The sequence below is a fragment of the Aliivibrio sp. S10_S31 genome, from assembly GCF_014694495.1.
GTDB classification, from domain to species: domain Bacteria; phylum Pseudomonadota; class Gammaproteobacteria; order Enterobacterales; family Vibrionaceae; genus Aliivibrio; species Aliivibrio fischeri.
The window spans coordinates 115,344-169,874 of record NZ_JAAUWR010000010.1 but is presented as its reverse complement, the minus strand read 5'-3'; the positions used below and the strand labels follow the sequence as shown (position 1 = coordinate 169,874).

44 protein-coding genes (1 of these 44 cut by a window edge) are annotated in these 54,531 nt (G+C 37.8%); 30 read left to right on the top strand and 14 right to left on the bottom strand.

Annotation, left to right across the window (positions count from 1 at the left end):
* Nucleotides 1–142: 142 nt before the first annotated feature.
* From HC728_RS10900 to HC728_RS10880, 5 genes are all read right to left on the bottom strand, one after another.
* A complete protein-coding gene (locus tag HC728_RS10900) occupies nucleotides 143–1,321 on the bottom strand; it encodes a threonine/serine exporter family protein (RefSeq protein ID WP_005419182.1) in 1,179 nt (392 codons plus the stop codon).
* Nucleotides 1,322–1,406: 85 nt separating this feature from the next.
* The gene (gene rsmF / locus HC728_RS10895) at nucleotides 1,407–2,828 is read right to left on the bottom strand and encodes a 16S rRNA (cytosine(1407)-C(5))-methyltransferase RsmF (protein ID WP_190395476.1); all 1,422 of its coding nucleotides are present in this window, start codon (nucleotides 2,826–2,828) and stop codon (nucleotides 1,407–1,409) included.
* 161 nt (nucleotides 2,829–2,989) lie between these two features.
* Nucleotides 2,990–5,626 (bottom strand): MlaD family protein, encoded by a 2,637-nt coding sequence (locus tag HC728_RS10890; protein WP_065603186.1) that lies wholly within the window; start codon nucleotides 5,624–5,626, stop codon nucleotides 2,990–2,992.
* Nucleotides 5,604–6,830: a PqiA/YebS family transporter subunit gene (locus HC728_RS10885; RefSeq protein WP_190395475.1), complete on the bottom strand. Its 1,227-nt coding sequence runs from the start codon at nucleotides 6,828–6,830 to the stop codon at nucleotides 5,604–5,606. Before HC728_RS10885 ends, HC728_RS10890 begins: the two co-directional genes overlap by 23 nt.
* A gap of 17 nt (nucleotides 6,831–6,847) precedes the next feature.
* On the bottom strand, nucleotides 6,848–8,641 hold the full coding sequence (locus HC728_RS10880) for an ABC transporter ATP-binding protein (protein ID WP_190395474.1): 1,794 nt from the start codon (nucleotides 8,639–8,641) through the stop codon (nucleotides 6,848–6,850).
* A 96-nt stretch (nucleotides 8,642–8,737) separates the two neighbouring features.
* Here HC728_RS10880 and HC728_RS10875 point away from each other — a divergent pair, with 96 nt between their 5' ends.
* From HC728_RS10875 to rmf, 14 genes are all read left to right on the top strand, one after another.
* The gene (locus tag HC728_RS10875; protein ID WP_012533689.1) at nucleotides 8,738–9,190 is read left to right on the top strand and encodes a GAF domain-containing protein; all 453 of its coding nucleotides are present in this window, start codon (nucleotides 8,738–8,740) and stop codon (nucleotides 9,188–9,190) included.
* Nucleotides 9,191–9,295: 105 nt separating this feature from the next.
* Nucleotides 9,296–9,925: an RNA chaperone ProQ gene (gene proQ / locus HC728_RS10870; protein WP_130044460.1), complete on the top strand. Its 630-nt coding sequence runs from the start codon at nucleotides 9,296–9,298 to the stop codon at nucleotides 9,923–9,925.
* Nucleotides 9,926–9,942: 17 nt separating this feature from the next.
* Nucleotides 9,943–11,964, top strand: a complete 2,022-nt coding sequence (gene prc, locus HC728_RS10865; protein ID WP_190395473.1) for a carboxy terminal-processing peptidase — start codon at nucleotides 9,943–9,945, stop codon at nucleotides 11,962–11,964.
* 129 nt (nucleotides 11,965–12,093) lie between these two features.
* Nucleotides 12,094–12,759 carry a hypothetical protein gene (locus HC728_RS10860; protein WP_017019653.1) on the top strand — a complete coding sequence of 222 codons (666 nt, stop codon included), beginning with the start codon at nucleotides 12,094–12,096 and terminating at the stop codon, nucleotides 12,757–12,759.
* Nucleotides 12,760–12,896: 137 nt separating this feature from the next.
* On the top strand, nucleotides 12,897–15,500 hold the full coding sequence (gene pepN, locus HC728_RS10855) for an aminopeptidase N (protein ID WP_017019652.1): 2,604 nt from the start codon (nucleotides 12,897–12,899) through the stop codon (nucleotides 15,498–15,500).
* A gap of 111 nt (nucleotides 15,501–15,611) precedes the next feature.
* Nucleotides 15,612–15,836, top strand: a complete 225-nt coding sequence (locus tag HC728_RS10850; RefSeq protein WP_005419199.1) for a DUF2835 domain-containing protein — start codon at nucleotides 15,612–15,614, stop codon at nucleotides 15,834–15,836.
* 158 nt (nucleotides 15,837–15,994) lie between these two features.
* Nucleotides 15,995–20,833: an NAD-glutamate dehydrogenase gene (locus HC728_RS10845; RefSeq protein WP_065603192.1), complete on the top strand. Its 4,839-nt coding sequence runs from the start codon at nucleotides 15,995–15,997 to the stop codon at nucleotides 20,831–20,833.
* 269 nt (nucleotides 20,834–21,102) lie between these two features.
* Nucleotides 21,103–22,113, top strand: a complete 1,011-nt coding sequence (gene pyrD, locus HC728_RS10840; protein WP_005419204.1) for a quinone-dependent dihydroorotate dehydrogenase — start codon at nucleotides 21,103–21,105, stop codon at nucleotides 22,111–22,113.
* A 216-nt stretch (nucleotides 22,114–22,329) separates the two neighbouring features.
* The gene (locus tag HC728_RS10835) at nucleotides 22,330–22,872 is read left to right on the top strand and encodes a cell division protein ZapC (RefSeq protein ID WP_012533854.1); all 543 of its coding nucleotides are present in this window, start codon (nucleotides 22,330–22,332) and stop codon (nucleotides 22,870–22,872) included.
* A 572-nt stretch (nucleotides 22,873–23,444) separates the two neighbouring features.
* The gene (rlmKL, locus tag HC728_RS10830; protein ID WP_005419206.1) at nucleotides 23,445–25,562 is read left to right on the top strand and encodes a bifunctional 23S rRNA (guanine(2069)-N(7))-methyltransferase RlmK/23S rRNA (guanine(2445)-N(2))-methyltransferase RlmL; all 2,118 of its coding nucleotides are present in this window, start codon (nucleotides 23,445–23,447) and stop codon (nucleotides 25,560–25,562) included.
* A 6-nt stretch (nucleotides 25,563–25,568) separates the two neighbouring features.
* Nucleotides 25,569–25,811, top strand: a complete 243-nt coding sequence (locus HC728_RS10825; RefSeq protein WP_005419207.1) for a glutaredoxin family protein — start codon at nucleotides 25,569–25,571, stop codon at nucleotides 25,809–25,811.
* Nucleotides 25,792–27,702 (top strand): ABC transporter ATP-binding protein, encoded by a 1,911-nt coding sequence (locus HC728_RS10820; RefSeq protein ID WP_190395472.1) that lies wholly within the window; start codon nucleotides 25,792–25,794, stop codon nucleotides 27,700–27,702. Before HC728_RS10825 ends, HC728_RS10820 begins: the two co-directional genes overlap by 20 nt.
* A gap of 8 nt (nucleotides 27,703–27,710) precedes the next feature.
* On the top strand, nucleotides 27,711–29,369 hold the full coding sequence (locus tag HC728_RS10815; protein ID WP_190395471.1) for a DUF3466 family protein: 1,659 nt from the start codon (nucleotides 27,711–27,713) through the stop codon (nucleotides 29,367–29,369).
* Nucleotides 29,370–29,569: 200 nt separating this feature from the next.
* Nucleotides 29,570–29,743: a ribosome modulation factor gene (gene rmf, locus HC728_RS10810; RefSeq protein WP_005419214.1), complete on the top strand. Its 174-nt coding sequence runs from the start codon at nucleotides 29,570–29,572 to the stop codon at nucleotides 29,741–29,743.
* 210 nt (nucleotides 29,744–29,953) lie between these two features.
* Here the strand turns inward: rmf and fabA are convergent, their stop codons facing one another.
* Nucleotides 29,954–30,472, bottom strand: coding sequence for a bifunctional 3-hydroxydecanoyl-ACP dehydratase/trans-2-decenoyl-ACP isomerase (fabA, locus tag HC728_RS10805; protein WP_005419215.1), 519 nt, complete (start codon nucleotides 30,470–30,472; stop codon nucleotides 29,954–29,956).
* 65 nt (nucleotides 30,473–30,537) lie between these two features.
* Entirely contained in the window at nucleotides 30,538–32,208 is a 1,671-nt protein-coding gene (locus HC728_RS10800) for an AAA family ATPase (protein ID WP_065622121.1), read from the bottom strand.
* 180 nt (nucleotides 32,209–32,388) lie between these two features.
* Here HC728_RS10800 and matP point away from each other — a divergent pair, with 180 nt between their 5' ends.
* Nucleotides 32,389–32,835, top strand: a complete 447-nt coding sequence (gene matP / locus HC728_RS10795) for a macrodomain Ter protein MatP (protein WP_005419217.1) — start codon at nucleotides 32,389–32,391, stop codon at nucleotides 32,833–32,835.
* 51 nt (nucleotides 32,836–32,886) lie between these two features.
* Here the strand turns inward: matP and HC728_RS10790 are convergent, their stop codons facing one another.
* The 4 genes from HC728_RS10790 to HC728_RS10775 all read right to left on the bottom strand — a co-directional run bounded on the left by HC728_RS10790 (nucleotide 32,887) and on the right by HC728_RS10775 (nucleotide 37,798).
* Nucleotides 32,887–33,441, bottom strand: a complete 555-nt coding sequence (locus HC728_RS10790; protein WP_190395470.1) for a DUF1439 domain-containing protein — start codon at nucleotides 33,439–33,441, stop codon at nucleotides 32,887–32,889.
* Nucleotides 33,442–33,972: 531 nt separating this feature from the next.
* A complete protein-coding gene (locus HC728_RS10785; protein WP_005419221.1) occupies nucleotides 33,973–36,051 on the bottom strand; it encodes an ATP-binding protein in 2,079 nt (692 codons plus the stop codon).
* Nucleotides 36,052–36,060: 9 nt separating this feature from the next.
* Nucleotides 36,061–37,245 (bottom strand): FIST signal transduction protein, encoded by a 1,185-nt coding sequence (locus tag HC728_RS10780; protein ID WP_081300324.1) that lies wholly within the window; start codon nucleotides 37,243–37,245, stop codon nucleotides 36,061–36,063.
* Nucleotides 37,246–37,342: 97 nt separating this feature from the next.
* Nucleotides 37,343–37,798 (bottom strand): hypothetical protein, encoded by a 456-nt coding sequence (locus tag HC728_RS10775; RefSeq protein WP_012534171.1) that lies wholly within the window; start codon nucleotides 37,796–37,798, stop codon nucleotides 37,343–37,345.
* A gap of 270 nt (nucleotides 37,799–38,068) precedes the next feature.
* Between HC728_RS10775 and ccoN the strand changes: the two genes are divergently transcribed.
* The 11 genes from ccoN (at nucleotide 38,069) to ttcA (ending at nucleotide 48,087) form a co-directional block, all read left to right on the top strand.
* A complete protein-coding gene (ccoN, locus tag HC728_RS10770) occupies nucleotides 38,069–39,499 on the top strand; it encodes a cytochrome-c oxidase, cbb3-type subunit I (RefSeq protein ID WP_011261903.1) in 1,431 nt (476 codons plus the stop codon).
* A 12-nt stretch (nucleotides 39,500–39,511) separates the two neighbouring features.
* Nucleotides 39,512–40,123: a cytochrome-c oxidase, cbb3-type subunit II gene (gene ccoO, locus HC728_RS10765; RefSeq protein WP_011261904.1), complete on the top strand. Its 612-nt coding sequence runs from the start codon at nucleotides 39,512–39,514 to the stop codon at nucleotides 40,121–40,123.
* A 10-nt stretch (nucleotides 40,124–40,133) separates the two neighbouring features.
* Nucleotides 40,134–40,319 carry a CcoQ/FixQ family Cbb3-type cytochrome c oxidase assembly chaperone gene (locus HC728_RS10760; RefSeq protein WP_005419228.1) on the top strand — a complete coding sequence of 62 codons (186 nt, stop codon included), beginning with the start codon at nucleotides 40,134–40,136 and terminating at the stop codon, nucleotides 40,317–40,319.
* Entirely contained in the window at nucleotides 40,316–41,287 is a 972-nt protein-coding gene (ccoP, locus tag HC728_RS10755; protein WP_012533688.1) for a cytochrome-c oxidase, cbb3-type subunit III, read from the top strand. Before HC728_RS10760 ends, ccoP begins: the two co-directional genes overlap by 4 nt.
* Nucleotides 41,288–41,369: 82 nt before the next feature.
* Nucleotides 41,370–41,849, top strand: a complete 480-nt coding sequence (locus HC728_RS10750) for a FixH family protein (RefSeq protein ID WP_012534160.1) — start codon at nucleotides 41,370–41,372, stop codon at nucleotides 41,847–41,849.
* A gap of 18 nt (nucleotides 41,850–41,867) precedes the next feature.
* Nucleotides 41,868–44,246, top strand: coding sequence for a heavy metal translocating P-type ATPase (locus tag HC728_RS10745; protein ID WP_190395469.1), 2,379 nt, complete (start codon nucleotides 41,868–41,870; stop codon nucleotides 44,244–44,246).
* Nucleotides 44,239–44,415 (top strand): cbb3-type cytochrome oxidase assembly protein CcoS, encoded by a 177-nt coding sequence (gene ccoS / locus HC728_RS10740; protein WP_005419232.1) that lies wholly within the window; start codon nucleotides 44,239–44,241, stop codon nucleotides 44,413–44,415. The genes HC728_RS10745 and ccoS overlap by 8 nt, the downstream gene beginning before the upstream one ends.
* Nucleotides 44,405–45,079 carry a sulfite exporter TauE/SafE family protein gene (locus HC728_RS10735; protein WP_069594338.1) on the top strand — a complete coding sequence of 225 codons (675 nt, stop codon included), beginning with the start codon at nucleotides 44,405–44,407 and terminating at the stop codon, nucleotides 45,077–45,079. Before ccoS ends, HC728_RS10735 begins: the two co-directional genes overlap by 11 nt.
* 95 nt (nucleotides 45,080–45,174) lie before the next feature.
* Complete coding sequence (locus tag HC728_RS10730) at nucleotides 45,175–45,927, top strand: FNR family transcription factor (RefSeq protein ID WP_005419235.1); 753 nt, start codon at nucleotides 45,175–45,177, stop codon at nucleotides 45,925–45,927.
* Between the two features lie 151 nt (nucleotides 45,928–46,078).
* A complete protein-coding gene (uspE, locus tag HC728_RS10725) occupies nucleotides 46,079–47,029 on the top strand; it encodes a universal stress protein UspE (RefSeq protein WP_190395468.1) in 951 nt (316 codons plus the stop codon).
* 134 nt (nucleotides 47,030–47,163) lie between these two features.
* Nucleotides 47,164–48,087, top strand: coding sequence for a tRNA 2-thiocytidine(32) synthetase TtcA (gene ttcA / locus HC728_RS10720; protein ID WP_011261911.1), 924 nt, complete (start codon nucleotides 47,164–47,166; stop codon nucleotides 48,085–48,087).
* Between the two features lie 71 nt (nucleotides 48,088–48,158).
* Here ttcA and HC728_RS10715 read toward each other — a convergent pair whose 3' ends face one another.
* From HC728_RS10715 to HC728_RS10705, 3 genes are read right to left on the bottom strand one after another with little or no spacing between them, the layout of a single operon-like run.
* Complete coding sequence (locus HC728_RS10715) at nucleotides 48,159–48,806, bottom strand: DUF2987 domain-containing protein (RefSeq protein WP_190395467.1); 648 nt, start codon at nucleotides 48,804–48,806, stop codon at nucleotides 48,159–48,161.
* Nucleotide 48,807: 1 nt separating this feature from the next.
* A complete protein-coding gene (locus HC728_RS10710) occupies nucleotides 48,808–49,542 on the bottom strand; it encodes a glucosaminidase domain-containing protein (protein WP_190395466.1) in 735 nt (244 codons plus the stop codon).
* An 8-nt stretch (nucleotides 49,543–49,550) separates the two neighbouring features.
* Nucleotides 49,551–50,366 carry a hypothetical protein gene (locus tag HC728_RS10705; RefSeq protein WP_190395465.1) on the bottom strand — a complete coding sequence of 272 codons (816 nt, stop codon included), beginning with the start codon at nucleotides 50,364–50,366 and terminating at the stop codon, nucleotides 49,551–49,553.
* A gap of 313 nt (nucleotides 50,367–50,679) precedes the next feature.
* Here HC728_RS10705 and potA point away from each other — a divergent pair, with 313 nt between their 5' ends.
* The 4 genes from potA to HC728_RS10685 all read left to right on the top strand — a co-directional run.
* On the top strand, nucleotides 50,680–51,798 hold the full coding sequence (potA, locus tag HC728_RS10700) for a spermidine/putrescine ABC transporter ATP-binding protein PotA (protein WP_012533573.1): 1,119 nt from the start codon (nucleotides 50,680–50,682) through the stop codon (nucleotides 51,796–51,798).
* Nucleotides 51,782–52,639, top strand: coding sequence for a spermidine/putrescine ABC transporter permease PotB (potB, locus tag HC728_RS10695; protein WP_005419248.1), 858 nt, complete (start codon nucleotides 51,782–51,784; stop codon nucleotides 52,637–52,639). The genes potA and potB overlap by 17 nt, the downstream gene beginning before the upstream one ends.
* The gene (gene potC / locus HC728_RS10690; RefSeq protein ID WP_005419249.1) at nucleotides 52,639–53,409 is read left to right on the top strand and encodes a spermidine/putrescine ABC transporter permease PotC; all 771 of its coding nucleotides are present in this window, start codon (nucleotides 52,639–52,641) and stop codon (nucleotides 53,407–53,409) included. The genes potB and potC overlap by 1 nt, the downstream gene beginning before the upstream one ends.
* Nucleotides 53,410–53,533: 124 nt before the next feature.
* Nucleotides 53,534–54,531, top strand: partial view of an extracellular solute-binding protein gene (locus tag HC728_RS10685; RefSeq protein WP_005419251.1) — the 5' portion only. It continues 37 nt past the right edge of the window; 998 of the gene's 1,035 nt are visible here — the first part of the coding sequence; the start codon lies at nucleotides 53,534–53,536; its stop codon lies off the right edge, out of view.

The following is a 54,531-nucleotide window of genomic DNA, read 5'->3' as shown; positions in this document are numbered from 1 at the left end:
TTTATAATGAAATGCGACCACATTTAAGCTTGGGAATGAGTACACCAAATCAAGTACACAAAAAAAGCCAAGTGCGTACGCACTTAGCTTTCAATTAAAAATCGTCAACGTATTTTAGGACGAGACACTTCTATTTTGCGTATCACAAGTCTCGTTCGATTTTAGGAGAGTAAATCGAGTAAGCGGTAATTTGCCCTGCAACAATGGCAGAAAACATGAAGAGTGCCGATAATCCAATACTTGGTATCGGAAGTATGGATTGCTCAAATACGCTTTGACTTGCGCTAACCAAGATACGACTGCCCGGAACAAGAATGATGATCCCTTGTACGATAAAAATGATCCCCGTTAAATTTAAACGTCGAGCAATCCATGTTCCATAAAGGGTGATTAATACTGTTGTTACCCATGTACCCACAACCCAGCCACCATCAAAGCCAAGATAAAATGGCCCCCACATACCTAATACAGCAACCGGTAGGCTATATAGTGTATCGATTGGACGAGCTTTAAACATCACACCTAATGAGAATGAAATAATAGGTAAGCCTAATATTTGCAGCCACAGCGGAAATTCATTTTGATACTCAATGGATTCAGTCGTACCAAAAATGGCTTCACCAATGTGTAAACCAATAATGATCCCAATAAGAAGTTTTATTAAAGTGAGAAAGCACTGGCCAAGTAAACTGGTACCAGAGACGAGATCGTTAAAGGCTAAACATTCTAATGCGTTTGAAATAGAAAGTCCGGGAACAAAAAGAACAACAGCAGCAATACAAAGTCCAAGAATAGGGATCGGTACACCAAGGCTTGCAATAAATGCAACGGTAAAGGCAACAATTAAGGCTCCAAAAAACTCAACAGCAATAGTGCGGCGTTTGCTACAAAATACTTGAGATAACCAGACTAAAAAACCAAGTAAAAAGCTGACGAATAACGCTTCGAATGTTGAGCCAACCAGCATAAGAAAAGCAGGGGGAATACAGGTATTTGCTAAACAAACGGCCCATGACGGATAAGATATTCCTTCTGCAGGAGCTTGTGGAATGGGAGTTAATGGTTGTTGTAATTGAATAATTGTATTGGCAAGTAACCCAAGATCAATACTTGCGGGTTTGTGACGCTTCATAATGACGGCGTTATTGTCATCAGGAAATTGATAGTTAATGGAAGTTGGTGTTGCTTGGATCATACAATTAACGCCATATTTATTGGCGTAAAAGGTAGTGTAGCGTTCTACTTTATAGGGAGCACAGCCGCAACGGTGCAGTGTATCTCCAATCTCTACAATTCGATTGATACGATATTGTGAAGGCATATCCTTATTCCTACAGCTTGATGTATGGTACCAATCTAAGTATTTACGATTTACTTAGATTGGCACTAATTGAAAAACGTATTAGTTAAAATAAGTTTCCATCACGAACAAGTTCACGAGGTAATCCATTTTTGATTCGGTTACCCACCCATTTTCCTAAGCCAATAACTGCGCCTTTATAAGTAACAATCGTTTCGCCTTTTCCTGAAAAGTCTGGGCGTACGTCTCGACCCATATACCATTCGCGTGCTTGTTCAGTCGTTAATTCAGCACAGGTTGGGTTATCAGCTGTCGCGAGTGCCATGATAGCTTCATGTTGCCAGCGATATCCTTTTTTATGGGTTTCAGCAAGTTTAAATCCAATTCGATGATAGCGCATTTCGCCAATCAATGGCTTCATGCGTTTAGGGAAAGCCCAGACTTCTTTATCTCGGATCCAAAATTCATTATCTTCAGGGATTGCTAATTGTAATGTTGATTTTAATTCTGCTTCAATAGCTTGTGCTTCTTTATTTGAAGCCGGTGCGAAAGGGAATTTGCCTAAGCGTTTTTTCACCTCTGGAGGCGTGGTTGAGCTATTTTTTCGGATCTTAGCAACAAAGAAACCTTCACTATCAAAAATCTGAGGGTAGATATGTAAGAAGCCTTCTTTGGTTAACGCTTTTTCTGCATTCTCAAATAAGTCACCTAGCGGCTCAAACGTGACGGCGTCACTAAATTGTTCAACAAGATGATGGCAAATGTTTTGGTTTTCTTCGTGGTTTAATGTACAGGTTGAGTACACCATTACGCCGCCCGGTTTTAGGGCATGAAACGCACTTTCAATTAAATCACGTTGAGTGTCACCAATTTCGATAACTGATTCAGGGCTCCAGTTATGCATTGCATCTGGGTCTTTACGAATGGTACCTTCGCCAGAACAAGGTGCATCCAATAAGATTGAGTCAAAAGTTTCTGGCAACCAACCACCAAAAACACGACCATCAAAGTGGGTTAGAGCAACATTGCTTACACCACAGCGTTGTATATTTGAGCAAAGCACTTTTACACGGCTTGATGAAAATTCGTTAGCAACGAGAGCGCCTTGGTTTTTCATACCAGCAGCCAGTTGTGTGGTTTTAGAACCGGGAGCTGAAGCCATATCGAGAGCCATTTCGATATCATCATTATCTTTTAATAATGCGGTAACTGGCATCATAGAGCTTGCTTCTTGAATGTAGAATAGGCCAGCCATATGTTCTGCGGTGCTACCTAGTTTTACTGTGTCGCTCTCAGGACGCGTGATCCAAAAACCAGTATCGCACCAAGGCACAGGTTCTAAATCCCATTGTTTTTCAGCGGCACGTTGTTTAAATTCTTCAACACTGTTTTTTAAGGTATTCACACGAATACTACGACGTAAAGGTCGTTTACAAGCGGCAATAAACTCATCCATTGATAAGTGGGAAGGCATGGTCTCTTGTACTTGTGCCAAGAAAGCGTCAGGAAGAAAAATATTATCGTGCACAGATGAATCTCATTGGATGATGTAATGGCAGGAAGTGTAAACGCTATTGTGAGTATTGTCTAAATGGAATTAAGGATAATAGGTGAAATAGTGCGTTGATGAATAAGAAAAAGGCAGTTGAATGAATACCAACTGCCTTATTTAGTTAACTCTTTGAACGGTTATTTATTTGGGTTTGGAATGGCAGCATTCCACAATGCCCAATCTTCTTCTGCGGTTTTATGCAGTAGGTAAGATTTATGTGCTTTTGCTTGTGGTTTTAGTGTTTCGTCATCTGGTGTAGAGAAAGCAATACCACCACGCAGGATACTATCTACCGTACCGGCTTGAACTTTTGCACCGCTTAAACCAATAGACATATTTACACCTGATACATTCCAAAAAACACTGTTTTCTCGAACAAGGTATGCAAATTCAGAGTGAATACCAATCGTGATAATAATGCGATCTGATAAATCACCAAGTCTTACATCTGTCACTTCGCCGACTTCGATTTCTCTAAATAGGATAGGTGTCCCAACTTTGACTGAGCCACGAGAAAGCGCTTCTAACGTATATGAGATGAACTGATCACCTTGTGGTTGATCCGACAACGTAAATTGAGTTTTCGTTTTTCCTGAGCCTGGCGTTACTTGAATGTAGCTGCCAAGTAGGGTGTCTAGATTCTCTGCACCAGCTAAGCTAATGCTAGGTTCTACAACCCAGAAGTGACTTCCAGCGACTGCAATTTGGTCAACATATTCAGGGTAAATACGAGCTTGCACATAAACGTTATCGCTAGAGAAGTTTGGTGTGATTTTACTTACTTCACCAACAGAAACACCTTTGTATTTAATCTGTGTTCCTTTGTCTATCGCATTGCTGTCTTTGGCTGTAAACGCGATGATTTTACCAAATTCTTGGGCTTCAGATAGGTTAGAGTAAAGTTTCCACTTTTTACCTAGTTTATTTTCAACACCTTGAATATTATCAAAACCAATACCACCACGGATCATTGACATTAATGGTGCCGCTTGAATGTTAACACCACTTAAACTCGCTTCTACATTAACCCCTGAATAGTTCCAGAAAACCGTATCAGCTTGAATTAAATGCGCATACTGCTTTTCAATGTTTATTTTTATGTTAACGCCATCATTACCTAAGTTGAAATCCGTTACCTTACCTACAACAAGGTTACGATAAAGAATTGGGCTATTTTTGGTTATTGGCGGTAACTCTGTACTAAATAGCGTGAGTTCTGTGCTTTTTTCTGTTTTAAATTGTGCCAACTCAGCAAGAGAGCTGTTTTTAAATAAGGTATAGCTTTTTTGTTTATAGCCTTTACCTTCACTCGTAAAGCTAATCGAACCAGAAATCAAAGCTTGAGTCGGTGGCACATCAATGTTTAAACCTGAGTCAGTTAATTCAGCAGAGACACTACCTGAAACAAAGAATTTGTTGTTTGATTTGATAAGGTGTTTGTATTTCTCAAATACCATTGCATCAAATTTAACTCTGTCGTTAACTAGTGCAACATGAGTAATAGAGCCGACCTTAATACCTTTATATAGAATAGTAGTATCAGGAGTTAAGCCAAAAGAGCGATCGGCGTACAGAGAGAAAGTGAGCGCTTTTGCATCTTGCTTAATCAGTTCTGGTTTGCGAATCGCTGTAAACTCACGAGAGCGTTCACCATTGCCAGGTACAAGAGTTAGGAAGTTTCCTCGAACAAGGTTACCAATGTTCTCAACGCCAGATAAGCCTAACTTTGCTTCTTCTAATACAAAACGAGAACCATCGTTTAAATAATCCGTAAAAGCAGGTTCAACAGTGGCAGAGGCAATAATGTCTTTTTTATCATCAGATAATTTTAAACTGTTTATTTGACCAATCTCTAAACCACGATACATGATGGCAGAGCCATTTGGACTAATTTGGTTGTTATCTGGTAGTGTTATTTTAATCGGAATACCACGCCCTGCGGTTTTGATATTAGAGTAAAGTCGGAATTCTTTACCATTCTCAATGGCTTTACCATCATCAGGAGAATCAACAGCAATGGCGCCACCAATAAGAGCAGATAAGCTTTCAAACTGAACATCTACGCCATTAAAACCAATATTTGCACCAATGCCACTCGCATTCCAAAAACGGCTTTTAGATGTGATTAAATGTGCATATTGTTCTTCAATTAATGCTTTGATACGAACGTTGTCTGTTTCTTGGTCTAGTTTGAAGTTATAGACTTCACCAATAGGAATTTTTTTATAGTAAATTTTTGAACCAACAGAAATGGAACCTAAGTCCTTAGATCGTAGAGTCACACTCAAGCCTGTGGTGTTTGGTTGAATGGCCGGAGAGTTAGCTAAAGCGGTAAACTTTGTTTTTGCCGCACCAGAACCCGGTAAAATAGCAATGTAGTTACCAGAAACCAGAGCATCTAATCCTGAAATACCAGTAAGAGAAGCTTGCGGTTTTACTAACCAAAATTGAGTATTTTCTTTTAATAGATCACTGGCTTCAGGATAGATATCCGCATCAACATAAATATTAGAAAGATCTTTTGAAAGGGTGATGTTTTTAACCATACCAACTTCAAGACCTTGATAACGAATCGTAGTTCGGCCAGCCATTAAGCCTTGAGCGTCTTCAAAATAGATTTGAATACGTTGCCCAGCTTCCATCAGGGAAGAATAAACAAGCCAACCACCAAGACATAAAGCGAGTAAAGGTAGGATCCAAAGGGGTGAAATGCCACGCTCTTCTTTGATGTTGACTTGCTCAATCGAAGAATCAAGATTTTTTGGTTGGTTCATAATTATCCCAAATTAAACGAGAATCAAAACTTTCGGCTGCTAACATAGTGAATACGACCACTAAACCAAAAGCCACAGCACCGAGGCCGGGAGTAAAATCTAAAATTTGTCCGCGATCTATTAATGTCATCATAATAGAGATAACAAATAAATCCATTACAGACCATTTTCCAATCCATTTAACCGCAGTATAAATGAACATTCTTTGACGATGAAAAGCCGAGCGTTTAAATTGCACACAAAGCAATAAATAGCCAAGCCCAAGAATTTTAGCAACTGGTACAATAATACTAGCGATAAAAATAATAGCCGCAATACCATACATGTCAGTTCTGATTAAGCCTGCAACACCTGAAAAAATAGTATCTTCTAAACGTTTACCATTGGTGAGTAAAATTGAGATAGATAAAATGTTAGCAGGAATAATGAAGATAGCTGCAGCAATTAAGTAAGCCCAGGTTTTTTGAATTGACTTAGGCTTTCTAAAGTGAATTGGACGTTTACAACGAATACAGTGACTGCCTTTTTGTTGAGTAAAGTGGCAATGTTCGCAATGGACAGAATGTTTAGGGTCGACAATAGGGGCTTCAGTATCCTGCTGATGCTTTCTTTGCCAAACACGCCAGTAACGACGCACACTGACATGAGTTAACAATAAAGACGTTGTGAATTGAAGAAGAACAAGTCCATATAATCCTGAGCCGATAAATATATCAGCGTGATCTTGAATTTTAAAACAAGCAATGGCTAAGCTAATTAAAAAGACATCAAGCATCATCCAGTCTTTTAAGTGTTGAATGATAGATAAACTTAATCTGTAGGTTTTGAACCATTTCTTTCGAAGTGCTAGGTGAGCGGTAACCACTGAACTGCATACAAGGAAAGGAACAATAGAACTACAAAATAAAATAAGTAACCCAAGCATTGGGAAACCTTCAGCCATTAATGTAATTGTGCCTGAAGGTAAAGTCGCAGGGATCATGACTCCAAATAGTTTGATGGTAACCATTGGGAAGAAATGAGAAGGAATAAATAGCAACAGTGCAGCAATGGCGATAGCAAGATCACTATTTAATGAAATTCTATTTCCACGATAAAGCTGTGTGTTGCAGCGAGGGCAATGAGCGTTTTGCTTTTTCTTTACCTTCGCTACTTCAACAACGAGATCACAGCCGTGGCAGCGACGAAATTTAGCGTCTTCCACTTCGGTGATCCATTAAATTAGCTTTGAATAGTGCCATACAGTGTTTGATACAGTCCTTGCTGTGTAACTAATTCATGGTGTGTACCTGATTGAGATACTTTACCATCATCTAAAACATAAATCGTATCGGCTTGTTTCACCGCGCTTAAACGGTGAGCTACTATTAGTGTAGTACGTCCAACTAAAAAATCACTGAGTGCTTTGTGTAAAGCGGCTTCAGTTGCCGTATCTAATGCCGAGGTTGCTTCATCTAAAATTACAAATTTAGGGTCGGTTAAGACCATTCTTGCAATAGCTAACCGTTGACGTTGTCCGCCAGAAAGTTTAACACCTTGACGACCGATTTGGGTATCAAGCCCTTCTGTTAGTTGTGCTACTACATCTTGTAATTGCGCTACATTAAGAGCATCCCAAAGTAAATTATCAGAATAATCAGCGCCTAACGTAAGATTATGCCTTAAAGTATCATTAAATAGTATAGGTTGTTGTAGCACTACTGATATTTGGTTTCTAATATTATCGAATCCAATATCTTTCGTATTGTGTCCATTAAAGGTGATAGTACCGTCTGATGGTTGGTATAACCCCAGTAATAGCTGAATCAGTGTTGATTTACCACCTCCGCTAGCACCAACTAAGGCGACTTTTTCACCGGCTTGAATGTTTAAAGATAAATCATTTAGGACTTGGCATTCATTGTTATAACTGAAATTTATATTGTTAATAGATATTTCAGCGGTATCACTTTTGTAGAATGGGTCGATATCTGAGTGAATTTTAGGCTCTTCATCAATATGTAATAGCGTATTAATTCGCTTTAAGGCCGCGGATGCACCATACCAAGAGAATTGAATATTAAGTAATTCTTGAATGGGAGAAAGCATTACCCATAAATAGCTGAAAATAGCAAACATCTGACCGATACTTAAATCGCTAAATAGCACCATGATCATTGCAGCAGCACGAAACAATTCAAAACCGAGTAAAAATAATAAAAAAGATAGACGGCCAGCTGCTTCAGATTGCCAAGCAAACTGGTCGGCACTGTGCCTAATGTCATTGGCCTGATTTTTAAGTTGTTCTAGAAAAAGTCGTTCACGATTTGATGCTCGTAATTGATAAATACCATCTAAGGTTTCAATTAAACGTGATTGAAAACGTTCATACGATTGGTTTTCTTTTCTCTTTAAGTCTTTTACACGGTTTCCAAGTTTACGAGAAAAGTAGATAACGATTGGATTGACAAGAAGAATGAATAAGCCTAATTGCCAGTTAATCCATAATAGAACACCAGCCGTGCCTATAACGGTTAAAAAAGAGACGATAAAGCGACTTAATGTAGGACCAAGGAACTTATCAATGGTATCAATGTCAGTAATGATATGAGAGTTAATACCGCCACTGCCGCGTGATTCATACTCTTTCATACTGATACGACTTAACTTATCTAAGAGTTGTAGTCGAATTTGATAAGTGATCGTTTTTGAAACCAAACTGAATTGGCGACCTTGAACTATATTGAGCATTTGGCTTATTACTCGCATGAGAATAACCAAAACAAGCACAAGAAGGATATAACTCGTCGCATTTTGCCAAGCCGTTGGTAAAAGGTGATTTAAGGTCTCAACACCTGATGCGGGTTTATGTAGCAGAACTTCATCTACCATTAATGGCATAAGTAGAGGAATTGGAACGCTAATTAAGGTTGCAATAATAGCGATGACATTTGCTGCAACTAGGCGTGTTTTGTAGTTTTTTGCTTGCCTTAATAGCCAATTCCAGTTAATTGTAGAAGAGATGGTACTGCTCATAGTGATAATGATTCCTATTATTATCTTTTCAAGGGCATTGTACTCAGTATAAATAGAGTCGCAAGTGATTGGTACAAATACAGGATAAATAAAAAGATGGAATTAAAACATTACGCGCGATTAACACAGCAAGCACTGGGTTTGATTGAAGGTGAAACTGATTATATTGCAAATTTGGCAAATATCAGTGCGCTATTGAATATGGAACTGGATGACATTAACTGGGTTGGTTTTTATCTATTTAAAGAAAATGAATTAGTTTTAGGTCCATTCCAAGGTAAACCCGCTTGTATTCGAATTAGCGTAGGGAAGGGAGTGTGCGGCACTGCTTTCGCTACAGAAACAGTTCAACGTATTGACGATGTTCATCAATTTGCTGGTCACATTGCATGTGATGCAGAAAGTAACTCTGAAATTGTTATCCCATTTTATAGAAATGGAAAACTTGCAGGAGTGTTGGATATTGATAGTCCAAAATTTAATCGATTTAGCGAAATCGACGAAAAAGGACTGGTTGATTTCATGAAAGAAGCAGAAAAGAGACTTTAATTTTCTTTCAGTAGTGGTTTTTCACGCTTAAGTATCTATAATAGCGGAATATCTTTACTAGAAATAAACCTAAATACGGCTAGAACCGTACTATCAGGAAACTACATGGAAAACTCTGAAAAATTAGCGAACAGCAAAGAAGTAATTGCATACATTGCTGAGCGTTTCCCGAAATGCTTTATTTTAGAAGGCGAAGCTAAACCTCTTAAAATTGGTATCTTCCAAGATCTTGCTGAACGTTTAAGCGATGATCCTAAAGTAAGTAAAACTCAGCTACGTGCTGGTTTACGTCAATACACATCTTCTTGGCGTTACCTACACGGTGTTAAGCCGGGCGCATCTCGTGTTGATTTAGATGGTAACCCTTGTGGTGAACTAGAAGAAGAGCACATTGAACACGCTAAAGCTACTTTAGATGAGAGCAAATCAAAAGTTGCTGCTCGTCGTAAAGAACAAGCTAAAAAAGCAAGAGAAGAAGCAAAAGCTAAGAAAACAGCTCGTGCTGCTACTCCACCTAAGCGTCGTCCTCAACCAGCTGCTGCTAAGAAAGTAGAAAAGCCAGTTGAAACTCGTGCTCTAAACGCAGATGAAGTTACTGTTGGTAACAACGTAAGCGTTAACATGGGTAAAGGTAATATGCCTGCGACAATCGTTGAAATTAACAAGGATGATGTACGAATTCGCTTATCAAACGGCCTTCAAATGGTTGTTAAAGCGGAGAATCTTCGTTCATAAAGGAGCACTCCCGACGCATGAATTGTCGATTAAGAGTCTCGCTGATTGCTGCTGGCGTTATGCTAGCAGCTTCTGCGCACGCACTTGAAGCTAAGGTATTAGACGCCAAGTATTCTGAAACTGACTTACCAGTATTAACCGCAGAAACACAGCATGCTACTGCTAGTAAGCGTGTTACTTCTCGCTTTACGCGTTCTCATTATAAGCATTTCTCATTAGATGATGACTTTTCAGTTGCCATTTATGAGCGATACTTAGACATGCTTGATTATAATAGAAATATTTTCACTCAAGCTGATCTTTCTTCATTCGCCCCGTTATCAACTAAGTTAGACGATCAATTAAAGATTGGGGACTCCCAAGCGGCTTTTGATATCTATAATTTATCATTGAAGCGTCGTTTTGAGCGTTATGTCTACGCACTTTCTCTTTTAGATAAAGAGTTTGATTATACGATTGATGAATCTCTTGAGTTAGATCGCTCTGAAGCGGCTTGGCCAAAAGATGAAGCTGAGTTAAATGAACTGTGGCGTAAACGTGTTAAATATGATGCTCTAAACTTGTCAATGACAGGGAAAGATTGGCCTGAAATCCAAAAGATGCTAGGCAAGCGTTATAATAATGCACTTAAGCGTTTGACTCAGAGTCATAATGAAGATGCGTTCCAACTTTACATTAATGCGTTTGCACGTGAAGTTGATCCTCATACCAGTTATCTATCTCCACGTAATGCTGAGCAATTCCAATCAGAAATGAATCTTTCATTAGAAGGGATTGGTGCGGTATTACAAGCAACCGATGATTACACTGTAATTCGTTCATTAGTTGCTGGTGGACCAGCATTAACAAGCAAACAACTTTCTGAAGGCGACCGAATTATCGGTGTCGGTCAAGACGGTAAAAAAATTGTTGATGTGATTGGATGGCGTTTAGATGACGTTGTTCAACTTATTAAAGGACCAAAAGGGACAAAAGTGAACCTTGAGATCTTGCCTGAAGGTAACGATTCAAAAAGTCACACTGTCACAATCGTTCGAGATAAGATCCGCTTAGAAGATAGAGCAGTAAAATCTGAAGTGATTGAGCAAGATGGCAAGAAAGTTGGGGTATTAGAAGTACCTAGTTTCTATGTCGGTTTAGCTGAAGATACGAAAAAACAGATTGATGAGCTGAAAAAACAAGATATTAGCGGCATTATTGTTGATTTACGTAACAATGGTGGTGGTGCATTAACTGAAGCTACGGCATTATCTGGATTATTTATTACTGGTGGCCCAGTAGTTCAAGTTCGTGATAGTTACGGTCGAGTAAATGTAAATGCTGATACTGATGGTGAGATCTCTTATACTGGTCCAATGACAGTATTAGTGAATCGCTACAGTGCATCTGCCTCTGAAATTTTTGCTGCAGCAATGCAAGATTATGGTCGTGCGGTTATCTTGGGTGAAAACTCATTTGGTAAAGGTACGGTTCAACAACATAGATCATTAAATCATATCTATGACTTGTTTGATAAACCACTTGGTCATGTTCAATACACAATTCAAAAATTCTACCGTATCAATGGTGGTAGTACTCAGAATTTAGGTGTTGTGCCTGATATTGCTTTCCCAACAGCTATCGATCCAAAAGATACAGGTGAGAGTGTGGAAGATAACGCACTTCCATGGGATAGCATTAAAGCTGCTGATTATGCTAAAACAAATCAAATCGCAGAAACGATTGAACCATTAGCGAAAAAACATGTTGAACGAATTAAAACCGATGAAGAGTTTGGTTTTATTCAAGAAGACATTGCTCGTTATAAAGCTGAAAAAGACATTACTTCTATTTCATTGAATAAAAAAGTTCGTGAGAAAGAGAGTGATGATGCAGATGCTCGTCGTCTAACTCGTGTAAATGAGAGACAAAAATTACTTGGAAAAGAAGAGTTTAAAACACTTGATGATATTCCAAAAGATTACGAAGTGCCTGATGCTTATTTAGATGAAGCGGTTTCAATTACGATTGATTTAGCACTAATGAATCAGAAAAAGTAATCTCAATCTGAATTATTTTAAAACAGAAGTCATGATGGCTTCTGTTTTTTTATGTCTAAAAAACGGCAAATCATTGAATTTGCAACTAGGCTTAACATAGTAAGCATTCAATTTACTTGGAGTCTTGATATGAAGTCGATGATTTTATCTGTATTACTTTTCTTTATTAGTCCCTTTGTATCTAACGCAACGGTAGAGTTAGAAAATAAATCGCTAACGTATTTTGAAAATCCATTTTTATTAGGTGATTGGTACTTCTTTAAACCACCACATATCGAAAATGATTTTGATGTTCTTCATATTCGACTCAATTCTGATCACCAATTTACGATTGAAATGATAAAAGTAGAAAAGAATACGGCGGATTCGTGGTCGGGAGAGTTTCAGTTATCACCAGAGCGAATTCTGTTTAAAGGCGGTGAAGATGAATCTCATGTTTATCACTACCAAGTTAGTCATAACCGACTATATTTGAATGGTGTTGAATTCTTTAAAGTTGTTCCTGAAACATACACTGGAGCCTGGCGTTCACAGCTCGTTTCTGGTGAAGATATCATGGTGAGTGATGTTCAAAATTTGAATCTGTTTTTAGGGTCAGATTTTATTTTTTCATTAGAAGTGGTTTCGAGTACAGGTAAACGAAATCAAAAAATTGGTTACTATTATTTTGAAGATGATGACTTGGTTCTTCTATATGATGAAGGGGAGCAGGAATCGACATTTGAAATTAATGAAAATGCACTTGAGTTAAAAAATGAGCAATTTGGAATGTATGCGCTATTAGTTCGGGATTAATGTTACTCCAAGTATAGAAATATGAGACTAGAATATTTTTTAATAACAAATTTGTTGGATCTTATGCGAGAATGTAGGCGTTAAATAGCTATTATCACTAGCTTTGTTTTCAGTGATAGAAATCATAAGGATATATTATGAGCCAACAACCTCAGGCTAAATTTCGCAGTGATTATCAATCTCCAGAATTCACAATTTCAGATATCGATTTAGTCTTTGATCTCGACGATACCAACACATTAGTTTCGGCCACTTCAAAAGTACAACAATTAAAACAATCTACGGACCTTCTTCTTGAAGGTGAAGGGATGAAGTTGGTGTCTTTAAAAATTGATGATGTTGAATACAGTGACTTTACTCAAATAGACACTCAACTAACCATTCATAATGTGAGTGGTGATTTTACATTAACTATCATTACTGAAATTAATCCTCAAGAAAATACCGCATTAGAAGGTTTGTATAAATCAGGTGATGGATTCTGTACTCAATGTGAAGCAGAAGGTTTCCGTCGAATTACCTATTATTTGGACCGTCCTGATGTTCTTGCACGTTTCACAACAAAAGTGATTGCAGATAAAGAGGCATACCCACATTTATTAAGCAACGGCAACCGCATTAGCCAAGGTGATCTTGAAGGTGGAAAACACTTTGTTCATTGGCAAGACCCATTCCCAAAACCGGCTTATCTTTTTGCTTTAGTAGCGGGTAATTTTGATGTATTAACAGATACTTATAAAACTAAATCAGGCCGAGATGTCGCATTAGAGATTTATGTTGATCAAGGCAACTTAGATAGAACTCCTCATGCAATGACTTCTTTGATTAACTCAATGAAGTGGGATGAAGATCGTTTTGATTTAGAATATGACCTTGATATTTACATGATCGTTGCCGTTGATTTCTTCAACATGGGGGCGATGGAAAATAAAGGCTTAAATGTATTTAACTCTAAATTTGTTTTAGCTAAACAAGAAACAGCAACAGATACTGATTATCTAGGTATTGAAGCGGTAATCGGTCACGAATATTTTCATAACTGGACTGGTAACCGAGTGACTTGTCGTGACTGGTTCCAACTAAGTTTAAAAGAAGGTTTAACTGTTTTCCGGGATCAAGAGTTCTCATCTGATCTTGGTTCTCGTTCAGTAAATCGAATTAATAATGTTCGTATTATGCGTGGCCCACAATTTGCTGAAGATGCGAGTCCAATGGCTCACCCAATTCGTCCCGAAAAAGTGATAGAGATGAATAACTTCTATACTTTAACGGTATACGAAAAGGGCAGTGAAGTGATCCGTATGATGCATACCTTATTAGGTGAAGCGAATTTCCAAAAAGGAATGAAACTTTATTTTGAACGTCATGATGGTACTGCTGCAACCTGTGAAGATTTTGTATTGGCAATGGAAAATGCATCAGGTATCGATCTGACTCAATTCCGTCGTTGGTATAGTCAGTCAGGTACACCGGTACTAACAGTGAGTTCTTCTTATGATGATGCTAAAAATGAATACGCTTTAACGGTAAAACAACATACTCCAGCAACAGAAGACCAAACGGATAAATTGCCACTTCATATTCCTTTTGATATTGAGTTATATGCACAAGATGGTTCCGTTATTCAGTTACGCTGTAACAATGAAAAAGTCAGCAATGTATTGAATGTAACTGAAGAAGAACAAACCTTTATTTTTGAGCAAGTTTCTGAAAAACCAGTTGTTTCTTTACTTCGTGAGTTTTCAGCACCTGTTAAATTAAATTACGCTTATTCAGATGAAGAGTTGATTTTCTTAATGGTTCACGCACAAAACGACTTTGCTCGTTGGGATGCTGGCCAAATGTTATTAGCTAACTATATTCGTAAGAACATCGCTAATATTCAAGACGATAAAGAACTTGTTCTTCCTCAATCTGTCGTTGATGCGTTCCGTGGGGTATTACTCAATGCTGAATTGGAACAGGCTTTTATTGCGGAAATGTTTGTATTACCAAATCATAATGAAATCACCGGTTGGTTTGATACTGTCGATGTCGATGCAATTGATAAAGCGCTTGGATTTATCAAACAAACATTAGCGACAGAATTGAAAGATGAATTTTCTGCTACGTATCATAGTTTAAAACAGGGTAGTTACTCTGTAGAACATGATGCGATTGGTAAACGAGCTTTACGAAACTGTTCATTAAGTTATCTTGCAAAAACAGAAATTGGTGAAGCGTTAGTTGAGACACAGTATCAAGATGCAGACAACATGACAGATACTATGGCTGCAATGGGTGCCGCGAATGCTGCTGAGCTCTCAATTCGTCAAACATTAATGGATGATTTTAGTGCGAAATGGTCACATGACGGATTAGTTATGGATAAGTGGTTTATTCTTCAAGGATCAAACCCAAGTTCAGAAGCGTTATCAATCATCAAAGAAACAATGAACCACAAAGCGTTTAGTTTGAAAAATCCAAACCGAACACGCAGTTTAATTGGCTCATTTGCTGGTGGTAATGCGGTTAACTTCCATAGTAAAACCGGCGAAGGGTACGCATTCTTAGGGGATATTCTTATTGAAATGAATGAGAGTAACCCACAAGTTGCTTCACGCTTGGTTGATCCATTATTGAAATTTAAGAAATACGATAGTGATCGTCAATCGCTTATCAAGGCTCAACTACAGCGCCTAGCGGATCTTGATAACCTAGCTAAAGATCTTTATGAGAAAGTAACGAAAGCATTAGCTTAATTACTCGATCTTAATTCATGAAAATGGTCAGTATTTTACTGGCCATTTTTTTATTTAAGATCCAAAATAGGAAAACAAATCAGCCATATATCCAATATGTAATAGAGAACAATGAATAAATTTTATTACTTTAGAATGAATGTTACTTATCAGGCGTTTTTAAGTCATTATTCAGGTGCCGCAAGCACGGTGTTAGTCGTAACAGAACAAGGGCTAAAATTGCAATTGCCCGCGTCACGTTTTCGTTCGTTTCTGACTCAACTAGGAGTGAAAGGACGCTTCAGATTGACAACAGACCAAAATAATCGTTTTCTAAATTTAGAGCAAGTAGGATAAACCGCTACCTTAATCACAAATCTAACGATTAAGCTTCTAGCACGCAAAAAAGTCATAACGTTTCTGCCATATAATCCTTACAATGTAAGGTGCGTGGGCAGTTTCAACTGCTACACTATATAAATAATACTAATCATAAAAAACGGAGCATTCGCTTTATGACGACGCGTGATCCTATTGTTCCTGTACTACTTGAGAAAGTGTACGCTCTTATTGCTGAAAAGCTTGAAATGCCTCAACAATCCCTAATAACGCAACTTGCTCAGCGTTTATTTGCCAACATTGATAATGACGATTTACTGCAACGCAATGAATCAGATATGTATGGTGCAACACTCAGTCTTTGGAACCATTTATCTGATGTTAATATGTCAGATATTTCGGTTCGTGTTTTTAATCCAAAACTCAGTCAAGATGGGTGGCAATCAACACATACTGTAGTTGAGATTGTCACACCAGATAGTCCATTTCTAGTTGATTCCGTAAAAATGGCTTTAGCTCGTTTAGATATGACGAGCCATTTTATGCTCCATGGACCGCATTGTTTTGGCCGTAACGAAAGCGGCGAGATCATTTCAGTTTGTGAGAGTAATGCTGAGATGCAGCAAACTCTATTTCATTTTGAAGTTGATCATTTAAATGACAAGGTTGAAATGGAAAGGCTTCAAAATGAATTACTTATTGTTCTGCAAGATATTCATCGGGTTGTGAATCAATGGAAACCGATGTCAGATAAATTGACAGATGTAATTGAAGAGTTAAAAACGTCAGATTTACCAATAGTAAAAGAAGAGATAGATGAAGCCATTTCATTTCTTTCTTGGCTTAAAAATCACAACTTCACTTTAATGGGTTATAAGAACTTTGATTTACAAGCGGTAGAAGGTGATCATGAGTTAGTTCCAACCCAAGAAGAAGGGTTAGGGCTGTTCTCGTTAGCGTCACGAATTCATACGACAAAGCTTTCCGAAATGCCATCTTCTGCACGAGCTGCAGCAAAGAAATCAGATCTTCTTATTCTTACCAAATCAAACACCAAATCACGAATTCACCGTCCTGCTTATACTGATTACATCGGCATCAAACGTTTAAATAAAGAAGGAAAAGTAATAGGCGAACATCGCTTTACAGGTCTTTATACGTCAACTGCATATAACCAAAGCGTTTCAAACATTCCATTATTGAGTAACAAAGTTGAACGTATCTTGGATGCGAGCAAATACATTAAGGGTTCACACTCTTATAAAGCTTTGCATAATATTCTAGAAACGTACCCACGAGATGAATTATTCCAAGCCAATGAAGAAGAAATGCTTGAAGTTGGCGTGGGTGTGGTAAAAATGCAAGATCGTGATTTATTACGATTGTTTGTCCGTCGTGATCCATTCGGACGCTTTTTCTCATGCATGGTGTATGTTACCAAAGAGCGTTATAACACAGAGTTACGTCGACAAACTCAACGTATATTACGAAATTATTTTGGCTCAAAACAAGAAGTTGAGTTTACGACTTTCTTCTCTGAAAGTGCGTTAGCAAGAACGCATTACATCGTTCGTGTCGATAATAATAATGGCGATATTAATGTGAAAGACATTGAAAATAATCTAATGGAAGCCGCTTCAACATGGGATGATCGTCTTTGTGATGTGATTGTTGCTAATTTAGGTGAGAGTAAAGGAACGGCAATAGCTAAACAGTATCAACGTGCTTTTCCTCGCTCGTATAAAGAAGCAACATTACCAGGCTCAGCGGTTGCGGATATTGAAAGATTAGAACTGCTAAACGATGATAACAAATTAGGTATGCTTTTCTATCGTCCACAAGAAGAGAAGAAAGGGTCAGCTAACGTTAAATTAAAATTGTTCCATCGTGATGAACCCATTCACTTATCTGATGTGATGCCAATGCTTGAAAACCTAGGGTTACGAGTTATTGGAGAGTCACCTTATGCGGTGAAAAAGAGTGATGGATCGGTTGATTGGATCTTAGATTTCTCGATGATTCATAATGGATCTGCTGAGGTGGATCTTCGTCAAGCTCGTGATCGTTTTCAAGAAGCGTTTGCTCAGATTTGGAACGGTCAATTAGAGAGTGATGGTTTTAACCGATTGGTTTTAGGTGCTGGTTTATCTGGCCGCGAAGTGACTATTTTACGTGCTTATGCGCGTTATATGCGTCAAGTTGGCTTCCCATTTAGTCAGCAATATATTGAAGATACATTATCAACCCACACTGATTTAGCGGTTTCTGTGGTTAAACTGTTTGAACTTCGCTTTGATCCTAAATCGAATTGGTCTGATAAAAAAGAACAAAAACAACTAGATGCAATTTATTCAAGCTTGGATAAAGTAGAGAGTCTAGATGATGATCGTATTATTCGCCGTTATGTAGAAATGATCGTTGCGACGTTACGTACCAACTACTATCAAACTGCAGAAGATGGGCAAGCTAAGCCTTGGTTATCGTTAAAGATGCAACCATCAAATATTCCTGAAATCCCAGCACCAGTACCTGCGTATGAAATTTTCGTTTATGCGCCAGATATTGAAGGTGTGCATTTACGTGGTGGAAAGGTAGCTCGTGGTGGATTACGCTGGTCTGATAGACAAGAAGATTTCCGAACCGAAGTGCTTGGCTTAGTTAAAGCACAACAAGTTAAAAATACGGTTATTGTTCCTGTTGGTGCAAAAGGCGGTTTTGTTTGTAAGAAACAGCATAACTTTACGACTCGTGAAGATATCTTTGCTGAAGGTCAACGTTGCTATAAACAATTCATTCGAGCGTTATTGGATGTATCTGACAATATTATTGAAGGCGAGGTGGTTCCTCCATCTAATGTTGTTCGCCATGACGACGATGATCCGTATTTGGTTGTTGCAGCAGATAAAGGTACGGCAACCTTTTCTGATTTAGCAAACTCAGTATCAGAAGAGTATAACTTCTGGTTAGGGGATGCATTTGCTTCCGGTGGTTCTAATGGTTATGACCATAAAGCCATGGGTATTACGGCAAAAGGGGCTTGGGAATCGGTAAAACGTCATTTCCGTGAAATGGGAATTGATTGTCAAACAACGGATTTTACAGCCATTGGTGTTGGCGATATGGCTGGTGATGTGTTTGGTAATGGTATGCTTTTATCAAAACACATTCGATTACAAGCCGCATTTAACCATTTACATATCTTTATCGATCCAAACCCTAATTCTGAATTGACTTGGCCAGAGCGTAAGCGTTTATTTGAGCTTCAGGGATCGAGTTGGGAAGACTACAACAAATCATTGATCTCTCAAGGCGGTGGTATTTTCTCTCGCCGAGCGAAATCGATCGAACTTTCTCCTGAAATTCAGAAAATGTTAGGTACTCGCAAGCAATCTCTTGCTCCAAATGATCTTATTCAGATGATCTTAAAAATGGACGTTGATCTGTTATGGAACGGTGGGATTGGTACTTACGTTAAATCCAGTAAAGAAACCAGTGTTGATGTTGGTGACCGTGCTAACGATGCCTTACGTATCAATGGCTCAGAGCTAAATGCTAAAGTGGTTGGCGAGGGTGGTAACTTAGGCATGACTCAATTAGGGCGTATTGAATATGCACTAAAAGGTGGTCGAGTTAACACCGATTTTGTTGATAATGTTGGTGGGGTTGATTGTTCTGATAATGAAGTAAACATTAAGATCTTACTGAATGGCTTAGTGGCTAATGGTGATCTTACTTATAAACAACGCAACGTACTTCTTGAGAAAATGGAAGATGAAGTCGGTGAAATTGTTCTTGATGATGCGTATTGTCAGTCTGAATCGATCTCTGTAACAGAGCAACAAGGTACATCATTGGTGAAAGAGCAGATCCGCTTTATTCACCACTTGGAAAAACAAGGTAAGTTAGATCGTGCTTTAGAGTTTATTCCAGACGATGAAACTTTAATTGAGCGTGAGAAAATGGGGCAGGCATTAACTCGTCCAGAGCTTTCTGTTCTTGTTGCCTACGGAAAAATGGTATTAAAAGATCAGCTAGCTTGTGATGAAATCGCAAATAATCCGTATCATGCTGATTTATTAACAATGTATTTCCCAACTGAGTTACAACGTAACTATAAAGCTGCAATGGATAACCACCCATTACGTTCAGAGATTATTGCGACGTGTCTAGCCAATCAGATGGTTAACGAGATGGGGTGCAATTTTATCACTCGTCTACAAGAAGAAACAGGTTACGCTGTCACTGATATTGCTAATGCGTATGCCGCAACTCGAGCTATCTTTGAATTTGGTGATTTATTTAAGCAAATTCGAGAGCTGGATAATACAGCGACAACGGAAGCACAATATGAAGCCTTCTTTGCAATGCGCCGTACAATTCGTCGTGTTACTCGATGGTTATTGCGTAATGGCTCTCAAAACATGTCTATTCAATCGCTTATCGAAAAATACAAATCAGCGGTTGATGATATTAAAGTGAATCTCGATGGGTATTTGGTTAATGATGAGGTGGTGGAACATATTGAGCAGGCTAATCATTACTTTGAATTAGGGGTTCCTTGTGAACTTGGCAATGTGCTAGCACGCTTAAGTAGCTTATATTCAGCGATGGATATTTCAGAAGTTGCAGAAGCAGCAGGGCAACCAGTGTCTGTCGCATCACGTTTATACTATGTATTAGGTGACAAATTATCGCTTCATTGGTTCTTGAAACAAATTAACAACCAAGGAGTTGATAATCATTGGCAGGCCTTAGCTCGAGCATCATTTAGGGAAGATCTTGATTGGCAACAACGTCAATTAACGACCCTGGTTTTAGCTGAATATAAAGATGATACAAGCATCGAAAATGCAATAGAAGAATGGTGTTTGAATAATGCTGCTTCTGTTGAGCGTTGGGAAAATATCTTGAATGAATTTAAGGTCGGTTCAGTGCACGAATTTGCTAAATTTTCAGTCGCATTGAGAGAATTAACCTTATTAAATTTGAGTTGTTCTTCTGCTTTAATAAGATAAAAAAGCATAGGTTAAAATAGGGCAAGCCAAACGTTTGCTCTTCTATAAGGAAAGTGATTTTTTATTCACTTTCCTTTTTTATTACCCCGAGAATTTTCTCATTTACTTACATTTTTAATCGGAAAGAATGAATATATAATAATTTTGATAAATGTGAGATGTCAGTTTGCAATAATTAATTATGAATAAAGTACGATTAAGTTTGAATTGTGAATAAAATCAGTGAATAATGTCTCCCCGTTTATACGGGACTTAATTTTGGAGTTACAATGTTATATCGCATCGCCAGAGCTGGCATTTTCAAACTTGATGCTGAAAAAGCACATGACCTAGCAATTCAAAATTTCAAACGCTTCAACGGCACTCCTCTTGATATCTTCTATCGTCAAAACCTTGCTTCTAAACCGGTAGAAGTAATGGGCATTAAATTCAAAAATCCTGTTGGCCTTGCGGCTGGCCTTGATAAAAACGGTGAATGTATTGAAGCATTTGGCGCTATGGGTTTTGGATTTGTAGAAGTTGGCACTGTAACACCTCGTCCTCAATCTGGTAATGATAAACCACGCTTGTTCCGTCTTATTGAAGCTGAAGGTATTATTAACCGTATGGGTTTTAACAACCTAGGCGTAGATAACCTTGTTGAGAACGTTAAGAAAGCTAAATACGATGGCGTTATCGGCATTAACATTGGTAAAAACAAAGATACGCCAATTGAAAAGGGCACAGAAGATTACCTAATCTGTATGGAGAAGGTATATCAATATGCAGGTTATATTGCGATAAACATTTCATCTCCAAATACTCCAGGGCTTCGAACTCTTCAATATGGTGAAGCGTTAGATGATCTTCTATCTCAATTAAAAGAGAAACAAAAAGAGTTAGCAGAGAAATACGGTAAGTATGTTCCTGTTGCACTTAAGATCGCTCCGGATCTAGAAGACGATGAATTGACACAAATTGCAGAATCATTGATCAAATATAAAATTGATGGGGTGATTGCAACAAACACAACATTAGATCGTTCTATGGTTGAAGGTATGAAGCATGCTGAAGAGATGGGCGGTTTAAGTGGTCGACCTGTTCAAACTCGTAGTACTGAAGTTGTTCGTCGTCTTAAAGAATTACTTGGCGATAACCTACCAATTATTGGAGTCGGTGGTATTGACTCTTATGTAGCAGCAAAAGAGAAGATGGTTGCTGGTGCAGAGCTAGTTCAAGTCTATTCTGGCTTTATTTACAAAGGCCCAGGTCTGGTTCGAGATATTGTTAATAATATTTAAAGCTAAAATTTCAACAGTAAGTTGATTACAAGTGATTTTAACAAAGGGGAGAATAATATTTTCCCCTTTTTTTATTGCTAACCTCTTGTAAAATTAACAGTTAATTGCATCAATGAATTTTTTACGCGAAAACAGACGGAAATTTTTGCTATAAAATTGCATCCATTGATATTTGGCTGGCACGGGATTTTTCCCATTTTCAAGAGAGAATTCATAATGCTTAAACCTAGTGATACATGGACTTGGTATTACGATAATAAAGCACAATCTCTAATGCTTGATTTGGGCATGGATATGGTCTTTCGTGTAAACCTGCCACATAAAGTTCTCGTTGAAAGCGCATTTTCAGAATGTAAGTTCTCAGTGGATGATGCATCTGCATATCAAATGTTCGTTGAACACATTTCTTATCTCCCTCTATCTGAACCTCGTAAAGTAGAGCTTGCTCTTAATTGTGTAGCAGCTAAACGCTTTCATAAGCCTATGCTTCCTAAAAGCTGGTTTTTTGAGACTCAAAGTGATGCAGGCTATGCTCCAGAAGAAGGTGAAGTTATCTCTCTTAAGAATGATTTAGGGGAAGGGCACTTCATTATTGTTGAGAACTACGAATGTGCAAGTATGTGTATGTTAGTGGATATGGACGCATTCGCTCTAAATCCAACTAAATACATGGCGTTTTGTGAACCAATTAAAGTGATGCATGACCGTATGGCCCCAATGCAAGTAGTCAACTCTTCGTACTATGCAATGGTAGGTTAAGGCAAAGCGACGTTTCCTTTCTTTGATACTGATATCAACTCTTCTCTAATTTAAAAAAGATACTTCAATAATAGTGATTAATAGAACCTATAGAACGGCCAAATACCGTCTTATTGGGTTGTATTTTTCTATCTAATCGTTTGCTTGAAATAGACTAGTTAAATCGTGGTAGTTAAGCTTCATAAAGAGGCTACGATGAAAACGCTCAACATTTAAACTCTTAAAAATGAGACCTAGAGCCAAGAAGTATAAAAAAACAACACTCAGAACAATAGTTTAGTACGTCTAGAAATAGGCTTTTTCCTTGTTATTTTCCCTTTTTATTTCATTCTGTAAGTAAATTACATGACCAAATTTCAACTGGTATAGTCCAGATTTAATGGCGGGTATTGCTCTATTTTGTGTTTCTTTATGGAAACAAAGTTTGGGTTTGCTCTCTTGTTTGATTAATAAGCTTTTGTTTTAAAAGAAATTAAGTGGATAAAAGAGTTGTTATTTATCTGCTATCTAAATGTCCTATTTCATATAGATTCATGTATAATGCGAGGCAATTTAATAACGAAAAGAATCCCATGAAAAAATACTTAGCCATTACTTCTAAAGGCCTTGAAAACTTACTTGCAGATGAACTGATTGCACTTGGTGTGACTGACCCTAAAGTGGTTCACGCTGGTGTTAAATTCGAAGCACCAATCGAGGTCGTTTATCGTTGTTGTTTGTGGAGCCGTATTGCTTCACGTTTCATTCAAATTCTTTCTGAGTTCGATGTCCGTGATGATATGGACTTATACCTAGGTGCTTCTTCAATTAACTGGCCTAGTTATTTCTCTGCTGATAAAACGCTAGTGGTGGACTTTAACGGTACTAACCGTGAGATTCGAAATAGCCAATACGGTGCTTTAAAAGTAAAAGATGCAATTGTTGACCGTTTTACAAAAGCGGACTTAGCGCGTCCAAATATCAGTAAAGTAGAACCAGACTTACGTGTTCATATGCGTTTATCAGGCGAGAAAGGGATTCTTGGCTTTGATTTAGTGGGTTCTGGTTTGCACCAACGTGGCTACCGTACTGAGGCTGGTCGTGCACCACTTCGTGAAACACTAGCTGCAGCACTTGTTATGCGTAGTACATGGGATGAGTCAAAACCTCTACTAGATCCAATGTGTGGTTCTGGTACCTTACTGATTGAAGCGGCACTAATGGCATGTGAAATGGCTCCTGGTGTTAAGCGTGAGAAATGGTGTTTTGAAGCACTAAATGATTTTGACGCTGAGCTTTGGGCTGAGATTCGTTCTGAGGCTCGTGTTAAGAGTCGCCGTGGCGTTAAGAAAGTTGATGCTCGTTTCTACGGTTTTGATCGTGATTACCGTGTAATTCAAACCGCTCGTGAAAATGCACGTCGTGCAGGCGTTGAAGATTTAATTACATTTGATGTGGGTGATGCTACGAAAGTTGAGCGCCCAGAAGGCTTTGAGAATGGTGTTATTCTTTGTAACCCTCCTTATGGTGAGCGTCTAAGTACTGAGCCTGCATTGATTGCACTATACAGCGAATTTGGTCGTCAATTAAAAGAAGTATTTGGCGGTTGTACGGCATCTATCTATTCAAGCAATGATGATCTACTTGCTTGTTTACGTATGCGTGCAGATAAGCAATTTAAACTGAACAATGGTGCATTGCCTTGTGTTCAGAAAAACTACTCAATTACTGAATCAGCTGAACGTAAAGAAGCGGTAAGTGTTGAGGTAGCTCCTGAGTTCATGAACCGTCTTAAAAAGAACATTGGCAAGATTGGTAAATGGGCACGTAAAGAGAAGTTAGATTGTTACCGTATCTACGATGCTGACTTACCAGATTACAATGCAGCAATTGATGTTTATAAAGATTACATCATCATTCAAGAATACGCGGCACCAAAAACGATTTCAGAAGATAAAGCGCGTCGTCGTTTAACGGATATGATCCGTGCAACGGTTCTCGTAACGGGTGTTGAAACAAATAACGTTATTTTAAAAGTTCGTCAAAAACAATCAGGCAAAAATCAATATCAAAAACTGGCAGAGAAATCTCGTTACTTTGATGTTGAAGAGTACGGTGTAAAACTGATTGTTAACCTACAAGATTACTTAGATACCGGTTTATTCTTAGATCATAAATTGACTCGTAAAATGTTAGGTGAAATGGCAGCAGGAAAAGACTTCCTAAACCTATTTGCTTACACAGGTTCAGCAACCGTTCATGCTGCTTGTGGTGGTGCTAAATCTACAATGACGATTGACATGTCTCGTACCTACTTAGAGTGGGCACAGAAGAACATGAATACCAATGGTCAGACGGGTACACAACACCAGTTCTTGCAAGCTGACTGTTTACAATGGTTACAACAAGCGGACGGTGAATTCGATTTAATCTTTATCGATCCACCAACGTTCTCTAACTCTAAGCGTATGGAACAAACGTTTGATGTACAGCGTGATCACATTATGCTGCTTGAAAACTTAAAACGTATGCTACGTGAGAACGGTACTATTGTATTCTCTAACAATAAACGTAACTTCAAAATGGATGATGCGGCGTTAGAGAAAGCAGGGCTTAAAGCGAAGAATATTTCTAAGCAAACTTTGCCTCTTGATTTTGCTCGTAACAAGCATATCCATAACTGTTGGATTATTACCCACAAGGAAGACTAAGAGATAATGATCACTCTCTATAGCACGGAAGGCTGCCACCTTTGCGAGCAAGCGTTTGACTTGCTTGTTGAGGTGGGTGTAGATATGGAACAAGTAGATACCGTCGATATTGCATTTAACGATGAACTCTTTTCTCGTTACGGTGTCACTATTCCTGTAGTGGCGAATGGCTTATCTGAGCTAAATTGGCCCTTTGATGCATCACAACTAAAGAATTGGTTAGAAGATAATGGCATTACTTACAATTAATAACGGACAACTGGCTTTTGGCGATCATCCGTTATTAGATAAATCTGATTTCGCTTTACAAGAAAATGAGCGTGTTTGTTTGGTTGGCCGCAATGGTGCGGGTAAATCGACGCTTATGAAGGTAATTGCTGGTGACATCATTATGGATGACGGCAAATTACAAATTAATCAAGATGTGGTGGTTTCACGTTTAGAGCAAGATCCACCTCGAAATGAAGCGGGAACAGTTTTTGATTACGTTTCTGAAGGATTAGCAGAGGCGGGTGAATATTTAAAAGAATATCACCGTCTGCTTGATCTACTAGAGACTGACCCAAGTGAATCAAACATTAATAAGCTTTCTCGTGCTCAAGAAAAAATTGATCACTTAGGTGCTTGGCACTTTGATACGCGTATTAAATCGGTACTTGAATCATTAAAACTGGATGGTCATACATTATTAACTGATTTATCTGGTGGTTGGCAGCGTAAAGCGGCACTGGCTCGTGCTTTGGTTTCTAATCCTGATGTTCTTCTTCTCGATGAACCGACGAACCACTTAGATGTGACAACGATTGAATGGCTTGAAACCTTCTTAAAAGATTTTAAAGGTTCGATTATCTTTATTTCGCATGACCGTGCATTTATTCAATCAATGGCGACACGTATTGTTGATTTGGATCGTGGTCAATTATCTTCTTTCCCTGGTGATTATGAAGGTTATTTACTTGCGAAAGAAGAGATGCTGCGTGTAGAAGCAGAGCAGAATGCCCAATTTGATAAAGTGCTTGCTCAAGAAGAAGCATGGATTCGTGAAGGTATTAAAGCGCGTCGTACTCGTAATGAGGGGCGTGTGCGTGCTTTAAAACAATTACGTCGCGAGCGTTCAGAACGTCGTGAAGTAATGGGTAAAGCGAACATTCAAGTGGATGAATCAAGTCGTTCAGGCAAGATTGTATTTGAAGCAGAAAAGATTAATTACGCCATTGAAGGTAAGACAATTGTTAAAAACTTCAGCTTTAATGTTATGCGTGGTGATCGTATTGCTTTAATTGGTCCAAATGGCTGTGGTAAGAGTACATTATTAAAACTGATGCTTGATCAACTACGACCTGATTCAGGCCGTTTGCATTGTGGTACTAAGTTAGAAGTTGCGTACTTTGACCAATACCGTGAAGCATTAGATCCTGAAAAAACGGTAATTGATAACTTAGCCGATGGTAAGCAAGAAGTGACTGTGGGTGGCCGTGAGCGTCATGCATTAAGTTATTTACAAGATTTCTTATTCTCTCCAAAACGTGCTCGTCAACCAGTTAAAGCATTGTCTGGTGGTGAGAAAAACCGTTTATTACTTGCGCGTTTATTCCTTCGTCCTAATAATTTATTGATTCTTGATGAACCAACCAATGATTTAGATATCGAAACATTGGAACTTTTAGAAGAATTACTTGCCAATTATCAGGGTACGTTATTATTAGTAAGCCATGACCGTCAGTTTGTTGATAACACAGTTACGACAAGTTGGATCTTCGAAGGTGAGGGTCAGATCGAAGAATTCGTAGGTGGTTATCACGATGCACAGCAACAACGTGCTAATGTACAGGCCGCTCGTGATGCAATGGCACCTAAAGTAACCAAGAAGAAGCCAGAAACTGTTGAAGTTAAAGAAACAGCAGTGCAAGCGAAACCAAAGAAATTATCTTATAAGTTGCAGCGTGAGCTTGAACAGCTACCTGAACTTTTAGAGAAACTAGAAAACGAAATTACAGAACTTCAAGAGAAAGTGAACGACGCAACTTTCTTCCAACAAGAGCCTAAGGTGACTGAACCTGTATTGGCTCGCTTGGCTCAAGCAGAGCAAGAGTTGGAAGTAGCATTCGAGCGTTGGGAAGAACTTGAAGCTCTACAATAGGAAGTTAAATGAGTAGTAAATTACAATTAACCACATTAGCTGTTTTGGTGTCTGCTGCGCTTCCTGCGCAAGCAGCGCTTTATAAAGTGGTGGAAGTAGCTCCAGGTGTTTCTGGTAATGAAGTATATGGCACAGCTATTCAGCCATCTGGAAGTGATGCAAGTTGTTTTGATTCAGGAGCTTCATCTGCGACATGTGAGGGGTATAAATTAGCAGGCGAAACTCGTAATCGTCCTGATGGTTTTTCATATCGTGAAGAAGTACCTTTCGCAATGGATAACTCATTTGGCTATATTGAAGATGATTATGATGGTTTTGAAGACTACTGTTTTTATCAATTAGGTTATGCAACGTGTGAATACTGGGCTTCTGATCGTTGGTCTAGTTGGTACAACGAGACGTATAGCAGTAATACACCTAATTCATTAGCATTTATTGAAGGTAGTGCTGAAAAACCATCTGGTGCAATTAATACTGTTATTAACTCATTGGATCCTAGTGGCCAGCCAGTTGGTAACTTTAGTACTTCAAGTAAGCGTAATGAAGCTTTTTCTGCAGTAACAAATTCTACCTTAACATCAAAAGCTCAATCTCGAGCCTGGGCTAGTGATGGAACGTATACGGTTGGTAGCACTTCATCTAAGAGTGGTATAAGTGGTGAGCGTTATTATTACTCATCAGCGCCAGCTATTTGGAGTGCTTCAGGTTTTGTATCGATTCCAAGGGCTGGTGGATATGAAGTTGATGGAGATTATTACGCACAAGGCAGTATGCGTGATTTCTATATTGATAGTGCTGGTGGTAAGACTTATGGCGTAGGTTATAATAACTACAGCGATCAGCATATGAATGCGACTATTTTTATAGGTAATTCAGCGACACCGACTTCTGCTACTTGGAGCTCAGCATTAATTTATAATGCTCAAGTTGATATTAGTGGTGATAACATCAACTCTAATTCAGTAGCGACCAATATTAATAAAAACTTAGTTGTGGTTGGCCAAGCTAAACGATCTGGTGGCTTCCCGCAAAATGGTGCCGCATCGAATCGTTTGTTCATTGTTCCTGATGCATCAGCAAGTTCAATTAATGCTTCATTCTTCTACGGTGGTATCTTCTTTGATGGTGCTGGTGGTGAAATGGGTGGTATTAATAATTTCAATGAAATAGTTGGTCGCATCGATTCTGAAAACCACCGTGAATACGATGGTAAGCAGCGTCGTCAACGTGCATTTATTTACCCGTATGGCATGACACCTAAAACAGATTCTTCAGAAGAAACAGCAATTACTGCTAGAAGAGCGATATTTAAAAATAAAGCTTGGCTTCTTGATGATCTAACAAACGGTGGTTCTGAAAGCAGTAACAACAACCAATATCGTATCTATGATGCCAGTGACATCAATGATGCTGGCGTTATCTCAGCAACAGCGGTGAAGTGTTCTGGTGGTTATGACTCTACATCACATAACGCATATTGTGGAGATGGTAATGGAACTGAAAAAGTTGTGGCGGTTAAGTTAGTTCCAATTGCAGGGGCTGATGCTTCAGCAATACAGCCCCGTAGCTATGATAGTACAGCTACTGAACGTAAAGGTGCGGGTTTAGGCTTTGGTGCTTTGACCATACTAGGTTTATTTGGTTTCATGCGTAAACGAATTAAATAAAACTTAATTAATAAGATTAAGCCTGAAGTCACATTATGTGGCTTCAGGCTTTTTTTATACTTGAAAAACACACAAAATTAGTCGATTCTTAATATTGTCATCATGAAATGTTCATGATGAACCCTAACTAAATAAAAGGGTGAAGTAGTAAAGTAGTACATTTATGAAGCAACATGCTTTCCATCTATGAGGACTGAACTATGAAGAGACAAAAGCGTGACCGTTTAGAGCGAGCACAATCACAAGGGTATAAAGCAGGCTTAAATGGCCGCTCATCAGAGCATTGCCCGTATCAATCAATGGATGCTCGTTCATGTTGGCTGGGAGGCTGGCGGGACGCAAGAGACGACAAACAGTCCGGTTTGTTTAAGTAAACCTATAAAATAAAAAGAATTTTAAAATTAAAGCCTCTAGATGAGGCTTTAATTTTTTCTAGAGTTTACGAAAAATCACTTTGAGTAATCTAATATTTAGAATAGGTAATATTAGTTACAAAACACCATTAACGCACTATAACTTATTGGGCGGGCAATAAAAAAGCTAGCCCGAAGCTAGCTTTTAGTCATTCCAAATAAAGAATTTAATTAGAATGCAGATGTATCTTGGAAAAGACCAACTTTAAGATCTTTTGCAACATAGATTTCTTTTCCATCAACAAGTACACGACCATCAGCAAGGCCCATAACCAGTTTACGGTTGATAACACGTTTGAAATCGATTTCGTAAGTTACTTTTTTCGCAGTAGGAAGTACTTGGCCTGTGAATTTAACTTCACCCACACCTAAAGCACGACCTTTACCTTCGCCGCCAATCCAGCCAAGGAAGAAACCAACTAATTGCCACATAGCATCAAGGCCAAGACAACCAGGCATTACTGGGTCGCCAGGGAAGTGACAATCAAAGAACCAAAGATCTGGAGTAATATCTAACTCTGCGATCACTTTACCTTTACCAAATGCGCCTTCAGTTTCAGACATCAGAGGGATACGATCCATCATTAGCATGTTTGGTGCTGGTAGTTGTGGACCATTTGGGCCAAATAATTCGCCACGGCTTGATGCTAGTAAATCTTCGCGATCATAAGAACTAGGTTTGTTTTGCATTAAAGTATTACTCCTAAATAAGTTGCAGAAATTCTAGCTAACACTTGTACTCATATCAAGTCGGATCAGCGCTGGTTAAACCAGTGTTTAATTCGACATAATAAAGCGGAACAATGAGTTGGATGATGTTCAACATCCTCAATATGTTGAGCAATTAAAGAGAAAACAGACTCATGTTCTTCTGACTGTAATGGTAACCCCAATAAAATCTCAACTGCTTCTTCAACGTTATTTACAGGGTAGATAGTAAATAAGTTATCTTCTACAGCTTGAACGACATCATCGGAAAGTACAAGATTAATTCCATTTGTTGCTGGGATAATAACACCTTGCTCACCAGTTAACCCTCGTTTTTGGCATAACTGATAAAAGGCTTCAATTTTTTCGTTAACACCACCAATAGGCTGAGCAGAACCAAACTGATCAACAGAGCCTGTAATGGCGATACTCTGAGTTATTGGTTTAATTGATAGGGCACTTAATAATGCGCACAGTTCAGCTAAGCTAGCGCTGTCGCCATCAACTTCACAATAAGATTGTTCAAATACCATTGAAGCGGTAAAAGGTAAAGGTTCACGAGAATCAATTTGGCTTAAGATATAAGCTTGCATGATCAACATGCCTTTAGCATGAATATTACCACCAAGTTCCACTTTGCGTTCAACATCAGATAGTTCACCATCACCAGTATGTACAACACAAGAAATGCGTGAAGCTTCACCATAAGAAATAGGGTGCCCTGGAACAGATACGACGGTTAGCCCGTTAATTTGGCCAACTTTTTCACCTTGTGTTTCAATAAGAATATTGTTTTCAAGAATATCGTCTAACGCACGTGATGGTAAATAAGATTCAATATAGTATTTAGATTCAATCGCTCGATTAAAATCGGCTGCACAAATAGTTGTTTTTGACTCAGAAGCTAATGAGGCATGAGCTAAAAATGAATTTAACCAAATTAAACATAAGTTTAATCGAGTTTGATCTTCACACTCACGAGCACCAACTTTTAATAATGGCAATAACGATAGGCCGTTATTTAATGGTAAATGTCCATTATCGGTTAATATCGTATTAATGAGTTGAACGTAATCAGTTACGCTGTCACTTGATATTTTCGTGTCAAATTCATACTCTGAGTACATTGACATGCCAGCAAGTAAATCGGGTTCTAGCTGTTCAATTTCACCTAATAAAGCTCGGTCACCAACAATGATCAATTTTACATCGACAGACAGTTGGTGGTTTGTTGCTTTAGGCGATTTAAGATCACTTGAAGGAATCGTTATAGAACTGCCTTGAAGTACGCTTTTTAATCTAGGCCATAAGTATGGGTTAGCAAGTAAGATACTTGGCGATATAATTAAAAAACCACCATTAGCTTGCTGAAGTAAGCCCGATTCTAAACTGTCAGATTTATTATGATAGATACCAAATAACTCTGCTTCAGATGCACTTTCAGCAATAATGATCGGTACATCAGTATTCTGATCAACACGGTTCTTACTATTATTCTTTAGCCATGTTGCAACATATTCACGATAAACTCGGTTATCTAATGCGGTTAGCTGAAGTATATTAATGCCATTGATTTGAGAGAAATTCGTCAGTGCTTGAACTAATCGAGGTTGCAAAGAGTAGGCGTCTTGAACTTCAGATAAGAGTGCATTATTCAAATCGTTTTCGATATGCGCGAAATTTGGTGAAATTGTAAATGGCGTGTCTACTAACTGCATGCTTACTTATGACTAAAAAATAAAATCGATTATACATGACATAATGTAAAACGTCTGATTTTTCAGAGCTTACATAAGCAATTAGATCAGAATCTCATATTTGTTGTTATTTAATTGAACTTGCCACTGTCTACAGTTACACTGTCACCCAACTTTTTCTTTTATAACGAGTGACTTATTATGAAATACCAACAACTTGAAAACCTAGAAGCTGGTTGGAAATGGATGTATTTATTCAATAAGCACCGTATGGGAGAATCTATTACTTGTTATATTGATTCAAGTGAACAACAAAAGTGGGTTGCCGAGTTTGTAAAACTTGAACATGAGCCGGTTAAAGCGCTTGAGTGGATTCAAAAACACATGAATCCAGATCTTGAAAATAAACTTAAACAAGCAATAAGAGCTAAACGTAAACGTCATTTTAATGCAGAACAAGAACATACACGTAAGAAATCCATTGATCTTGATTATCGAGTATGGGAAAAACTTTCATTAAGAGCACAAGATTTAGATTCAACGCTATCAGACACCATCGAATATTTACTTAGTGAAGCGTCAAAAACAGAAAAGGTTAGCCGAACTGTTTCTTCATTAAAGGCTGACTTACATGAGCTCCTGAAATAGGAGCTTTTTCTGTTACCACTAGTGCACTATAACTTAATTATGTGTATCTAATTAATCAAACAACTCAATCATTAGCTTATTGTTTTTTATAACTAAATTTGGTTCAGAAAACTTAATTAGAGATTCTTTAAGCTTGTTAGAATCGAGCTTATATGCTGGTTCATTTGAAAGTGCGTAGCCAATAATTGAAACCGCTGGCTTTAAAAGAGCAGCAATATCTTGTGGTAATTCGCCATTTTGATCTTCAAATTTTTCTAATCTAAGTGCTTTTAAATAAATTTCACCTGTTTTTTTATCGTATTCAGGAATCGCACTGAATTCTAGGGATAAAGCCAAGTTCTGGGTGAGTTGATTCATGATCTCAACATCAGCGGTTGTATTTGCATAAACAGCAATTCGATTAGCATCTACACGGCCAATCGTGACATTAACATCCTCAACATTTACTTGAGCATAAAGCACACCAGGAATACCGACAGATTTTTCAACATGAACTTCATTAGAAAGATAATCTGTCATTTCTTGTTCTGTAACTGAATAACTAGCACATCCAGATAATGAAAGAACACAAGACAGAGATAATAGCATTGATTTACAGTGATTCATGGAAGTCCCATATTGAATAGTAATTAGGTATTGTGACAATGTAACCATTTAAAAATAACGGATACAGTTTACTGGTGGATTAAACTAATAACAAATTAAAACGTAAGACATCACCAAGTATTGACTTAAAGTATCATGATAACTTAGTAGAACGAGTTAATAATAAAAATGACGATACGCCTTAAATGAGCGATTTAAAGAAATTAATCAGTAAACAGAAAAACTAAGATAGTATAAGAAGCATAAATGAAAACTTGAAACCATATAGAAACTAATAAGCAAAAATAGCATTTTAAAGCTGATTTTCTCTGATAATTAACCTAACACCTCAGTGCGCATTATATATCTTATGTTAAATAGGATTTGGAGTTAATATAGATTGTTGCTTGTAATACTACACTATCTCTATCTTCATTATTTTTCTTTTCAATTTAACCATAATCGCATTTACCATAAAATAGCTAATAATCATTAAATAATACTTCGTATTTATCTATTGATTATTAGCCTCGTACTTACAAGCTAAGTTACTTAACAACTGTATTTGATTAAAATATCTGATAAGTCTTTTGCTCTAATTGGTTTTGATATGAAATCATTCATTCCAGCTTCCAAACACATTTCTTTTTCAGTTTCCATTGCATGTGCTGTGATTGCAATTATTGGTAACTTAATACCTAACTTTCTTAATTCAGTTGTTGCGCTGATGCCATCTTTAACTGGCATAGATACATCCATAAGAATAGCATCAAAAAAATTATGGTTTTTACAATCTTTAAACTTTGAAATCGCTTCTTCACCATTACTAACTATTGATACATGGTGGCCCTGTTTTTCTAGCAATATCTGAAGAACTGCCTGATTTGCTTTATTATCTTCAGCCAATAAAATATTTAAGCTACGTTGATTAACCAATTCTTTAGCTTCATTATTTAACTGTTTCGGTAAATCGCTGATTTCTTTTAAAGGCAGAGTTATTTTAAAAGTGCTGCCGACATTTAAGCGACTCTCTACTGTTATCGTACCTTGCATTAGTTCAACTAAACGTTTAATAATGGCTAAACCAAGACCAGTTCCACCGTACTTTCTAGTTATTGAACTGTCTGCTTGCACAAATGGTTTAAACAATTGCTCTAATGTTGTTGAGGCAATGCCAATACCAGTATCAGTAACTGATATAGATATTGAATTATTAGGTAACTTATCGATTTTAACAGCGACATGTCCATGATTAGTGAATTTAATCGCGTTACCAACTAAATTGAAGATTATTTGAGATAACCTAGTTGCGTCAGCAAAAACATATTTAGGTATGTTTTGTGACGCTGTAACTGTTAAAGTAATCCCTTTATCCTTAGCTCTTGTGTTTAAAAAATTAATAGATGTATTTAAAGATCTCAATAAATCAATTGGCTGTTCGTTTAAAACAAATGTTCCAGCTTCAATTCTGGATATATCAAGTACGTCACTGATTATTGTAAGCAGTAATTGAGAAGAACTTTCCATTTGATTTAGCCAATCTAATTGCTCTTCTGAAAGTAAACTACTATGAAACACATCGACAAGACCAAGTATCGAGTTTAATGGTGTTCTGATTTCATGACTCATCATTGCCAAAAACTGTGACTTTGCTTTATTTGCTTTTTCTGCTTCAGTTTTTGCAGTTTGAATATCTTTAATGCGTTTTTTTCTAGCAGAGATATCTTTTGCTGTACCTCGGTAACCAACAAAAGTACCAAACTCATCGAAAAATGGTTTACCACTAAGGCTTAACCAAACTTTATTATTAAAAATGTCAGGGTTCCATTCAACTTCATGAAATGGCTCAAGTATTTTTTCTGATTCGATTATCGTAGAGTTAATAAAATCATTGTTGATCAAGCTAAGTAGATTTTGAGAAATGATTGAAGTGTTATTTATTTTGGTATCAGACAAGTAAGTAAAATTAAATTGAGGATCCGTTTCCCAAAACCAGTCACCGACGGTTTCAGCAAAATCCTGAAAACGTTCCTTACTTAAGAAAAGCTCTTTTGTTTTAAGTGAAACCATTGCATTAAGACGTTCTTTATAATCAATATCAATAACTGCTCGCTCCACTAATGGCATAAAGCGCTCAATTTTATCTTTTTCTAATGTCGAGTAAGCTCCAAATCTTGAGCATGCTAAAATTATTACAGCATAACCCGAATGGGACTTCAGGCCACATATTGCAACAGAAGAAAATAAACTTTGTAGGTCTGAATTCTTAAATAAAAATGCCTTTGTTTTATGTGGTTGGAATAATACGATGGTTTCATCATGACAAGCACGATAAAAGAGATCGTTATAAGACCACTCTAAATTATCAAAATATGGATTAGTTGATGCTAAAACTGAAAAATTATCTTTATCGGTTGATGAAACAACAATGGCATTATCAAACTCAACAAACTCTTTAATAACATTTAATAAGCCGTTAAAAATATCTTCTTTAGTTTGAGCATCTGAAATGGCAGATAAGCCATGTAAAATGACTTGATTCTCTTTATGCAGTTGAGCTTCACGTTCTTTACTTCGTTTTAATTCCAATAGTATTTCTTGAAATTGTTCTTTTTCAGAATGATTTTTCACAGACAATACCTAATTATGAAATAAAACGGTTGATACCATTAAGTTACCGTGAGCATTTTCCCCACCAGTAAAGCGACCTTGTTCACCAAAAGTAAATGGGCAAATATAAGGGGCTCCATGCATCGCCGTATTCACCGAATCACAAACATCTAACATAGAAGATTTAATGTGCATCATTGAACCTGCACAAAAAATATTAATACCACCAATCGGGACAAATTTCTCTTGTTTAAAATTCGTTGCAGAGTCAATAACTCGTTGAGGCCGCGATATAATTTGATCTTTTTCTCCATACATAACAAATACTTCTTCGCCCTCATATATATTAGCGAAGCATTCAATCCCTCCGTCATTCGTTATTTTAGTCGGATGTGCCAATTTGAAGTATGGAATATCATACATATAGCCGGCAATACGTCCGAATGGGTATTGAGCCATATTTTCCAATAAATTAGTTCTTTTGTTTAACAAACAAGACATATTCGTCCACTCTTTATAAACCTCTAGAGCAGGACGGTTATCTATTTCATAAATAGTTCGTTGGTCAGTTTTCGTGGCTATGCCAGAGACATTTGAAGGTGCGTAACCAGAATGAAACGAGTAAGAAACTTTACAGGAAGGATAGAAAACAGAAATGGAAATACCACTTTTCACACAACCATCTTGAGTAAAGACACTCCATAAACCTTGGTTATGATTGTCTGCGGCTGTACCTCCAATAAGTGGAACTGGAGAACCAAAGAAAGTATCAATAACTGAAATTATTTTTTCTTCATGGCCGGAAGTTGCATGTAATAATACTAAAGAAGGTAATTCCCCTTCTCTACCACTATCTTTAATCGCTTCCTCTAGTAGGTGGATTGTTAATGACTCTATATCATAGTGAGAAACAAACTGACTGATACTTGTCCCATAGCAACCTAAACCGGAATCGAAAATTCCCCATACTGCTATGGAGTGATCATCCGCAAACCCCTGGTCGGTCATGATCCCTTGACAAGACGTACATCCATGAATTTTACTGGACGGAAACTGACTTTTTAGTGTCGAGATGATCGTTTCTTTATTATGTCTCTCAGTGAAATAACATAAAATTAAATTTGGAGCAGATTGTTCAGTAGCCATATTTCGGATACAGTCATATACGGCATCATATGAATTGTTTTTTTGCGAAACACCACTAATTATCTTCAAAATTGCTCCAAATAGTCATATTTATATGTATATTCTACATATTTATGTTCGAGCGATTGATTTTTGAACGTTATCTATTTAACCCTATGAAAAGAAATTATTTTTTTGCAGTAAATGTGATTTCTTCACTTTTTCCACCTGTTGCAATCACAACTAACCATTCCATTTCATTATGTTTACATTTAGGTACAAAGGTTGAATAAGACGCTACACCATCGCTCTTTAATTCTTTTGTAAATTTCAATATGCCCATATTCATGTCGACACCTTTCGCTTGAAGGTTAAAGGCAAGATCTTCACCTTTAATGTTAACAATCATTTCGGCATTTTGTTGTATCGGTCTTGAAGCAACATCAATAATGATTTGATTATTATCAATATTAATCAAACATGCTTCTTCCGTTACATCACATATATTTGATAATTCACTGTCCGATGTTAAACCACTTTCAGGAACGTAGGTAATTGTTCTCCAAGTAAATGCGGCGATTAAGACAAATAATAAGAAAATAAGTTGAAATAAACGGGGGCCTGTTAACTTTTCCACTGCCATAGTTGTAAAAACCTTTGTTATCTAGTTCAAAAAAAGAGAAAAAATGTTGCTTAACCGTAAATTTAATGTGGCCACCAACTGTCATTCAATTTTTAAGTGAAGTATCATTGATGCCGAAAATGCCATTTTTGCATTAAAAAAGGATATTTCAAAATAAAAGAGTCACAAATTTAATTATTTAGAAATAGAATTTTGGATGGCATTGCGAACATTTTGTTCGCACTAAGGAAAGTAAAGTGTAGTTAATAATAAAAGTGGAAGCATGCAATTATGAGCCAAGTACAGCAGCATGAACAAAACTACAACTATACCGTTGTTCGTCAGTTCTCTTTAGTTACCATACTTTGGGGTATTGTTGGCATGGGTGTAGGTGTACTAATTGCCGCTCAGTTAGTTTGGCCGCAACTAAATTTCGACACACCATGGCTAACGTATAGCCGTTTGCGTCCTCTGCATACCAATGCAGTAATATTCGCATTCGGTACAAGTGCCCTGTTCGCAACATCTTATTATGTTGTGCAGAGAACTTGTCAAACACGTTTGTTTGGTGGTCCATTAGTTGCGTTCACCTTCTGGGGATGGCAAGCAATTATTCTAGCAGCAGCAATTACGTTGCCTCTAGGTATTACATCAGGTAAAGAATACGCAGAATTAGAATGGCCGATTGATATCGCTATTACACTAGTTTGGGTTGCGTATGCCATCGTCTTCTTTGGAACCTTGTTTAAGCGTAAAACATCTCATATTTACGTAGCTAACTGGTTTTTTGGAGCCTTCATTTTAACCGTTGCTGTTCTTCATATTGTGAATAGCCTTGCGGTTCCTGTATCTCTAACAAAATCGTATTCAATGTACTCAGGTGCAGTAGATGCGATGGTTCAATGGTGGTACGGCCATAATGCGGTAGGTTTCCTTTTAACTGCTGGTTTCTTAGGCATGATGTATTACTTCGTACCGAAACAAGCAGAGCGTCCAGTTTACTCTTACCGTTTATCTATTGTTCACTTCTGGGCATTAGTTTCTCTTTATATCTGGGCTGGTCCTCACCACTTACATTACACCGCACTACCTGACTGGACTCAGTCACTTGGTATGGTGATGTCATTAGTTCTATTCGCACCATCATGGGGCGGTATGATTAATGGTATTATGACGTTATCTGGTGCTTGGCATAAACTTCGTTATGACCCTATTTTGCGTTTCCTAATTGTTTCTTTGTCCTTCTATGGTATGTCGACATTTGAAGGCCCAATGATGGCAATTAAGTCTGTAAATGCCCTATCTCACTATACTGACTGGACAATTGGTCACGTACACTCTGGTGCTTTAGGTTGGGTTGCAATGGTTTCAATTGGTTCTTTATATCACTTAATTCCTAAGCTATTTGGTCAAGAGCGTATGTACTCTGTATCACTAATCAATGTTCACTTCTGGTTAGCAACAATTGGTACCGTTTTTTATATTGTGGCAATGTGGATTTCAGGTGTAATGCAAGGCTTAATGTGGCGTGCAGTAAATGCTGACGGTACATTAACGTACAGCTTTGTTGAATCATTAGAAGCGTCATACCCATTTTACTTCGTTCGCTTTATAGGTGGTTTAATCTTCTTATCAGGAATGTTCTTACTTGCATACAATACATATAAGACCATTACTGCTCCGAAGAACAGCCTAAAAGCTATTCCACAGCCGGCACAATAAGGAGACCATGTTATGAGTTCTAATCGTCATGAAATCATAGAAAAAAATGTTGGTCTTCTTGCGGTTCTTATCGTTGTTGCTATTAGTTTTGGTGCATTAGTTGAAATTACGCCTCTAATTTTCCAAAAACAAACAACGGAACCAGTAGAAAACCTACGTACTTATACTGCTCTTGAAATGGAAGGCCGTGATATCTATATCCGTGAAGGTTGTAATGTTTGTCATAGCCAGATGATTCGTCCATTCCGAGCTGAAACAGAACGTTATGGTCACTACTCAGTGGCTGGTGAAAGTGTTTGGGAGCATCCATTTTTATGGGGTTCTAAACGTACAGGTCCTGACTTAGCTCGTGTTGGTCAGCGTTACTCTGATGAGTGGCACCGTGTTCACCTTATCAACCCTCGTGATGTTGTTCCTGAATCAAATATGCCTGGCTTCCCTTGGTTGGAAGAAAACGTACTTGATGGTGAACTAACATCGAAGAAAATCGCCATTTTCCGTGATAATTTTGGTGTTCCATACACTGAAGAAGACGTAAAAAATGCTTCAGAAGAAGTAAAAGGCAAGACTGAAATGGATGCATTAATTGCATACCTTCAGTCTCTTGGACATGCAATGAAGTAAGGAGGTCCCTATGGACGCTGGTACTATTCATGCAATTTGGACGGTCATACTGTTTTTAAGCATGGTAGGCATTATTTTCTGGGCATACAGTAAAAAACAAAAAGCACGCTTTGAAGAAGCGGCGAATTTAGTTTTTGCTGATGAAGAAGAAAATACTACTTCAAGCAACAAAACGACAGGAGTTGACAAACAATGAGTACTTTTTGGAGTCTCTGGATAAGTGTCATTACCATTGGTACGTTGGTTGGTTGTGCTGTTTTACTTCGATTCTGTTTAAAAAATACAACAGGCATTGAAGAAGGCGAAGACATGGGCCATGAATACGATGGTATTCGTGAGCTTAACAACCCGTTACCAAAATGGTGGTCTTATCTTTTTTGGGCAACGCTAATATTCTCGATTGTGTATTTAATCCTTTATCCGGGATTAGGTAACTTTAAAGGAGTATTAGGTTGGACAAGTTCGGACCAAACCGTTCGAACTATTGAAGAATCTCGCGCATCTATCGAGCGCTCTCATAAGGAGAAAACGCTGGATCAATTTGCACGAGAACTGGACGATGCAAATACGAACTTTGGTGAAACATTTTCAAAACTTGCATATAAACCAGGAACGTCTGATTTCCGTGAAATTACAGACATAGCTAATGATGATGAAGCACTAAAAGTTGGACAACGTCTATTTTTACAAAACTGCTCTCAGTGTCATGGTTCAGATGCGCGTGGCATGATTGGCTTCCCTAACCTAACTGATACAGCATGGTTATATGGAGGTGAACCACAAGCAATCAAAACGACTATTATGGAAGGTCGTATTGGTAACATGCCTGCTTGGGGTGATGCTTTAGGTGCCGATGGTGTAAAAGAAGTTGTTTCTTATACTCTTAGCTTATCTGGTCGTAAAGTAAATGCAAAAGAAGCGGCAGCAGGAAAACAACGTTTTGTTGTCTGCGCAGCTTGTCACGGTACAGATGGTAAAGGTAACCCGGCATTAGGTGCTCCTGACCTTACTGATCAAGATTGGCAATTCGGTGATTCACGAGCTGCTGTAACTGAAACTGTGACTAATGGTCGTCAAGGTGTTATGCCTGCATGGAAAGACGTATTAGGTGAAGAAAAAGTACAACTTCTATCTGCTTACGTTTGGAGTTTAAGCAACAAATAATATAATAAAAGCCTCTGTATCATCAGAGGCTTATTCTTTTCTTATTCGTTTTGAATAAGAGTCTTTTATAGGAATTATTACTATGCCTCAACCTTGGTATAAGCAGTTCTGGCCTTGGTTTCTCATTATCCTTCCAGCCACTGTTGTCGTTGCATGTATTACAACATTTGTCCTTTTTGTAGAGAATGATGTTGATCTTGTTGCTGAAGACTATTACAAAAAAGGAAAAGCGATTAATGTTGATCTTTCTAAGATTAAAGTCGCTCAAGAGCTATCTATTCACGCTCAAGTTCGTAACCTTAATAACGTTATTGAAATAAAGTTAGATAAAGGTAAGTTAGAACATAATCCAGCAATTAAAGCTATTTTTACTCATAGAACATTACCAAATCATGACTTTTCGCAAGTCTTAACTTCTGATGCGAAAGGCATTTACCGTATTACATTACAAGAACCTATTACCGGCCCTTGGTTTATTGAATTACTACCACATGACAGTTCATGGATGGTTCAAGGCCGAACTAACTTCCCTAGCAAAGACTTTTTCCCTTTAGGTAAATAATTAAAATAAGTAGACCATATGTCGAAGGAATGTTACCACTGCAATGAGCCTGTACCATCAGGCTCAAATTTTCATGTTGATATCTTAGGTGAAACTCGCTATATGTGTTGCCCAGGCTGTGAATCAGTAGCGCAAACTATCGTTGAAAATGGCCTGTCTTCTTATTATCAATATCGTACGGCTCCAGCAGACAAAGCTGATCTAATTCCTGAACAATTAAAAGCACTCACTCATTATGATCATGAAGAAATTCAAAAAGAGTTTGTGAGAACAAATGATAATTATCGTGAAGTGACATTGTCACTTGATGGTGTATCTTGTGCAGCATGTGCATGGTTAATTGAAAAGCAACTTTCTGTCGCTAAAGGTATTCATCAAATTAAAGTGAATACTTCAACACATCGTGCATTGCTCAGTTGGAATCCAGAAGAAACTGAGCTTAGCTCCCTACTTACTTTAATTCATCAACTAGGCTATAAAGCCGCCCCTTTTGAAGCTGATAAACAAGAAGAAGAATATCATCGTTCAATGAAGCAATATTTATATCGTTTAGGTATTGCTGGATTAGCGACAATGCAAGTAATGATGCTTGCCGTTGCTCTTTATCTGGAAGTATTTGGTGATCTCGACGAAGAGTTCCGTAATTACTTACGCTACGTCAGTCTGGTTTTTGCAACGCCAGTAATGCTTTATTCCGCCTTACCATTTTACATGAATGCGTGGCGTAGCCTTAAAGCACGAACATTAGGTATGGATGTCCCTGTTTCAATTGCTATGTTATTTGCTTATTTTGCAAGTGTCGTTGCAACCGTAACTGAAACGGGAGAAGTTTTCTTTGAATCTGTGGCGATGTTTACTTTCTTCTTATTACTTGGTCGTTTTCTTGAAATGCGCGCGAGAAGAAAAGCCGCTGCAATTACAGGTAACCTCCTTAAACTTATTCCAGTAATGGCAACGTTATCTTCAGGAAAGCGAGTTCCGGCTCGTACATTAGATATCGACGATATTGTTGTTGTTCCACCAGGTGAGCACCTTCCAGCTGATGGTATTGTTATTTCAGGAACAAGCGCTATTGATGAATCCATGTTTACCGGTGAATCAATGCCAATAGCAAAGAATGAATCCGATACAGTTTATGCAGGTACGATTAATGGTGATGGCAACCTAACCATCAAAGTTACCAAAACAAAAGCAGACTCGCTCATCTCTAATATTGTGAAACTGCAAGATGAAGCGCAAATGTCCAAACCAAAAGTGGCAGAAATCGCCGATCTTGTTGCTCGCTATTTTGTTGCTGGAATATTGATAATCTCTGCATTTACTTGGTTCTATTGGCATGAAACAAAACCAGATGACGCCTTCTGGATTATGCTTTCAGTACTTGTTGCAACCTGTCCATGTGCCCTTTCATTAGCCACTCCGACAGCCATAACCTGTTCCACATCACGCTTAGCTCAATTTGGACTGATGTTACGTAGAGGACATGTTCTAGAAACGTTATGTAAAGTAAATCGCCTAGTTATTGATAAAACAGGAACTTTAACCGAAGGTAACATTCGCTTAGTTAAGGTGAATACATTCACGAATACGACTGAAGAAGAATGCAAAGCGCTTGCTGCAGAACTCGAATCTTTTGCTAATCACCCAATTGCACAAGCATTTTCATCATTTAGAAAGCCTGAAACTACCTATTTTGAGCGTGTTGAAAATGTAATAGGCTCTGGACTCATTGGTTATCACAATAACAGTGAATGGAAAATTGGTCATAAAGCGTTTGCAGCTCCGTCAGCTCAAATTGCCGATGAAGATAACTATCAAGTTTGGCTATCTAAAGATAATCAAGTTGTAGCTGCATTCTCACTTGATGATCCAATAAGAAAAGAGAGTAAAGAGTTTATTGATGCCTTGCATAAGTTAGGCATCAAAATAACTATGCTGACTGGAGACAGTAGCTCTGCAGTATCTAAAGTTGCTAATGAATTGGATATTGATACCGTCGTTTCTGGTGCTTCTCCGCAAGGAAAATTGGAATATCTCACCTCATTACCAAAGCATGAAATTAGCTTAATGGTTGGTGATGGAATAAATGATGCTCCGACTCTGGCTGGCGCCCATTTATCCATAGCAATGGGATCTGGAACCGATGTTGCTAAAGCCTCTGCTGATATGATTCTACTTGGTGACCAATTAACTCGATTAATTGATGCTCGAGAATTAGCAATGAAAACACGTAAAATTATTCGTGAGAACCTAGCTTGGGCTTTAGGTTACAATGCAATTATTCTACCACTTGCTGTTATGGGATTAGTTGCACCATATATTGCCGTTATCGGAATGTCTGGGAGCTCTATTATTGTAGTAACTAACTCATTGAGGTTATTAAAAGAAAATGGCTAGTTTATATTTATTAATCCCTATCGCGATCATGTTAGTTTGCGTCGCTGTCGCTATTTTCATCTGGGCAGTAAAAAGCGATCAATTTGAAGATTTAGATAGACAAGGTTCCGAAATCCTTTTTGATGAAGAGACGAAAGCCTCAGTAAAAGATAAAAAAAATGAACATTGATTTTGTTGCTGCATTTTTTGTGGGCTTAATGGGAGCTGGCCACTGCATAGGTATGTGCGGTGGGATCTCTGCAGTAATTTCCATGAACGCTTCTACTAGCCGCTTTCCTAAGTGGCAATTTATAGTTTGTTACAATATTGGAAGACTCCTTTCTTACTCTATTTTTGGAGCAGTGATTGGTGGTGTTTTTGTATCGATAGCGAGTGCAAGTCAAAGTTATAGTGCTTTAGTTTATTTGCGTATATTTGCAGGCTTATTAATGTGTTTGCTTGCGCTTTATATTGCTAACTGGTGGAAAGGCTTAGTCTACATCGAACTATTAGGCAAAAAATTATGGCAATACATCTCACCTCTTACTAAACCACTATTGCCTCTAAAAAGCCCATTTCATGCAGTTCCTTTCGGTTTTCTTTGGGGTTGGCTACCTTGCGGATTAGTTTATTCCACTCTAAGTTGGGCTGCAGTTTCTGGAAATGCCATTAATGGCTCACTATTAATGCTTTCATTCGGATTAGGAACTTTACCCGCAATGTTACTTGTTGGTCTTGGCGCAGATGCACTAAAAAAATGGTTAAATCATGTTGTTACCAAAAATATTAGTGGATTGCTATTAATGGGCTATGGTTTACAAACGATATATATTGCGCTAAATCAATTAAGTTAATCGCAAATTTTTTGCATAGTCTTATTTTTATGCTACCACTTTAGTGCGACTTAGTTTAAAATTGACCTATATCAAATATAAGAGCATTGAATGAGATGATGTCAGATAACTCAGCAAACAAACGAATTCAGTCAGGCGGTTGTGCTATTCACTGTCAAGATTGTAGTATCAGTCAGTTATGTATCCCATTTACTTTGAATGATTCTGAATTAGATCAGTTAGATGAGATCATTGAACGTAAAAAGCCAATTCAAAAAGGCCAAGAGCTATTTAAAGCTGGTGATGAACTTAAGTGTTTATACGCTATACGTTCAGGCACCATCAAAAGCTATACGATTACAGAACAAGGTGATGAGCAGATTACTGCATTCCATCTAGCTGGTGATCTTGTTGGTTTCGATGCGATTACTGAAGCTCAACACCCTAGTTTTGCTCAAGCTCTTGAGACATCGATGGTATGTGAAATTCCTTATGAGATCTTAGATGATTTATCAGGAAAAATGCCAAAACTTCGTCAGCAAATCATGCGCTTAATGAGTAATGAAATTAAAGGTGACCAAGAAATGATCCTTCTTCTTTCTAAAAAGAACGCAGAAGAACGTTTAGCCGCATTCCTTTACAACCTATCAACTCGTTTTCATCAACGTGGTTTCTCTCCAAGAGAATTCCGTTTAACAATGACTCGTGGTGATATTGGTAACTACCTAGGTTTAACTGTTGAAACAATTAGCCGTTTATTAGGTCGTTTCCAAAAAACTGAAATGCTAACAGTAAAAGGCAAATACATCACAATCAATGATCATGATGCCCTAGCTGAGCTTGCTGGTTCTGCGAAAGAAATTAAGTAAATCATAAACAATTACTACTTTTAAAAAGTGAGGTATATCTCTTGATGTACCTCACTTTTTTGCATCTAACTTCCCCATTTTCACTCCCTAACTGCTACAGTATAAGTAACAGAACAGTTTTATGAATTTGGTTTTTACCAAGGAGGTTAGTATGAACCGCTACCGTAAAATACTTGTTGCTGGGATCATAGATCAGGAAGAACAACCTGCACTAAAACGTGCGTTAGATATTGCGAATCGAAGTACAAAGCCAAGTGAGATCACCTTGTTTTGTACCACTTATGATTTTTCTTATGAGATGACTTCTATGTTATCTGCGGATGAGCGGATGGCAATGCGTAATGGCGTAGTTTCTCAAAAAGTGAAAATGCTCAATGACGTCATTGCTGATTACTCTAAATCAGATCATGTCACCATAACCATTAAAGTCATTTGGCATAACCGCCCTTACGAAGCCATTATTAATGAAATATTCGATGGCAGTTATAACATATTGATCAAAGCAACACGTCAACACGCAAAATTAGAGACTGTATTCTTTACACCAACGGATTGGCATTTATTACGTAAGTCTCCTATTCCTGTTTTATTGGTTAAAGAACGCCCATGGCCTGAAAATGGCAACATTCTAGCCTCAGTACATGTTGGGTCTGAAAACCCTGCACACTTACAACTGAATGATAAAATGGTTGATGAAGCCATCTATTTCGCTGAAGTGTTAAACTCAACACCTCACCTAGTTAATGCTTATCCATCAACACCACCATCTATTCACGTAGAGTTACCTGAGTTTAATGCTGTGCAATATAAAGATGCTATTCGTGGTCATCATTTGACACAAATGAAAGCATTAAGACAAAAACACGGAATTCCAGAAGAGCAAACTCATGTTTATGAAGGGCCAACTGAAGAAGTAATTTCTGAAGTTGAAGACGAACTTACCGCAGGACTTGTTATTCTTGGTACCACTGGCCGTACTGGCCTATCTGCAATTTTTATTGGTAATACAGCTGAAAACACTTTAGATTTACTTAACTGTGATATTTTAGCATTAAAACCAGATGGTTATATTAGCCCTTTGGACCCTAACCATATCAGCTAAATGTCATTAAGGCCTAATTCTGAACAAGTTTTAGGCCCTTTTCTCCCAAAATAATCCCGTCTAAACTCGCTTATTGATCTTGTTTGGGTATAATACCCGCCTTATCAGTTCCACCATTAGTTTAGAGTAAGTAAATGAGCGAATTAACTAAAGCGCAGCAATACAATTTCAATAAGCTTCAAAAGAAAATCCGTCGTAATACAGGTAATGCTATTGCCGATTACAACATGATTGAAGACGGTGACCGCATCATGGTATGTCTATCTGGTGGTAAAGATAGCTTCACTATGCTTGATATCTTAATGAGCTTAAAGAAAAGTGCGCCGATCTCATTTGACTTAATCGCTGTAAACCTAGACCAGAAACAACCAGGTTTCCCTGCTCATATTCTTCCTGAATACCTTGAGAAGTTAGGTGTAGAATACAAAATTGTAGAAGAAGATACCTATTCTATCGTTCAGGATAAAATTCCTGAAGGTAAAACAACTTGTTCTCTATGTTCACGTTTACGTCGTGGTATTCTTTACCGCACAGCAAAAGAACTAGGTGCAACTAAAATTGCTCTTGGTCACCATCGTGATGATATCCTAGAAACTATGTTCTTGAACATGTTCTATGGCGGTAAATTAAAAGGCATGCCACCAAAACTAGTTTCAGACAATGGTGAGCACGTTGTAATCCGTCCTTTAGCGTACTGTCGTGAAAAAGACATTATCAAATACGCTGACATGCGTGATTACCCTATCATTCCATGTAATCTTTGTGGTTCACAACCTAATATGCAACGTCAAAACGTTAAGCAAATGCTTAATACATGGGATAAGCAGTTCCCTGGACGTATTGAGACTATGTTTACTGCAATGCAAAACGTAGTTCCAAGTCATTTGGCTGACTTTAATACGTTTGACTTTAAGAGCATCAACCGTGATTCAGGTGTTATTAACGGTGGTGATATTGGTTTTGATAAAGAAGAAATGCCAACATTACCCGTTGATGCTGACGATGCAGTTGCAGAGTTTGACCCATCATTAAAATTAGATGTTGTAAATGTAGATTAATTATCTAATACCAAATAAAAAAAGGCGCAAACGGTTAACGTTTGCGCCTTTTTTATTTTGATTTATTCAAACTATTTGACTAGCCACGGTGTTACTTTTAATACTTCAGTTGGTAGTTCAAATTTAACATCATCATTGTACTTTCGAAGATCAATTATTACTTTCCCATTATTAAGTGGCAGTAACTCACCTGTCGAAGTGCTAACACCCTTAGTGACAGTGTCACTAAAAACAAAAGTAACGCCTTCTACATCAGGCATGAAATATTTGGAAAACATTCCACCAATATCTGCAAGCATCGCATCCATCTGAATCGTTAATTCTTTAAGCTCTTTAGCTGATACAGAACCACGGAAAGATTTGTTTGCTAATACCTCCATCGAGATATCACATTGCTTGCCTTCTTCAGTTTGAATATAAACTAATGGATTAGCTGACTTTAAATTGTTATCAATAGGAAGAGGTAATTCTTGGTTACTTGGAATCGTAAATTCCTCATAATGCTCTTCTTTTTCCATCCATGCTTTTGTTATCTGACAAGCCTTACCTGTTTGTGCATCATTAAAGAAAAGCGCCATACGTACATCTTCATGCCCTTCTTTTTGATTTACTTTTAGCTGGTAATAAAGCTTTGTATACGTAAAACGATACTGCTCGGCTTTTACCGGTAGTGCCAAACACAATAGTGACAACGTCGTCGCACTAATCCATTTTTTCATTTTATCTCCAGTATTGACTATTATGGCGGATCATAGCTTGAATCTCTTCTACATATGCCTCGCCACGCTCTGAGTAACGAATTAAGCCATTCGCTAATACATTCGCTTCTTGCTCTGGTGTTAAGTTTTGTGGAGAAGCATGCAATTCCATACGAATTTTACGAAGATCTGCATACGCGTTATTGCGATTTACATTCATAAAATATGCATGTACCGCTTCTTGAGATGAATCAAACTTAGCAACCTCATGTGCAGCACCTTCATTACGTTTACTCGGTACAACACCACAACCTTTAGTGTAACACCACTGACCGAAGTAGTTATTAGCCTCACGAGCAAAACGAGATGTGCCCCATGCAGATTCGTTAGCCCCTTGGCTAAGAACTAGAGGCGCAGGAATGTAATCAACCTTAACAAGCATATTATTAAGCCACTCAGCAGTTATGCCTTTATCAGTTAGCTTTTCTTTATATGCTTTTGATAACTCAGTAGCCTTTTCTAACTCTTTTGATGACAAAGCAGTATCGTTGTCGTTTTTGATAACTAAAGACTCAATAAACGCACGCTCTTCTTTAACACGAGCGTTTTCAGCAATAACCGCTGGATACATAAAGTTAAAAAAAGCAGCCTTTTTTTCTTTTACATCTTTAAATGCCTTAAAATCCGGCACATCTTCTTTAGGTGTACACGCCGCCATCATTAACACTGTAGATAAAATTAAGATTTTTTTAATCATTATTAAACTCACGCATTGAAAATATCATTTTGAACAGATTGATCAGGTTTATCCTCATCATCTCCATTCTTATCTTTCACCATCACTTTTAAAGTAATGCCAAACATATTGCGGTAAATAATTCCCTTCACGTTAAAAATGAAAGGCATAACTACAATCAAACCTACGCCATATAATGCAATACCGAACACTAACGCCAGCATAATAACAATATGAATTAACAGCATTGACGCCAGTTTTTTATTTGTCGCTCTAAATGACAGCAATAACGCTTGTAATGGCGGAACCTTTTTCTCGCACACAAGTAGAATAGACATACCAAAAGCCATCGATAAATATAGGGCTACCATAGGTAAATAAATATTTACCATGCCTTGCAGCACTTCAGACAAAATCGTAACTAGCGCCACCATACCAGCTGAAGCGATCCCTTTAAAAATGTAGCTTGTACGACATTTTAAACCCGCTGCATGGCTCATTCCCATTAAGCTTGCTCCTGCCGTTAACGGAGAAACAATGACTTGAGCACTCAAACCAGCGACAAATGCAGCATATGAAATCTTTGTCGTTAGTTCAGTTTCACCTAAAAATGCCTTAAATAAAACAGCAGGATCGCCAAGTTGGATTTGAAGCGCTAAAAAGAATACCGCCATATATGAGAATGTTAGCAATAATATTGCTGGAGAAAAGACGAAAAAATGTTTAACCGTATTTTTCCAAGCTTCTTGAAGAACACTCACAGGACTCAGCTCAAATTGACCTGAAACTGCCTTTTCAATACTGCCACCTAAGATAAACGTTTTCTCTTTTGGTTGTTCACTCATTTCTGTGTACCACAATAAAACATGGGGCGATTATACGTATTTCAAAGCATGAGTGCAGTATTCATAAAAAAGAAATTATCTAAATACAAAGTTATTTGTAACAAATGACACCAACTTACTGATTTTCGTCTATAATAAAGCTCAAAATAGATACACAAACAGATTGAAAATCAACGACTTTTAAAAAAGTTTGCCATATCAAATAAAAAAAACTTTTCATATTGTGAGATGGGGTCTATTATGCGCCCGAAATCCCCATTTATAATCAACACTTAAACGCGGTATCACTACCCAAGGCGGAGATAAAAAGACATTGAACGTTACACAACAATCCGAAAAAGAAGCAGTTATTAAATTAACTGGTATTTCTAAAAGCTTTGATGGAAAAGAAGTGATTTCTAATTTTGACTTAGATGTAAATCACGGTGAATTTTTAACAATTCTTGGTCCTTCAGGTTGTGGTAAAACCACAGTGTTACGCATGATTGCAGGTTTCGAAACCGCTGATGCTGGAACAATTTTATTGGATTCGACAGATGTAACGTCAATGCCCGCAGAACAAAGGCATGTGAATACCGTATTCCAAAGCTACGCCCTATTCCCGCACATGACGGTGTTTGAGAACGTTGCGTTTGGTTTACGTATGCAAAAAGTTGCAGAATCAGAAATTGAGCCTCGTGTAACAGAAGCTCTGCAAATGGTTCGTTTAGCTCAAATGGCAAACCGTAAGCCTCATCAGTTATCTGGTGGTCAACAACAACGTATCGCAATTGCTCGTGCAGTTGTAAATAAGCCTAAGGTTCTTCTTCTTGATGAATCTCTATCTGCGCTTGATTACAAACTACGTAAGCAAATGCAAATTGAACTTAAACAATTACAACGTCAGTTAGGTATTACTTTTATTTTCGTAACTCACGACCAGGAAGAAGCTCTTTCAATGTCTGACCGTATTATCGTAATGCGTGATGGTGTTATTGAACAAGACGGTACTCCTCGTGAAATATACGAAGAACCAAAGAACTTATTTGTTGCTCGCTTCATCGGTGAAATCAACGTATTTGCTGCTACAGTGCAAGAACGTCTTGATGAAAAACGTATTAAAGCAGAAATCGAAGATACTTCAGCTATCGTATATTGCGACCTTGATGTTGCTCCTGGCGATAAAGTGAAAGTACTACTTCGTCCTGAAGATTTACGCCTAGAAGAAATTAAAGAGTCTGATAATAAAGGCATCACTGGTTATGTACGTGAACGTACGTACAAAGGTATGACTTTAGACTCTGTACTTGAATTAGATTCAGGTATGCGTGTAATGATCAGTGAGTTCTTTAATGAAGATGATCCAGATGTTGATCACTCTTTAGGTCAAAAAGTAGCAATTACTTGGGTTGAAAGCTGGGAAGTGGTGTTAGCAGATGAACAAGAAGTTTAATCTCCAAAATATCATCATCACAATTATTGTTAGTTGGTTACTGCTGTTCGTTTTCATTCCAAATGTAATGATCATCGGTACTAGCTTCTTAACTCGTGATGAAGCAAATTTAATCGAAATGACGTTTACGATAGATAACTATCTACGTCTTTTTGATCCACTATATGCAAAAGTGCTATGGCATTCATTTTATATGGCCATTGTTGCAACGTTAATCTGTTTGGTTGTGGGTTACCCATTTGCCTACATCGTTGCAAAAATGCCTGAAAGATGGCGCCCATTTATGCTGTTTTTGATTATTGTTCCTTTTTGGACTAACTCGTTAATCCGTACTTATGGGTTAAAAATTGTGTTAGGTACTCAAGGTATTTTAAATAAAAGCCTAATTGCAATGGATATCATCGATAAACCATTACGCATTATGTACACAGAAACAGCAGTAATGATTGGTTTAGTTTACATTCTATTACCTTTCATGATTTTGCCACTGTATTCAGCAATTGAAAAACTTGACGGTACTTACTTAGAAGCGGCTCGTGATCTAGGTGCAAACAAACTTCAAACTCTATGGAAGATTGTATTGCCACTAACAATGCCAGGAATCATCGGTGGTTGTTTATTAGTATTACTTCCAGCTCTTGGCATGTTCTATATTTCTGACCTATTAGGTGGTGCGAAAAACCTACTAATTGGTAACGTAATTAAGAGCCAAGTATTGAACGCACGTGATTGGCCATTTGGTGCAGCGACCAGTATCGCCCTCACCTTGGCGATGGCATTAATGCTTTATGCTTACTACCGTGCAGGCAAGTTATTAAACAAAAAGGCGGATCTAGACTAATGGGACGCACAATTAGATTTAGTTTTATGAGTTTGGTATATCTTTTCTTATACCTACCAATCATCGTTCTGATTGCGAACTCATTCAACGCAAGTAAATTTGGTATGAAATGGGGCGGCTTCACTACAAAATGGTATGAAGCGCTAGTAAACAATGACAGCTTAATGCAAGCAGCTTGGCACTCTATTACTATCGCAGTAATTTCAGGTACTGCTGCAACCATTATTGGTAGTTTAACTGCAGTTGCCCTTTTCCGTTATCAGTTTAAAGGCAAAAAGTTTGTTAATGGTCTACTGTTTGTTGTGATGATGTCTCCTGATATCGTGATGGCAATTTCATTACTGGCTATTTTCCTTGTAATCGGTTTTGAGCTTGGCTTTTTAACACTATTAATTGCTCACATCACTTTCTGTTTACCATTCGTGGTAGTAACAGTTTATAGCCGCTTAAAAGGCTTTGATGTGAAAATGTTAGAAGCTGCACGTGATTTAGGTGCAAGTGAATGGGTGATTCTTAAACAAATTATCCTTCCTCTAGCAAAACCAGCTGTCGCTGCTGGCTGGTTATTAAGTTTTACCCTTTCATTGGATGATGTAATCATCAGTTCATTTGTAACGGGTCCAACTTACGAAATTTTACCATTGAAGATTTACTCGATGGTTAAAGTTGGTATTTCACCTGAAGTGAATGCCTTGGCAACAGTAATGTTGTTTGTTTCTCTGATTTTAGTTGTACTGTCACAACTATTAGCAAGAGAAAAAATTAAGTAATAGTTCTAATGTTTTAAATTAATTGTTTCATGTAAACCATCGTTTCATGCAAACAATAAATCTGGAAGACATGCCTTTTGTTCGACATGTCTTCTTTTTTATCACTCTAATGGAGAGTCAATCAATGAACAAAATGGCTGCGTTTTTTACTGGAACCGCCTGCGCTTTAGCACTAACAATGAATGTTGCAAACGCAAAAGAAAATGATGAATTGGTATTCATGAACTGGGGACCATACATCAACAGTGATATTTTAGAAGAATTTACTAAAGAAACTGGCATTAAAGTTATCTACTCTACTTATGAGTCAAACGAAACTTTATACGCTAAAATGAAGGCTCACAATAAAGGTTATGACCTAGTTGTTCCTTCAACTTATTTCGTTGCAAAAATGCGTGACGAAAAAATGCTTCAACCAATTGATAAATCAAAACTATCAAACTTCACTCAATTGGATACTAACTACTTAGACAAGCCATTTGATCCTAAGAATGAATACTCTATTCCACACGTAGTGGCGATCACTGGTCTTGCAGTTAACACAGAAATGTACAACCCAGATGATTTCAATAGCTGGGGCGATCTTTGGAATCCAGAATTTGAAGGTCAATTAATGCTTATGGATGATACTCGTGAAGTATTCCACATTGCATTACGTAAATTAGGTTACTCAGGTAACTCAACAAACCCGAAAGAAATTGACGAAGCGTATGCTGAGCTACAAAAACTAATGCCAAACGTATTAGTATTTAACTCAGACAACCCAGGTGCACCATACATGGCTGGCGAAGTTGGTCTTGGTATGCTTTGGAATGGTTCTGCAGCAGCCGCTCAAGCTGAAGGTTTACCTATTAAACTTATCTTCCCTAAAGAAGGTGGTATCGGTTGGGTTGATAACTTTGCAATCCCTTCAGGCGCAAACAATGTAGAAGCCGCTCATAAGATGATCGACTTTTTACTTCGTCCAGAAATCGCAGCACGCATTTCAGCAGATACTGGCTACCTAACAGCAGTTAAAGCATCAAACGACAAGTTTAAAGACGTTGCACCTCTGTTCCCATCACAAGAAGATTTAGACCGCGTTGAGTGGCAATCTGCAGTTGGTGACATGACAGTTAAATA

What these genes read in the sequence shown, in the direction of transcription:
- ccoN (WP_011261903.1), top strand. Translation starts at nt 38,069, where the DNA reads ATGAGCCAAGTACAGCAGCATGAACAAAACTACAACTATACCGTTGTT.
- HC728_RS10850 (WP_005419199.1), top strand. Translation starts at nt 15,612, where the DNA reads ATGAATAAATTTTATTACTTTAGAATGAATGTTACTTATCAGGCGTTT.
- rmf (WP_005419214.1), top strand. Translation starts at nt 29,570, where the DNA reads ATGAAGAGACAAAAGCGTGACCGTTTAGAGCGAGCACAATCACAAGGG.
- potB (WP_005419248.1), top strand. Translation starts at nt 51,782, where the DNA reads ATGAACAAGAAGTTTAATCTCCAAAATATCATCATCACAATTATTGTT.
- HC728_RS10880 (WP_190395474.1), bottom strand. Translation starts at nt 8,641, where the DNA reads ATGAGCAGTACCATCTCTTCTACAATTAACTGGAATTGGCTATTAAGG.
- HC728_RS10820 (WP_190395472.1), top strand. Translation starts at nt 25,792, where the DNA reads ATGGCATTACTTACAATTAATAACGGACAACTGGCTTTTGGCGATCAT.
- matP (WP_005419217.1), top strand. Translation starts at nt 32,389, where the DNA reads ATGAAATACCAACAACTTGAAAACCTAGAAGCTGGTTGGAAATGGATG.
- rlmKL (WP_005419206.1), top strand. Translation starts at nt 23,445, where the DNA reads ATGAAAAAATACTTAGCCATTACTTCTAAAGGCCTTGAAAACTTACTT.
- proQ (WP_130044460.1), top strand. Translation starts at nt 9,296, where the DNA reads ATGGAAAACTCTGAAAAATTAGCGAACAGCAAAGAAGTAATTGCATAC.
- ttcA (WP_011261911.1), top strand. Translation starts at nt 47,164, where the DNA reads ATGAGCGAATTAACTAAAGCGCAGCAATACAATTTCAATAAGCTTCAA.
- HC728_RS10760 (WP_005419228.1), top strand. Translation starts at nt 40,134, where the DNA reads ATGGACGCTGGTACTATTCATGCAATTTGGACGGTCATACTGTTTTTA.
- HC728_RS10825 (WP_005419207.1), top strand. Translation starts at nt 25,569, where the DNA reads ATGATCACTCTCTATAGCACGGAAGGCTGCCACCTTTGCGAGCAAGCG.
- HC728_RS10705 (WP_190395465.1), bottom strand. Translation starts at nt 50,366, where the DNA reads ATGAGTGAACAACCAAAAGAGAAAACGTTTATCTTAGGTGGCAGTATT.
- HC728_RS10860 (WP_017019653.1), top strand. Translation starts at nt 12,094, where the DNA reads ATGAAGTCGATGATTTTATCTGTATTACTTTTCTTTATTAGTCCCTTT.
- HC728_RS10750 (WP_012534160.1), top strand. Translation starts at nt 41,370, where the DNA reads ATGCCTCAACCTTGGTATAAGCAGTTCTGGCCTTGGTTTCTCATTATC.
- potC (WP_005419249.1), top strand. Translation starts at nt 52,639, where the DNA reads ATGGGACGCACAATTAGATTTAGTTTTATGAGTTTGGTATATCTTTTC.
- HC728_RS10730 (WP_005419235.1), top strand. Translation starts at nt 45,175, where the DNA reads ATGATGTCAGATAACTCAGCAAACAAACGAATTCAGTCAGGCGGTTGT.
- ccoS (WP_005419232.1), top strand. Translation starts at nt 44,239, where the DNA reads ATGGCTAGTTTATATTTATTAATCCCTATCGCGATCATGTTAGTTTGC.
- HC728_RS10800 (WP_065622121.1), bottom strand. Translation starts at nt 32,208, where the DNA reads ATGCAGTTAGTAGACACGCCATTTACAATTTCACCAAATTTCGCGCAT.
- ccoO (WP_011261904.1), top strand. Translation starts at nt 39,512, where the DNA reads ATGAGTTCTAATCGTCATGAAATCATAGAAAAAAATGTTGGTCTTCTT.
- HC728_RS10790 (WP_190395470.1), bottom strand. Translation starts at nt 33,441, where the DNA reads ATGAATCACTGTAAATCAATGCTATTATCTCTGTCTTGTGTTCTTTCA.
- HC728_RS10815 (WP_190395471.1), top strand. Translation starts at nt 27,711, where the DNA reads ATGAGTAGTAAATTACAATTAACCACATTAGCTGTTTTGGTGTCTGCT.
- ccoP (WP_012533688.1), top strand. Translation starts at nt 40,316, where the DNA reads ATGAGTACTTTTTGGAGTCTCTGGATAAGTGTCATTACCATTGGTACG.
- HC728_RS10890 (WP_065603186.1), bottom strand. Translation starts at nt 5,626, where the DNA reads ATGAACCAACCAAAAAATCTTGATTCTTCGATTGAGCAAGTCAACATC.
- pepN (WP_017019652.1), top strand. Translation starts at nt 12,897, where the DNA reads ATGAGCCAACAACCTCAGGCTAAATTTCGCAGTGATTATCAATCTCCA.
- pyrD (WP_005419204.1), top strand. Translation starts at nt 21,103, where the DNA reads ATGTTATATCGCATCGCCAGAGCTGGCATTTTCAAACTTGATGCTGAA.
- prc (WP_190395473.1), top strand. Translation starts at nt 9,943, where the DNA reads ATGAATTGTCGATTAAGAGTCTCGCTGATTGCTGCTGGCGTTATGCTA.
- HC728_RS10745 (WP_190395469.1), top strand. Translation starts at nt 41,868, where the DNA reads ATGTCGAAGGAATGTTACCACTGCAATGAGCCTGTACCATCAGGCTCA.
- HC728_RS10715 (WP_190395467.1), bottom strand. Translation starts at nt 48,806, where the DNA reads ATGAAAAAATGGATTAGTGCGACGACGTTGTCACTATTGTGTTTGGCA.
- fabA (WP_005419215.1), bottom strand. Translation starts at nt 30,472, where the DNA reads ATGCAAAACAAACCTAGTTCTTATGATCGCGAAGATTTACTAGCATCA.
- HC728_RS10775 (WP_012534171.1), bottom strand. Translation starts at nt 37,798, where the DNA reads ATGGCAGTGGAAAAGTTAACAGGCCCCCGTTTATTTCAACTTATTTTC.
- HC728_RS10710 (WP_190395466.1), bottom strand. Translation starts at nt 49,542, where the DNA reads ATGATTAAAAAAATCTTAATTTTATCTACAGTGTTAATGATGGCGGCG.
- HC728_RS10735 (WP_069594338.1), top strand. Translation starts at nt 44,405, where the DNA reads ATGAACATTGATTTTGTTGCTGCATTTTTTGTGGGCTTAATGGGAGCT.
- HC728_RS10875 (WP_012533689.1), top strand. Translation starts at nt 8,738, where the DNA reads ATGGAATTAAAACATTACGCGCGATTAACACAGCAAGCACTGGGTTTG.
- HC728_RS10900 (WP_005419182.1), bottom strand. Translation starts at nt 1,321, where the DNA reads ATGCCTTCACAATATCGTATCAATCGAATTGTAGAGATTGGAGATACA.
- HC728_RS10845 (WP_065603192.1), top strand. Translation starts at nt 15,995, where the DNA reads ATGACGACGCGTGATCCTATTGTTCCTGTACTACTTGAGAAAGTGTAC.
- uspE (WP_190395468.1), top strand. Translation starts at nt 46,079, where the DNA reads ATGAACCGCTACCGTAAAATACTTGTTGCTGGGATCATAGATCAGGAA.
- HC728_RS10835 (WP_012533854.1), top strand. Translation starts at nt 22,330, where the DNA reads ATGCTTAAACCTAGTGATACATGGACTTGGTATTACGATAATAAAGCA.